The sequence below is a fragment of the Mycobacterium sp. NGS15 genome (assembly GCF_059813245.1).
Genome location: NZ_JCALEF010000002.1, coordinates 225,519 through 281,994 on the forward strand (window position 1 = coordinate 225,519; position 56,476 = coordinate 281,994).

Genomic DNA, 56,476 nt, shown 5'->3' on the forward strand with positions numbered 1-56,476 from the left:
GTCGAATCGTTCGTGTGCCTCATACCGCTGCCGCGCGGCATGGCCGGCCTCTACCAGGAGCTCCACCGAGCTCTCGGCCTTCAGCGTGTTCCACGTCGCCGCGAGCAGCGCCATGGCCTCTTCCAGGGCCGGCAGCACACCGTGCGGATTCGACTCGCACATGGCGCGCACCAGCGACGGATCGGTGGCGGCGACCCGGGTGCCGTCCCGGAACGATCCGGCGGCCAGGGAGTACGCCAGCGGGATCCCGTCGGCGGTGACGGCCAGGGCCTCGGCCAGCAGGTGGGGCAGGTGCGAGATGGCAGCGGCGGCCGCGTCGTGCTCATCCGAGCGTGCCGGCACCACGACGGATCCGCAATCCAGGGCCAGCCGGGTTACCTGTGCGAACACCTGCGGATCGACGTCGTCGTCGACGCTGACCACCCAGGTCGCGTCGCGAAAAAGCTTGGCGTCCCCGGCGCGCCACCCCGATTCGGTGGTCCCCGCCATGGGGTGGCCGCCGACGAATCGCTCTCTCAACCCGTGCTCGGACACCTTTTCTAGGACAGCGGATTTGACGCTGGTGACGTCGGTGAGCGGGCATTCGGGGGCCAGCTCCGCGATGCGTGTGAGGAGTGCGGGCAGAGCCGGCACCGGTACCGCGAGCACGATGAGAGCACTGGCGTTACGGGCGCGCCGCAACGCCAGATCCAGATCGGCGGTGGCATCGAAACCGGCCGCCCGTGCGGCGTCTGCGCCCTCCGTGGAGCGGTTGTACCCCCAGACATGCCGCCCCGCGGCGGTGGCCGCGCGGACCACGGAGCCGCCGATGAGCCCGAGGCCGAGTACACAGATCGGCGGGCCTTGGTGGTCATTTTCGGCGGCGTTCACCACATCAGGTTGGCATAGGTCACCGAGATTGTGCGATGAGCCGCACGGCGAAGAGGCCCCAGGATCGATGAGCCGCACGGCGAAGAGCCCCAGGATTGTGGTCACAACACGGGTGGGGCATTACCGTATTGGCTTATGGACGCACAACGTGCCAAGGCCGCAGGGCCCAGCGCCGAAAGCCTGGAGGGCTTCGGCGTGGCCGTCGTTCGTGAAGAGGGTCGCTGGCGGGTGACGTCGTTGAAGGCCGGGGCGCTCACCGATTTAGCGGCGGCCGAAACCGAGCTACGCGAATTACGCAGCGCTGGTGCCGTGTTCGGCTTGCTGGATGTAGATGAGGAATTTTTCATCATCATCCGTCCGGCACCCTCGGGAACGCATCTGCTGATTTCCGATGCCACGGCGGCCATCGACTACGACATCGCTGCCGAGGTGCTCGACAGGCTTAATATTCCTGTCCCGGAGCTCGATTCCGATGAGCTTGACGAGGTCGATCCGTGGGAGGAAGGCGATCTGGGCCTGCTCTCCGATATCGGACTGCCCGAGCCGGTGCTCAGTGTGATCCTCAGCGAGACCGATCTCTACCCGGATGAGCAGCTCGGAATGATCGCGGCACGTATGGGCTTCGCCGACGAGTTCGGTGCGGTGCTCGACAAGCTGGATCGGTGACGTTTCCGGACGATGAGGCGCTGATTCGCGCGGCGCTGGTCGCAGCCGGCGAGGCGGGTGCCGACGATGTGCCGATCGGTGCGGTGATCTATGCCGCAGACGGAAAAGAGCTGGCGCGCGCCGCCAATGCCCGTGAACGCCTGGGTGATCCGACGGCACATGCCGAGGTTCTCGCGTTGCGAGAGGCCGCCGCGAAGCATGGCGATGGTTGGCGGCTCGAAGGGGCGACGCTGGCGGTGACCGTCGAGCCGTGCACCATGTGTGCCGGGGCGTTGGTGCTTGCGCGGGTCGGCCGGGTGGTGTTCGGTGCTTGGGAGCCCAAGACCGGTGCTGTGGGATCGCTCTGGGATGTGGTGCGGGATCGTCGGCAGGCTCATCGCCCGGAGGTTCGCGGCGGCGTGCTTGCCGACGAGTGCGCGGCGCTGCTCGAGAGCTTCTTCGCAGCGAAAAGGTAGGTGGCCCGCCCGGCGCTGATGAGGGGTCAGGGTCGCGCGCCGGACGGGCCGATTCGGGAGGTTTAGCGGCGCCAGTCGTTACCGGGCCCGCGGTCTGGGCCGCGATCGGGTCCACGGTCAGGCCCACGATCGGGTCCGCGGTTGTCACCCGGGCCGGGGCCGTTGTTGCGCCAGCGGCCGTCGTCGCCGCGCCAGTCGCCGGGGCGATCGCGGTCGAGGATTCCGTCGGCGTGGCACTCGCCCCAATTCATATTGAAGCCCCAGATCGGATTCCAGAACTCGCCCGGACACCAGTGGTACGTGGGCGCCGGAAGCTCTGGCGCCGGGGCGGCATTTGCAGTGGCGGCGAGGCCGAGCCCGCCTGCGGCAATGGCTGCGGAAGCGGCAAGTCCAACGAGAATTTTCATAAAGTAAGCAAAGCATTCTTTGCTGGTAATCGACGTGCGTTATGCGTATGGTGAACTGTAAATCTGCTGTCAATCAAGATACTTCGCACGCATCTGGTTGGCCACTCATTGCATTTTGGCGACGCATGGCAAACAATCCTGCCCGCTGGAACGAGTCCGGCGGGCGGGGTTGCTTCTCGATGGCGTTGGGCTAGGGCCTCCAGTCGCGATCGTGGCCATGCCCCCAGTCGCCGCGGTCATGGTCATGGTCGTGCCAGTCACCGCGATCGCCACGATCGCCGCGCCAGTCGCGGTCGTGCCAGTCTCCGTCGCGGTCGCGATGCCAGTCGTCATGGCATTCGCCGAATTCCCAGTTGAATCCCCAGATGGGATTCCAGAATTCGCCCGGGCACCAGTGGTAGTTGGGGGCTGGGAGCGCCGGCGCCGCATCGGCCGGAGCCGCGAGGCCGAGCGTGCCCGCGGCGATGGCCGCGGATGCCGCGATTCCTACGAGAAATTTCATGGGTCAGGGCCTTTCGTGATGGTGTCGATCTGCTCGCGCCGGTCTCGCTGCTGGCCCAGACGGCGTCCGCCCGCCCCGAGAGACGGATGTCGCGATGCCAACGAGAACCTGCACAAGCAAGATGGAAGGCCACTTTCCTTGGAGCCACGCCGCTGATTTCGTACAGCACGCTGGGAGTTTCCTGCCAGCCATGCGACTTCACGCATATGGATGGCTCGTTGCTAACGCCGCCGGGTGATAACGCGATATAGCGCTTTCGCCTGCGGCGGCAGCCGGGGGAGCGGTCAACCGATTGGGGGATCGGGCCGGCCTGCCTGTAGTCTCTTCGGCGGTGGCGTGTCCGAGCGGCCTAAGGAGCACGCCTCGAAAGCGTGTGACGGGTAACCCCCGTCCGAGGGTTCAAATCCCTCCGCCACCGCCATTACCCTCTGACTGCTAGCGCAGTTCAGGGGGTATTTTTATGCCGGCTCTTGCAGCGACCCACCACTGCGGCGGCGATGGTGAGCGACAGCCTTCAGTCTCGGCGCAAGGTGAAGAAGTACGGCTGGTCCATGTCCCGCAGGTCCATGATGCCCAGCAGCGTCGCGTCATCGACCTTGCGGAAGTGGTCGATGATCGCCTTGTGGTCGTAGACCATGGCGGCGCTGACCGCGCCGCGGAACTCGATATTGCGCAGCCGTGCGCGGTGTTTGTTGGTCCTGATCAGCGGTTTGAGAGCGGACAAGGCGGTCGGAGACGTCCGCTTGACCATCGGGGACTCGGTCAGGCCGCTGATCCGGCCCGCAAGCCCCATCGGTGCCAGCATCGGATCGACCGCGAAGATATCGCCGCCCCCGTCGCTGAACAGCAGCGGATGCACATGATCCACATCGTCGAACTGCTTGCCGTACCAGCCGGACACAGTCAGGATGCCGTCCATCGAATGCCCGGTGGGCACCTCGCCGCCATGCCAGCGCTGGCCGACCAGTTCCTCTGATCGCACGGGCGCCAAATTGTCGAAGAAAGCCAGGGCTTCTTGGGTGGTGGTGCCATGCTCCAGCGCGAGAAGATCCGACGTCGTTGTCATGACCCTCAGCCTACGACTGCGATGAACCGCTTGCGTGACGAGCCGAGGGCCGGCGGTCCGGCGTGCCCAGGGCAAAATAACCTCCGATGACTGATCAGTACTTCTCCATTGACGCCACCCTGCCCGGAACCGCGGGCCGGGCAGGGGTGATCCATACTCCACACGGCGACATCCGGACCCCGGCCTTCATTGCCGTCGGAACCAAGGCCACCGTCAAGGCGGTGCTGCCGGAAACCATGGCCGCGCTCGGAGCTCAGGCCGTGCTCGCCAACGCCTACCACTTGTACCTACAGCCGGGCCCCGACATCGTGGACGAGGCCGGAGGGCTCGGGACGTTCATGAACTGGTCCGGTCCAACGTTCACCGACAGCGGCGGGTTTCAGGTGCTTTCCCTGGGCTCGGGGGCGCGCAAAGTCATGGCCATGGACCTCGACCGTGCGCGCTCCGACGACGTCATGGGTTCCTTCGGAGGCGGCAAGAAGAAGGACAAGCTCGCGCACGTCGACGACGACGGTGTCACCTTCACCTCCCACCTGGACGGGTCCACGCACCGGTTCACCCCCGAGGTGTCCATGCAGATCCAGCATCAGCTGGGCGCTGACATCATCTTTGCCTTCGATGAGCTCACCACATTGATCAATACCCGTGAATACCAAGAGGATTCGGTGCAGCGCACCCACGAGTGGGCGCAGCGGTGCCTGGATGAACACGAGAAGCTCACGCGTGAGCGTGCCGACAAGCCCTACCAGGCGTTGTTCGGTGTGGTGCAGGGCGCACAGTACGAGGACCTACGTCGGCAGGCCGTGCGTGGATTGGAATCCCTTGCCAGCGAAGAAGGCCGAGGTTTCGACGGCTATGGGATCGGTGGCGCGCTGGAGAAGCAGAACCTGGGCACCATCGTGGGCTGGGTGACATCCGAACTGCCCGAGCACAAACCACGTCACCTACTCGGGATCAGCGAGCCCGACGATCTCTTCGCCGCAGTGGCCGCGGGGGCCGACACCTTCGACTGCGTGTCCCCCTCGCGGGTCGCGCGCAATGCCGCCGTCTACACGCGCGAGGGCCGGGTGAACATCACCGGTGCCAGGTACCGCCGTGACTTCACTCCGATTGATGCCGCCTGCGACTGTTACACCTGCACGCATTACACGCGGGCCTACATGCACCACCTGTTCAAGGCCAAGGAGATGCTTGCGTCCACCTTGGCCACCATCCACAACGAGCGATTCACCATCGGGCTGGTGGACCGCATCCGCGCCAGCATCGTGGACGGCTGCTTCGACGAGCTGCGTGAAGACACCCTGGGTCGCTACTACCGCTGAGCACTCATTCAGGCAGATCTCAGTATCCCGGCGCACACTGGACACATGCCTACTACGACCGACCCGGGCACGCTCTTGCTTCAGGTGCTCGATCCGGCCAATCGTGCCAATCCTTATCCGGTCTACAGCCAGCTGGTCGAGCAGACGCAGCCTGGCCCGGTGCACCCGCCCGGTATGGCGGTGAGCGTGCTGGCGACCTTCGCGGACTGCAACGCTGTGTTGCGCCACCCGCAGGCGTCCTCGGATCGGCGCAAGTCGAAGATCGTCCAGCGACAGCTGGCGCAGAATCCCAACCTGATCGCCAGGCCCTCGTTCTTGGGGCTGGACGCGCCCGATCACACCCGGCTGCGCAAGTTGGCTTCAAAGGCCTTTGCGCCCAAGGTGATCAATGCGATGGCCGAAGATATCCAGGCCCTCGTGGACCGGCTTCTGGACGACATTGCTCAGCGCGGCACCTTCAACCTGGTCACAGATTTCGCCTATCCGTTGCCTGTCGCGGTGATCTGCCGAATGCTGGGGGTGCCGATCCAAGACGAGCCCGAATTCGGCAGGGCCTCCGCGCTGCTCGCTCAAGGGTTGGACCCGGTTTTCGCGTTGACCGGTCAGGCGCCTGCCAACATGGACCAACGATTCCAGGCCGCCCATTGGATGTGGGACTACTTCGCCGATCTCATCGCGGCCCGCCGGCGCCATCTCGGCGACGATCTGCTGTCGGCGCTGATCCAGGTGAAGGAGGCTGGCGATCAGCTCACGGAGGAAGAAATCATCTCCACGTGCACGCTGCTGCTCATTGCCGGACATGAGACCACCGTCAACCTGATCGCCAACGCGTCGTTGGCGATGCTGCGCGATCCCAAGCAGTGGAAACTGTTGGGGCAGAACGCTGAGCGTGCGCCGCGGGTCATCGAGGAGACGCTGCGCTACGACCCGCCGGTCCACATGGTGGCGCGGGTCGCCGACGGCGACATGGATGTTCGAGACTCCACGTTCCCCAGCGGGGAGTGGGTGCTGCTGATGATTGCTGCCGCGCAACGCGATCCGGAGATCGGCCCCGATCTGGACGTCTTCGACCCCGATCGCGCTGAGATCAAACACCTGGCCTTCGGGCACGGACCCCATTTCTGTCTGGGTGCTCCGTTGGCCCGGTTGGAGGCCAAGCTGGCGTTGAGCTCGATCACGGCGCGTTTCCCCGACGCGCGGCTGACCGGTGAGCCCAGCTACAAGCCCAATGTCACGCTGCGCGGTCTCGCCGATCTTCCGGTGAGTATCGCCTAGCGCGCAACAGACTTGGCCAGGCGTTCCTCCAGCCTGTCCTGCACCACCGACATCGCCATGCAGACGATCCAGTAGTAGACGCCGGCGGTGACGTAGAGCGTGAAGAACTGAAAGGTCGGCGCGGCGGCAATCTGTGCCGTGCGCATCACGTCGGTCACCAGAATCGCCGATGCCAGTGAGGTGTCCTTCACCAGAGAGATCAATGTATTGGACAACGGGGGCACCGCGACACGATTGGCCTGCGGGATGACGATGCGCCACAAGGTGGTGCGGTAACTCATGCCCAGGCTTGAGGCGGCTTCCCACTGCCCTCGGGGGATGCTCAGGATGGACGACCGGATGATTTCGGCGGCGTAGCCGCCGACATTGAGACTGAACGCGATGACCGCAGCGGGAAATGGGCTGATCCTCAGTCCGAATTCGGGCAGCGCGAAGAAGATCAGAAACAGCTGAAGCAGCAGCGGGGTGCCACGAATGATCGAGATGTAGATCCGGGCCAGGCCGGAGAGGGCGCGACGACCGGACATACGGGCCAGCGCCACCCCGAGGGCGATGACTAGCCCGATCGCGAAGCTGATGGCTGTCAGCGGAAGAGTGACCGTGAGCATGGCACGCGCCATCGGCCAGAGGTTGTCCAGAATCAGCTGGGTGTCGGACCTTCCTACGCCAGAATTCCCCTGGCCCGCTTGCGATTTCCGGGTGCCGCTGGCATCGGCCTTGAGGTACTTCTCGGAGATGCGGGTCAACGTGCCGTCGGCCGATAGCTGATCCAACGCCTTGTCCAACTCGGGCAGCAGGCCGCTGTTCTTCCGGGCCGCGAACCCCTGCTCGCTGCGCGCACCTGTGGTCCCCGCGATTTTCACGGCGGGGTCTCCGGTACTGGCCAGGTAGGCATAGACGGCGATGCTGTCGTTGACGACGACATCGACCCTGCCCTGGCTCAACAGCGTGATGGATTGCGTGAAGCCCTCGACGGTCTCCACGCGGGCGCCGGCATCGCGGGCGATCTGCGACCAGTTGCTTGTCGCATTCTCGGCGGCCACCTTGCCGCGGATATCCGCCAGAGTGTGAATGGTGTTGTCGTCGGCCCGGGCGACGATCACGCCCTCACCCACCGCGTACGGCTTGGACAGGTCGTATTTGGCCTGACGCTCCGCGGTGATCGTCACCTGATTGGCGACGACGTCGAATCGGTCGGCGTCCAATCCGGCGAAGATCGCGTCCCAGGGGATCTCGACGAACTCCACCGGGCGGCCCAATTTCTCGCCGACAGCGCGAGCTACCTCCACGTCGTAACCGGCCAGCTCACCGGTGCGCTCGTCATGGAAACTGAACGGAGCGTAGACCCCCTCGGTGCCAATCCGCAGCGACTCCTGTGTCTGGCCTCCACAACCGGCTACTGCCAACAGTGCCAGAAGTGCGAGCGCGACGGCACGAAACACCGCGGGAGGCTAACACGATTCCCGTGCCAACCAGTCCGCTTCGGATCAGCCCGGGTATATCCATGGGTTGCGCGGGATGCGTCCCGCGTCGAACTGGCCCAGCAGGTCCGCGGCGTTCGCGGCCGCGTATCCGAGCGATTCGCATATCAAGTCGAACGCCCGCTGGGCACCCAGATCGGCGATGGTCACCGCACCATCGCGTTTGGCCAGTCGTGCGCCCGCCGTATTGAGAACCAGCGGGACATGGGCGTACGTGGGCACCGGGTAACCCAGCAGCGCGCCCAGGTAGGCCTGTCTGGGCGCGGAGGCCAGCAGATCGTCGCCGCGTACCACCTGGTCGACGCCCTGTGCGTGATCGTCGACCACGACCGCGACGTTGTAGGCCGTCACACCGTCACCGCGGCGGACCACGAAGTCGTCGACCAGGCCGGTGTATTCACCGTGCAGGGTGTCACGCACGGTGAAGGGGGAGTTCTCGGTACGCAGCCGCAAGGCGGGTGGGCGGGCGTCGCGGCCCACCCGGCGCTGTGCGCGTTCGGATTCGGACAAGTCTCGGCAGGTGCCCGGATACGCGCCGGGCGGGGCATGCGGCGCCGTCGGCGCTTGGGCGATGTCTTTTCTGCTGCAATAACATTCGTACAGCAGGCCGCGAGATTTCAATGCGTCGAGCACCTCGCTGTAGGCGCTGGTCCGGTCGGTCTGCCACACCACGGGTTCGTCCCACTCCAGGCCGATCGCGGCGAGGTCGGCCAGCTGTCGTTCCGCCACGGCGGTGCTGGTGCGGGTGTCCAGGTCTTCCACCCGCATGAGGAACCGCCGCCCAGTCGATCGCGCCAGCAGCCATGCCAACAACGCGGTGCGCAGATTGCCTATATGCAGGTCACCCGATGGGCTCGGCGCGAATCGTCCGGCACCCGTCACACCAGGCCCGGAACAATCTCGTTGAGACTGAACGCGATTGGCCGCTCGAGCTGGTCGTAGGTGCACGAACGCGGATCGCGATCCGGGCGCCAGCGGTTGAACTGTGCGGTGTGGCGAAACCGCGCGCCTTCCATGTGGTCATAGCGGACCTCTACGACCCGCTCGGGACGCAGCGCCACAAACGACAGGTCCTTGCCGGCGTTCCAGCGAGAGCCCGCGTTTTTCTGTGGCGTGCGTTCACCGGCCGTGTGAGCCGCCCAGTTCCAGGGGTGATCATCGAGGGAGGTGACAAGCGGCTGCAGCTCGTGGAAGAGCCGCTTGCGTTCGGCCATCGGGAACGCGCCGATCACGCCGACCGAAGCCAACGCGCCGTCGTCCTGATACAGGCCAAGAAGCAGCGACCCAATGGCGTCCTCGCTCGACTTGTGCACCCGATAGCCGGCCACCACGCAATCGGCGGTCCGCTCGGGTTTGATCTTGAACATCACCCGCTTGTCGGGCTGGTAGGCGATGGCCAGCGGTTTCGCGATGAGACCGTCGGTGCCGGCCCCCTCGAACTCCTCGAACCAGCGCTGCGCGAGCTTCTGGTCAGTGGTAGCGGGGGTGAGATGAATAGAGGTCCCGGTCTTGGAGCCGGGGGGCCGGCGACCTTCTGCTGCGGCGAGGGCCTCCGTCAGCGCGGAACGGCGCTCGCTGAAAGGTCGCCCCGTGTAGTCCTCGTCGCCGAGCGCGAGCAGGTCGAATGCGATGAACGAGGCGGGTGTCTGCTCGGCCAGCAGCTGCACGCGTGAATCCGCCGGGTGAATCCGCTGTTGCAACGCCTCGAAATCCAGCCCCGACGCGGTAGCGATCACGATCTCGCCGTCGATCACGCACCGCTGGGGCAACTCAGCCAGAACGGCCGTAACCAGCTCGGGGAAGTATCGGGTCAGCGGTTTTTCGTTGCGGCTGCCCAACTCCACGTCGTTGCCGTCCCGAAAGACGATCGACCTGAACCCATCCCACTTGGGCTCGTAGGACGCGCCGTCGGGGATTTTCGCGACAGGTTTCGCAAGCATTGGAGCGATTGGCGGCATGACGGGCAAGTCCATTCCCATATGATGACGGTAATGCCCACGCCCGCCGAGGAACTGGATGTCGACGGTATCGCCGTGCGGCTGAGCAACCCTGACAAGGTGTATTTCCCCCAGTTGGGCGCCGACGGCGGCACCAAGCGGCACCTCGCCGAGTACTACCGCACCGTTGCCACCGGCCCGATGATGAACGCGCTGCGCGACCGCCCCACGCACCTGCAGCGCTTCCCCGACGGCATCGACGGCGAGGAGATCTACCAAAAGCGGCTGCCCAAGCACTATCCCGATTACCTGGACAGCTGCGAGGTGGCTTTCCCCTCGGGCCGCACTGCGGAGGTCCTCCGGGTGACCAAGCCCGCCGCGATCGTATGGGCAGCGCAGATGGGTACGCTGACGCTGCATCCGTGGCAGGTGCGGTATCCCGATCTGGACCACCCCGATGAGCTGCGCATCGATTTGGACCCGCAGCCGGGGACCGGATTCGGCGAGGCCAAGTCGGTGGCGCTGGACGTGCTGCGGCCGCTACTCGACGAGCTCGGGTTCACCGCCTACCCGAAAACCTCCGGGGGCCGCGGCATTCATATCTATCTGCGCATCGAGACCCGCTGGGATTTCCTCGAGGTGCGCCGCGCCGGTATCGCGCTGGCGCGCGAGGTGGAACGCCGCGCTCCGAAGCAGGTGACTACGTCGTGGTGGAAGGAAGAACGTGGCGAACGTATCTTCATCGACTTCAACCAGAACGCGCGTGATCGCACCATGGCATCGGCCTATTCGGTGCGGCGAACCCCGATTGCCACCGTTTCCACCCCGTTGACATGGGATGAACTCGTCGACGCCGAGCCCGATGACTTCACTATCGCCACCGTGCCCGAGCTGCTAAGGAAACGCCCGGACCCCATGGCAGATATGGATGATGCGTCGCAATCGATCGAGCCGCTGCTGGAGATGGTAGAACGGGACGAGGCGAATGGACTGGGCGATATGCCCTATCCGCCGAACTACCCGAAGATGCCGGGAGAACCGAAACGCGTTCAGCCATCCAGGGATACCGATAGGAAGCAGTAGTGACGGTCCGCAGTATGTCGTGGCGGGCGGCCGGCGCGTGGCTGGCGGCCGGGGTCGTGGCGGTGCTGTTACAGCATTGGCTGATTCCGCTGAACGCCCCCAACAGTTTCGGATTGTTCAGTAACGGCGGCGATCTGATGACCTACCGGTTCGGCGGTCTGCGGGTTCTGCGCGGTGAGCCGTTGTATGCCACGGAGATTCCGGATGCGGGATGGTTCACGTATACGCCGTTCGCGGGGCTGCTTTTCGCCCCATTGGGTTTCGTTCCGCTGGCGACGGCGAAGGTTATCTGGTTCCTGGTGAATCTAGGGGCGCTTTCCGCGATCATCTGGCGATGCTGGCGGGTTCTGGGGTTCGCGGCCAATGGTCCACTGGCCGTCGCGTGTGTGGGAATGAACCTGGTGGCCTGGGATATTCAGCCTATCCATGGGACGCTATGGCAGGGGCAGGTCAATCTCGTCTTGGCCGCCCTCATCATCTGGGACCTCACCCGGCCCGAGGGTGCGCGGTGGCGCGGTTGGTCGGTGGGTGTCGCTTCGGGGGTCAAACTCACGGCGATCATCTTCGTTCCTTACCTGCTGATTTCCCGTCAGTGGCGGGCCGCGGTGACGGCGATGGTGACAGCCGTGGGCACGGTGGCGCTGGGATGGATTGTGCTGCCGTCGGATTCGTCCGACTACTGGCTGGGTGCCGTGCGAACCACCGGCCACATCGGCTCTCTGGATCATCCTGCCAATGCGTCGATCGGCGGTGCGTTGTCGAATATCTATACGCCGCAACCCATGCCAACGTGGCTGTGGGTCCTCCTCGCGGGCAGTGCCGCGATACTCGGGATGGCCGCCGCGTGGCGGGCGCACGGGGGCGGTCGGGAACTGCTGGCGGTCACCGTGGTGGGAATGGTCGGCTGCGTCGTCTCCCCGCTGGCCTGGGGGCATCACTGGGTCTGGACGGTGCCGCTGATGGTGCTGTTGGTCAACCAGCTTCTGACCGCTCGTGGTGCTCAGCGGTGGCAGTGGGCCGCCGTGACGGCCGTGGCCGCGGTGGTGGTGTCCATGTGGTGTTACCTGGCGCTCTACGTCCGCGCGATGCGAATAGACCCCGATTTTGGGTCCTACATCACCGCGTGGGACGCGGTGATCGCGCAGATGTCGCGCGCGGAAAGAGTCTTTGACTCTGCCCTCTATCCGTTGCTGTTCTTTGTGGTGGCGATCTGGATACTCGCAACCACATCGTGGCGTGCCGGTACCGTGCAGGAATGAAGCGTTGGGCGGCGACCTGTGTCATTGCGCTGCTCGCGGTGGGTGGTTGTTCGTCATGGGGCCAGTCCAATTCCACCCAGACCTCCTACACGCCGCAAAAGACCGGAGCATCGCCGATCCGCTACGACTCCGCACCGTTGGAGCAGCGTTTCCCGAAGCTACCGAAACCGGTGACCGGTGAATGGGTGCAGGGCTTCTTCGGCGATGAGCCGCTGCCCGGCCCGAACACCACGTATTGGGTCGACGCGATCATCGAAATGCCGCCGCAGCAGTTGGCCGCGTACGTAGCGCCTTTCCGCTCCAGCATGGTGCTCGCCACCAGGCCGCGTCTGTGGAAGACACTCGATGCGGGTGTGCCGTCCTCCGCGCAGTTCGAACGCAGTGACGAGTTTGACCGGATGCTGTCCACCAACGCCACGAAGGGCGGATGGGAGGTCACGGCATTCGCGCCCAAGGACGGTTCGGTGCTGGTCTTGTCCGCTCAGGGTAAGGACGTGACCTAGGACTTGCGGGTCCGACGGTTCCGTAGCCCGCGCGCCGGTGCGAGCGCCTCCTCGGTGTCTTCGGCGGCTTCGTCGGCGGTTGGCTCTGCCTCCTCAGACTCCCCGGACTCCTCGGGCTCCTCGACAGCAGTGTCATCGGCTGTCTCGGCAGTCCCGGTGGCCGGTTCCGCGACCTTGGCGACCTTGGTGGCCTTCTTCTTGGCCGGGCGGGGCTTACGTTCCTTTTCCGGGGCTTCGGCGACGAACGCCAGGTGATATGCCGCGAAGGCCAGTACGCCGATGGCCGCCGCCGCACCGTATGTCCCGAATTCCCAGATGCCGAACCGATCCAGGTTCAGCCAGATCTCGGCGATCGCCGTTCCGATGATCAGGCCGCCGGCAACGAAATGGCCGATGAAGGCTGCCGCGCGCAGCGTGAGTGCCAACTGTGGCGTTGCGGCCTCGGGCCGGCGAGTCTGTCGCCAGGAGAGCAGCGCAGGGACACCCGCGGCCGCCAGCAGCAGGCCGGCGAGGACGCGCATTCCGGTACCGAAGGAGTGGCCTGTGGCGCCGTTCAGCTCGGGCCAGCGGGGCAGCACGAAGAAGAAAAAAAGCAGTCCCGCGATCAAGGAGAGAGCGGCATGGCTGCTGGTCAGAACGATGGTCGCCGTCCGGCGTCCGGCAGCCATTGCCCTCCTTGATGCGGTCCTGCAGTGGCGGAGGATAGGGGATTTGAACCCCTGAGGGCTATTAACCCAACCCGCGTTCCAGGCGAGCGCCATAGGCCACTAGGCGAATCCTCCGTCGGTCATGGTAGCGGACTGGGCTGGGTGCCCATGTCCGCCATCCCCTTGACCGGCCCGGATGCACGTCGTGAACTGGCCACGAGGGCCGCGCCGCCGATCAGCGCGGCCACCAACACGCCAAGCAGAGGCCGGAATCCGAGGGCGTGCGCGAGATAGGGCGCGGAACTGGCGCCGAGAAAGACAGTGAAGCCGTACAAGGCGGTACCGGCACCGCGCCGGGGAGCCGCCCGATCACCGAACATGGTGACCATCGCCGTCGAGGCAATCGCGATACCGGCGACGAAGATGTTGCTGCCGACGACGATGACCGGAACCGAATCGGCCCCCAGGGCCTCGATCGCCAACCCCGTCGCTGCCAGCACGTACCCCACCAGTGCCCCGGTCTCGGTGCCGACCTTGCCCACCCAGGATCCGACGAACGGTGCCACCAGCATTCCGGGAATGCCGGCCAGCCGAATGGTCGTGACGGTGGACTCCGGCAGCCGCAGCTCATCCACCAGCTGGTTCGCCAGGCTCGTGTACATCGCGACAAACGCCAGCATCAGCACGAACACCGCGGTCAGCGGTACTGAGATATCCCGGCGAGTAAGCAGGCGGGCCTGGGCGGCGAAACCGGACATCACCCGGGCCGAGGGATCCCCTCCGCGTTCTTCGCGCATGACGAGCACCAGCAGCGCGGCATTGAGCGCGAGCCCGGCCGCACTCACCCAGAACAGCCACTGCCAACCCCATGCATCGGTGATGACGGAGGCCATCACTTGCCCGAGTACCCCGGCCATCAGATACGCGGTGGATACCGCGCCGATCGCGGTGGTCGCCGTCCGCCGCGGCAGGGTCTCCCCGAGATAACTCAGCGCGGACGGTGAGAACGCGCCGCCGGCGAACCCCTGCAGCACCCGGAGCAATCCGAACAGCGCGGGTGTTGGGGCGAAGGGCACCACGAAGGTCAGGACGGCCATCACCGATACTCCGGCGATCAGCACTCGCCGACGACCGAATCGATCGGTGATCGGGCCGAATAGCAGGAATCCCGCAGCGTAGCCGAACAGCGCCGCGGAAAGTGGCGGCGTCATGTTCTGTCCGTGGTAGGAGGCCGACACCGCGTCATGGATCGGAATCCACACGTAGAGCTGCATGGTGACCTGCAGTGCGCACAGCACGATCAGGACAACCCGCGTCATTTCTGCACTATTGGCCGGCCATGGGGCCGGCGGCAACCACCGGCGCCGTTGTCCGTCACCTTCCCGACGGTAGTGACTCACACACGCCGATTCCCATCGGGCAGCCGCGGCGTACCACTCACACCGCTGCCCGCGAGCGGGTCGTGAATTACAAGCATTAGCAACGTAATCCGTCACATTGTGGGTGCGGCGGGCATACCGCAAGATGTCCGTATGCGCGCCGCCTATATCGAGCAGCGGGGACCCGCCGAAAACATCCAGTACGGCACGCTTCCTGAGCCCGCGACGTCGCCGGGTGAAGTACTTGTCCAGGTCGACGCGGTGGCGGTCAACCCAGTGGACACCTTTGTGCGTTCGGGTTCGTACCCCACCGCGATTCCGCTGCCGTTCGTGGTGGGACGTGACCTGGTAGGGACGGTTGTTCAGGCATCCACGGGATTCCGGACCGGTGATCGGGTGTGGTGCACCAGCCTTGGCTACGACGGAAGGCAAGGCGCCACAGCAGAATTCGCCGCGGTACCGGCCGACAGGTTGTACGAACTACCGTCGGATGTGGATCCGGTGGTCGCTGTCGCGGTGGCCCATCCCGCCTCGACCGCATATCTGGCGACCGTCGAATACGGGGAACTCGGCGTGGGAGAGACTGTGCTGATCATCGGGGCCGGTGGAAACGTGGGGTCGGCCGCAGTCTCCTTAGCAGCCGGTTCCGGCGCACGGGTGATTGCCGTGGCGTCACAGGGAAGCCTGGACAGGTGCGTGCAGCTCGGCGCCCACGAGGTATACGACTACACCTCCGATTGGGTGCCGCTGGTCAGCAAGACCCACCACGGCGGCATCGACGTCTATGTGGACACTTCGGGCACCAACAACGTTGCCGCAGCGGTGGATTTGCTTGCACCACACGGACGGATCGTCCTGATATCGGGCGACGGAACCCCGGAGACCCAGCGGTCGGTACCCCTCGGTCCGTTGTATCGCAAGAGCGGGTCCATTCGCGGGTTTGTCATGTCCAGGGCGTCCACCCACCAGCTCGCCGCTGCGGCGCAGCGCACGGCCGTCCTGCTCGCCGGCGGTAGTATTGTTCCGAATTCCATTGACTTGATGCAGTTTTCAGAGACGGCTCGGGCGCATCGGCGTATCGAGACGGAAGTTATGGGCGGCACCCGTTTGGTGCTGCTTCCGGCGTGATTCCCCGCCGCAACCTGGTGTTTACTCCACATCGGCGTACCGACTTGACGGACCCGAAAACCAACTTGACGGACCTTCTGCGGATACATCGCTGCCTCCTGCCGCCGGTGCCAGCCTTTGATGCGTGAGCCTCTTCGAAATCGAAACCAGCGCCTTCTGCACCTCATCGCCCGAAGACCTGTACGCATTGGTCAGCGACCTCCCCGAAAGTGGTCGATGGAGCCCTGAATGCATTGGTGGACAATGGATATCCGGAGATCCCGGACAGGTTGGCGCGGTGTTCCGCGGCAACAACAATCGCGCCACCGATGTCGTCGCATGGGCACCGGTGGTGCGCGGGGGCTGGCAGACCGAAAGTGAGATCGTGGCCGCCGAAGCGCCGAAGCAGTTCAGCTGGTCCATCCTGAACCGTTCCGGAGAGCGACAGGAGAGTGTCTGGAGCTACTTCGTCGACGCTGCCGAGGGTGGGTCGATCCTGCGCCACCACTACCGGATGGGCAAGCCCACCGAGGGCATCACGGAAATCATGTCGCGCCTTGACGAAGAGGGTAAGGAGCGATTCGTTCGTGAATGGGGAGACAAGCTCCGTGCCGATATGCAGGCCACTGTGGACGCGATATCGCGCATCACCGAGGAAGCACATGCTACTCAGAAAGCTGGAGTACCCCAATGATTCTGCAGCGCATTGGAAACCGCGGTATCAAGCTCGGCTCACTTTTCGAACGTGCTGCGCGTAGGCACCCCTCCAACACGCTGACGCTGGACCATCGACCTTCGTTGGCCCCACAGCTGGAGGGTACGTCGACCGTCGCCCAGGTGGCTGCGGCCGTTGACGATATTGCGCGGCGGCTGCGAGCGGCCGGTGTCGCTCCCGGAGAGAAACTGGTTATTCACAAGTCCGACGGCTTTGATATCACCCTGGCGGCCTGTGCCGCGGCCCGCGTCGGCGCGGTTCCAGTTCTATTGTCCCCCAAACTAGACGGTGCGACAGTAGCGATACTGATTGGGCGGGTGGGCAACCCGACCTTGCTGACGGACACCGCCAAGCTGGAGGGTGACCTGGCTGGACAGCCGATCGCGGAGATCACCTCACGGATCCTGCTCGCCGAGGGCCAGCACCCTCAGGCCGTGACGTTGTCGGCGCTCACCCCTGCCGCGCCCGCGCCCGCCGTTGTCCCCAGCCCGCACGATCCGGCACTCATCACCCACACCTCCGGTACCACGGGGGTGCCCAAGCTTGCGGTGCACACCAACTTCACCTTCGAGGCGCGGTATCGCCCTCAAGCCGCCGTCGCCGCATTGGTGCGCCGCCGCGAACCCGTAGTCATCCACGTGTCCTTCGTACATTCGCGCCTGGTGACCGCACTGGCGATCGCGATGCTGCGCGGCTTTCCCGTGGTGGTACTCGTCGACGACGAACCTGAGCACGCCGCAGAGATCTTCCTCCGTGTGAAGCCGGGAATCCTTGAGGCCCACCCGAACACCTTCATCAACTGGGAAGTGCTGGCCGAGGATCCACGGCGCCCGCTGGCCTCGGTCAAGTACTTCAGCAGTACCTTCGATGCCATTCATCCGCGCACCGTGCGCACCCTGCTGGCGGCCACGCAACGCCGACGCCCGCTCTTCGGTCAGCTTTACGGTCAAAGTGAGGTGGGGCCGATCGTCGCGCGCGGGTTCAGCCGATTCCGGTCCGCGGACTCCGATGGGCGTTGTGTCGGCTACCCGTTTCCGGGTATGACTGACGTCCGGATCGTTTCCCGCAATGGTCAGCCGCCCTCAGAGGAGAACCCCGGTTACATCGAGGTGCGGACCGACGGTCGCATTCGTACCTACCTGGGAGAGCAAGACCGTTACGACAACCAGCTTGACGACGGCTGGTGGCGGATGGGCGATGTCGGCTACCGCACCCGGTGGGGATGCATCCACCTCCTTGACCGCGAAGTCGATCTCATCGACGGCTTCGGTAGCACACTGGCCGCCGAGGATCGCCTGTTCCTGGCGGTGGGCGAGCTGACCGAGGTGATCATCGTCGCCGGCCCGAATGGTCTCGCGCAGCCGGTCGTATGCACGAAAAACGATGTGCCGCTGAATCTGCACGCCTGGGACGCGGCGGCAGCACAGTTGCCGCCGATGGCGCCTCCGCTGCAGCTGCGTCTTGATGAGCTTCCGCAGACTGCCACCACCAAGATCAAGAGACTGGAACTGTCGGCGCGGATCGGCGCGGGGGCCTTCTGATGTCGCGGCTCATTGTGGTCGGTGGTGGTATCGGCGGACTTGCCGTCGCGTTGAGCGCCGCCTCCTCCGGTAACGAGGTCGTCGTGCTGGAGAGGGCTCGGGAGTTCGCCGAGATCGGTGCCGGTATCCAGCTTGCCCCCAACGGATTACATGCCCTCAGCCTGCTTGGCGTGGGCGACAAGATCGAGAGCATCGGAGTCCAGGTGGACTCGCTGCGGCTTTTCGACGCCACCGTCGATCGGTTGATCAACACCATGAGTCTGGGGACGGACTACCAGCACCGATTCGACAGCCCCTACCTGGTGGTGCATCGTGCCGAGCTGCATCGCATCCTGGTCGACGCCTGCGTTGCGGACAGTCGCATTGAATTACTGAGCTGCAGTGAGGTATTCGGATATCAACAGGATGCTGAGGGTGTGCGGGCGCTGCTTGTCGACGGTACCAGCGTGGACGGTGACGGTCTCATCGGTGCTGATGGCATCAACTCCTCGATCCGGCGGGTGCTGCTTGACGATGGCGAACCACGGGTGGCCGGGATCACGGTGTACCGCACCACGGTGCCTATCGACAAGGTTGACGGGACCCTGCAATCCAATTCGGTGACCTGGTGGACCGGACCCGGCTGCCATCTGGTGACTTACCCGATCGCGGGTGGATCGCTGCTGAATCTGGCGGCAAGCCGCACCGATGGCGTCACGCAGGCGTTCTCGGGTGTCTCGGTGAGTGAGGCGCGGGTGCGCAGCGAGTTGGCGCCCTTGCGGGGAACGGCCCGCAGCCTGCTTGAACTAGGGCAGGACTGGAGATCTTGGTCGCTCATGGATCGTGACCCGGTGCGGCAGTGGTCGGATCGCCGCGTCGTACTACTGGGCGATGCGGCGCATCCCATGCTGCACTACGCCGCGCAGGGCGCCAGCCAGGCGCTCGAAGACGCGGTGGTGCTCGGCGCGATCATCGGTGCCGATCCGGACCGACTCCCGGGCCGGTTCAGCAGGTATGTCGAGGCACGCCGTGACCGCACCGCCGACGTGACGCTGGCGGCCAGGGACAGCATCGGCATCTGGCATGCGGCGGGCGAGGCGGCTGTCGAGCGCAACGAGAAGCTGGGTGCCATGGGGGATTCCGATCTGCATGACGAGCTGGCATGGATGCACGGGGACACCGATTTCGGCCTGTCCGCGGTGACGTCGGCGGTAGGGGTGCGGTAGATGTCGGACCAACAGATTTGCATCGTCGGTGCGGGACCGCGTGGTCTGGCCGTGCTGGAGCGCCTGTGCGCCAACGAGCGCCACGCGCCTAGCGCCGACCGAATCGTCGTGCACGTCGTCGATCCCTACTCGCCGGGCGCCGGATCGGTCTGGCGCACAGATCAGTCCTGGCATCTGTTGATGAACACCGTTGCCTCGCAAATCACCGTGTTCACCGACGACAGTGTGGCCATCGACGGCCCCATCGAGCCGGGTCCGACGCTCTACGAGTGGGCGCAAAGCCTTGCGTTGCTGGGTGATCCATCGCGTAGCAGTGAGAAGGCGATCGCCGAGGCGCGTACGCTGCGGTCCAACTCCTACCCGACGCGCGCCCTCTACGGGCATTACCTCAGCGACAGTTTCGCGCGTGTGGTCGGGTGGGCACCCGATCACGTGACGGTCCGCGTCCATCGTTCGCGCGCGGTGGCATTGGCCGACACTCATGGCGATATTGATGGGCCACAGGGGGTTCGGCTGGAAAACGGCACCAGGTTGCATGACCTGAGCGCCGTCATCCTCGCCGTTGGGCATGTACCTGCGGGCCTGCGTCCCGGTGAGGCGCGGGCCGCTTCCCTTGCCCGCATCCATGGACTGACCTACGTCACGCCGGCCAACCCGGCCGATATCGATTTGTCGGCCATCACACCGGGTGAACCCGTCGCTGTTCGGGGATTGGGGCTGAACTTCTTCGACTACATGGCGCTGCTGACGGTGGGCCGTGGTGGAAAGTTCGAGCGAGAGCACGGCACGGAAGAGGGACGACTGGTGTACCGCCCGTCGGGGCAGGAGCCGATTCTGTATGCCAGCTCGCGACGTGGCATTCCGTACCACGCACGCGGCGAGAACCAGAAGGGTTCCTCTGGTCGCTATTTTCCGCGTCTGCTCACCGCAGAACGCATCGTCCAGCTCCGCGAGAGCCTCGGTGGTCTCCTGCAATTCCGCCGCGACCTTTGGCCGCTCATCGCGCGGGAGGTGGAATGCGTCTACTACGAAGGGCATTTGACACAACGCGGGGTGCCGGTACCAGAGTTCACCCAGCGGTACCTCAATGCCGACGAGGGCGACCTGGAGGCGATCTTGTCGGATCACGACCTGCTTGGGATTGCCTGGCAATGGGATGATCTCGACCGTCCATGGGGTGACCGCGAGTTCAGCGGCCCCGAGGACTTCACCGCATGGATCCTCGAACACCTGCGCGCCGACGTGGTGATGGCACGTGAGGGCAACGTCGACGGACCGGTGAAAGCGGCGCTGGATGTCCTGCGGGACCTACGTAACGAGATCCGGCTGGCCGTGGACCACGGCGGACTGGACGGTAAGTCGTACCGGGACGAGTTGGAGAGCTGGTACACGCCGTTGAACGCCTTCTTGTCCATTGGCCCTCCGGCCCAGCGGATCGAGGAGATCATTGCCCTGGTGGAAGCCGGGGTCATGCATCTGGTGGGGCCGCAGATGCAGGTGCGCTTCGATACGCATGACCCGGCCGTGGTCATCGAGTCGCCACTTGTGCCGGGTTCGGCCGTCAGGACCCGCAGCCTTATCGAGGCACGATTGCACGAGCCGGATCTGCGCCGCAGCAGCGATCCCTTGTTGATGTTCCTGCAGGAGACCGGTCAATGCCGCCCATATGAGATTCCCACGGATGATCACAAGGCGTACCAGACAAAGGGGCTGGCGGTCACCGAGCGCCCGTACAGGTTGATCGGTGCGGACGGGCGAGTGCATCCGCGCCGGTTCGCCTACGGAGTGCCCACCGAGTCGGTGCACTGGGTTACCGCAGCGGGAATCAGGCCGGGCGTGGATTCGGTGACGCTGGGTGACGCCGACGCGATCGCCCGCGCCGCGTTGGCCAGTGCTCCCACTCCGGTTGCGGATGTGAGTGATCACGGAGTGTTGCTGTGAGCGGTTTCCTGGAGACCGGGCTTCTCTCTCCGGTCAGCGCCGGCACGGTCGCCGAGGCTGAGCTGACCGATGCCGCGTGGCTGCAGGCGATGCTCGATGCGGAGGCCGCGCTGGCGGCCGCGCAGGCAGATATCGGAGTTCTGCCCCGGGCCGCGGCGGATGTCATCGCCAAGGCCGTGGCCGGACACGATATCGACGTCCGTGCGGTGGCATTGTCGGCGCGGGAGACCGCCAATCCCGTCGTGGGCCTGATCAAGGAACTGACCCGGGTGGCAGGCGAGATCGATCCGAGTGCCACCGATTACGTGCACCGCGGTTCGACCAGCCAAGACATCCTTGATACTGCGGCGATGATGCTGGCCCAGCGGGTGCTGGCGCTCATCGCGACGGATCTGGGTTATGTGGCCGAGGCTCTCGCGGTTCTGGCCGTCGAACACAGGGACACGGTCATGGCCGGCCGTACCCTGGCCGTGCAGGCCGTGCCGACGACCTTCGGGCTCAAGGCGTCCGGCTGGCGGGAGCTGATCCTGCAGGCGCGCGCACGCGCGCTCGCGGTGGCGGGCGCACTCCCGGTTTCACTAGGGGGCGCTGCGGGCACACTTGCCGGGTATCTCGAATACGCGGGGCCGCAGCGCGCCGATCCCGGGGCATTCGTGGAGACACTGAACACCGCCTTCGCGCGAAGGACGGGCCTGGCCGCGTCGGGATTGCCCTGGCACGCGCTGCGTACCCCGATTGCCGATATCGGCAGCACCACGGCGTTTGTGACGGGCGCTCTGGGCAAGTTCGCCATCGATGTGCTGACGTTGAGCCGTACCGAAGTCGCGGAGGTACTCGAACCGGCGCCACCGGGTCGCGGTGCCTCCTCGGCTATGCCGCACAAGCGAAACCCGGTGCTGGCCACGATGATCAGGTCGGCGGCACTGCAGGTTCCGGCGCTGAGCACCATCCTGACCAGCTCGTTGCTCAGCGAGGACGAACGATCCGCGGGTGGCTGGCACGCCGAATGGTTGGCCCTGCGCGAATGTCTGCGTCTTGCCGGCGGTGCGGCGCAGACGGCCGTAGATCTGAGCCGCGGACTGCAGGTGCATGCCCAGCGCATGTTGGACAACCTCGCGTTACTCGGCGGGCAGCCCGCGGCCGAGCGGCTTTCGGCGGCATTGTCCGCGCAATTGGGCAAGGGGCCCGCGAAGGCCCTCGTCTCTGCCGTCGTCGACGACGCGGTCGCACGTGGCGTGAGTTTGCGCGAGGCAAGTCTTGCCAGCCCGGAGATCATCGCGTGGTTGAGCGAGACCGAGATCGATGAACTGTTGGACCCCGTCACTTACATCGGAGCGGCAGGTCAGCTGGCTGAGACCGCCGCCGCGCGACACATGTGAGGAAGTCACCTGCACGAACTTTCGTTCAGGATGATTCTTTGCGAACTGTTCGCGCGCAAGAGTCTTGACGCTGCCGTACCCCACACTTACCGTTGCCACGCACACACGGCAGACGGGTAGTTGGGATTGACTGACATACAGGTTGGCGGGGCGCGCGAAGGCATTCCTCACGCAGGCCATTCAGCATTAGCCGTGCTGCGGCTGTTGGCATCCGGAACGGCGCCCGATGTCTTCGAGGCCCGGCTCAAGGAGATGGCCCGCGAATCGTCGCCCCCGTGGAGCGCCGCGGATCTGCACCGCGCCCGCGGATATGCCGAACGCATATACGGCCTTATCGAAGGGCAGAATCAGCGGGAGGCCAGACTATCCAATCTCATTGGGGTGGCCATCGAGCTACTTGGTTGCCGCGATATCGACGAGGCATCCACGATCTTGGTGGAACGTGCGCGGATCATGCTCGACGCCGATTTCGCGTTCATTTCGGTACGCGATGACTCCGGACCCGATGTGCGGCACCATGTCCGCTACGTCGACGGGTCTACCACGGCGATCAACCGCGGTCTGTACTTCCCGATTGGCGACGACGTCGGATTGGTGAGTCAGTACCGCCCCGGCCACGGCCCGGTGTGGACCACGGATTACCCGTCCGACACCAGATTTAGCCGGGCCAGCGATGGCGATGCCGCCATGCGCTCCGAGGGTGTGCACAGCCTGATGGTCATGCCGATGGAACACGAGGGGCAGCACTTCGGCAATCTCTATGTCGGATCGCGTACGGTGCGCAGCTTTACCGGCGCTGAGCGGGCGCTCTTCGCCAGCCTCTGCTCATTCGCGGGTATCGCATTGGCACGCGCCGACGAATTCTCCAGCAGCACAGCACAAATCAGTGAACTAGAGCAGCGTCTCGAGCTGCGGACCAGGCTTCTCAACGCCGGAGCCGGTCCCGGGGGCATGGACAGCTTTGTCCTCACGGCGGGGGAGCACCTCGGTGTCGCGATGCGGGTGACCGGGCATGACGGCGCCGAGATCGCTTCGTACAAGTGGGAATCCGATACGGAAGACTTCGTGACCACCGCGCTAACGGTGGGCGATGACTACCACGGCGAGCTGTCCGTTGCGAGCCTGACTGTCGACCCAGTCTCGTTGTACCCGTTGAGAATCCAGGATCTGACTACCACGGCCGCGGTGGTCATGTGCGGCGACAACCGCATGTCGTTATCGGTGGCCCAGCTGCGTGACGACCTGCTCCACGACGTGCTGGATTACCGCCAGCGCGACAGTCGACTGGTTCAGACCTACGCCCGCCGTTTGTCTTTGGACCTCAATCAGCCTCATGTCGTGGTGATCCTCAGGCCCGAACGTGGCGGACTGGATCGCGCATCGCTGTGGTCGGCGTCGTTCGCCGCACGTGTGGGTGGGCTGCGGGCCACGCAGGACGAGGTCGTGGTGTTACTCGTTCCGGGATCGGATCCGGGGCGGACCGCTCAGGCGGTATGGACCGAGACAACCACACACCTGCGCATGCCGGTGACGGTGTCCTCCGCCGGACCGTCGGACCGCGTCGAGTCCATCGAGGAGACGTATCAGGACGCGATGCGCTGCATGGATGCGATGAGCGCTCTGGGTGCTCTCGGGACCGCGGCTGCGGCCAATGAACTCGGCTTCCTGGGCGTCCTGCTCTCGCGTCACCAGGACGTCGAGGGTTTCGTGAGATCCATGGTGGGGCCCGTCATCGACTACGACGAAGACCGCGATACTGATCTGCTTCAGACGCTCGACGTCTACTTCACGGTTGGGGCCAGCCCTACCCGCGCCGCGAAGATCCTGCACACCCATCCCAACACGGTGGTGCGTCGCCTCGATCGGGTGAATGAGCTACTGGGTGACGGGTGGCAGGATGCCGAGCGGCTCCTGGACACGCAGCTCGCGATCAAGTTGTGGAAAGTTCGTGGTTCGCTGCTCACTCGCCAGACCGGGTGACACCAGGCATCCCACCGCCGCGGCGATGGACACAAGAGTGGCGTGACGATGCCATCCGGTGAACGACCGTCCCGCGAAGTCCTGCATGCCCATCCGGTTCGCCAGATGCAGGTACCCCTGCTGTACGTGATCGGCCAGCGCCACCTGATGTGCCTGTGACGAGGTGGAGAACTCGGGATCGTTGGTCAACCAGAGTTCGGTGCGCGCCCGCGAATGGTCCAGCGGAGTCATGCCGACGAGCGTCAACGGCGTTCGTGACCGTGCCGCCGAGGGGTCCGCCAGCTGAACCTTGGCGATGCTGATCAGGTGCCGTCGTCCCTGGTAGACGTACTGCTCGGTGCGTCGCGAGCCCTTGGTGGCCTGCACGATCTGCGCGGCGGGCAGGACACGCCCCTGGTAGCCGGCGAAGGCCGGGTCGACTACTTGAAGCTGCAGGTCGCTGGGCACCCGCGTGGTGGCGACCTGATGGGCCAGCGTTCCGAAGAGCTGTGTCAGGTCCGCACCGCTGGCACCGAGCAGATCGAAGATCACCGGTGCTTTCGAGGGACGGGCCACCTTGAGGAATTCCTGGAACGACGACAGTGCGCATCCGCTCACCGACTCCAGGGGGTAGTCCTCGGGGATGGAGGTCTTGGTCTTCTTGGTCGCGGATTCCAGCCAGGGCTGCGACAGATGTAACCGCCAGCTCACCGGTACCGCGAAACCGTCGGCAGCGAGCCACACACTGAGGGCGAGCTGGCCGTTGACCGCGCGCCCGGCACGGGGGCAGTAGCGTCGGTCCACACCCACGGAGTGCACGCCCGCCTTGGGAATGAGCATCGGGGTCACCACCCATGCGGCCGCGTGGTACGCGCTGGTGAGGTAGGCAGTCAGGTCCCGTCGCACCGCCCACCAGTCCCAGGTGGAGCTGTTCACGAAGTGATGCAGGTTCTGCTCGCTCACTTCTCTGCCCATGGACTGGCCCATGGTGGCCGCCATGTTCCGCGCCGACTTACGTCCGCGCACCTTCAGCAGGCCGGTGACGTAGTCCTCGCCCTTGGCGCGCTGATCGCAGCGTGGCAGTGATCGCAGCACTTCGGGGCATACATGCGAGGCCACGGATGCCATGGCGTCGACCGAGCTGACGCGGGGCCGCGTATCGAACAGTTCGGTCGCGGCCTGGGCCTTGGTCGCAGATGTCATGTCTGAAGCACCTCAATGAGTTAGCGGATGTTCGGAGTCGACCCAAGAATGGGCCAGAGTGGCGTTGAGGACCAGGTATTGGCACCACACAAAGTGACGGACTATGCGGGTGCCCCACTACACCAAGCGTGGTGGACTAATGCGAGATGACGGATTGATGAACAACCCCGTGACCTGCAAATCATTGTTTGCAGGCTGAGTCATTAGGTGGCGCAATGGGGTGTCAAGGGGGTCAACTTGACGGATTCTCTCCGAACTGACGAACTGAATTCACGATTGTTTGGTGCGCGACGCCCCATCTCGAAGATAGAGAGGTGATTACCCGGCGGGCGTTGCTAGGAACGACATTTGCGTTGGCTGGTGCGGCGGCACTTACCGGCTGCGGCTCGCAGGCCAGCGCGGCGGACCCGCAAGTTTCGGTGACCGGTGGTGCGATCCGTGGGGGAACCGCCGGCAAGGTGCACGTGTTCCGGGGCATCCCCTACGCGCAGCCGCCGACCGGCGAGAATCGATTCCGGTCCCCGCGCCCGCCGGTTCCGTGGCGAAACACTTTGAACACCACAAGATTTGGCTCGGACTTCATTCAGCCCGCCGGTGGCGACCCGGTGCGTCAGGAAGACGCACTGTATGCCAACGTCTGGACGCCCACGGTCGACGGGGCAGCGAAGCTGCCCGTGATCGTCTATATCCACGGTGGCGGCTGGTCGCGAGGGGCGGGCAGTCTCCCGGTCTACGACGGGGCGGCGCTCGCCGAGCGTGCCGGCGCCGTCGTCGTGAACTTCAACTACCGGCTGGGTGCCTTCGGCTTCTGTGGTCATCCGGCTCTCGAAGACCCTGACACCGGACTGCACACCAACTGGGGCCTTCAGGACCAGATCGCGCTGTTGCGCTGGGTTAGTGAGAATGCCGGTGCGTTTGGTGGCGACCCCGCGAACATCACGCTCGTCGGGACCTCGGCGGGGGGCGCCAGCACCTGGCAGTTGTCGTTGCATCCACAGACGCGGCCGCTGCTACGCCGAATCGTCAGCATCAGTCAGGCACATGTCTGGAGTCCCTACTTGAGCCTGACGCCCGATGACGCCACTGCGGTGTTCGACGCGCTGGCCGCGGCTCAGGGAGTATCGGTCAAGAAGCTGAAAGACGTACCGGCGGACCGGATACGCGACTGGTGGGTTGCACAGTTCGCACTGCCGAGGTCGCAGCGGGTTGTCACGAGCGGTCGTCAGTATCGCGGACCGGTCCTCGATCCGGTGCTGCTCCCGGCCTTCGACGTCAATCAACCGATGCCGGACATCCCCACCATCTCCATCTACACCAGCACGGAGGGATCGTTCTTCACCGGCCCCCACGCGCCCGACCCGCAACCGCAGCCGACCGATGCCGCCTCGCTGCGTGCTGCCTTTCGTGACATTCTTGAGCAGGGGGCAACGCCCATATCCGATGCGACCGTCGCCGATGCGGTTGCCGTGTACACGGATTCGGCGAAACAGGATGGCCGTCCGACGGACCCGCTCTCACTGTGGACCGAACTGTGGGGTGATGCCCTGATCCGCCATGACATCCTCGCATTCACCCGACGTGCGACGGTCGAGCGGCGTGCGCCGCTGTACCTCATGGAGTATGCCCACCCGGTGCAGCCGCCGTATTTCGGTGTGCCCCACGAGTCGACATCACCGTTCCTCTTCGGTACCTACGCGCACCCGGCCAACATCGCCAAATTCGGCGACGGGCCGAAGGAGCGTGAAACCTCTGCCGCCTTCATGGATGTGGTGACAGAGTTCGCGCACGGCCGTGCACCGGCCAGCCCTCGGCTTCCGCAATGGGATCCGGTGGGCCAGGACTTGCGGCAGCTTGTGTTGCGTGACGGCGCCGGAACAATCACCGCTCCTACCAAGACCACACAGCTGGGCGTTCTCGACGCAGTCCAGTGGGGCAAGTGAATCAGAAAACAATCGAATGGAGATCACGAGAATGACTGCGCCATCACTGCTGCTCAATACGGGACGTGCTGTGCAACAACCTGTCTGGGAGAACAACACACACTTGGAGCGAGTGCGTGCGGAGCTTAGCGAGCTGCCCGCACTGGTCGGAGCCGACGAGATCAGGACCCTGCGCACGCTGCTGAGCACCGTCGCTCAGGGCCGGGCCACCATCATTCAGGCGGGTGATTGCGCGGAGGATCCGCAGGAGTCGACCAATGCTCACGTGGCCCGCAAGGTGGCGCTGCTCAACGTGCTTGCCGGCACCATGCGGATGAAGACCCACCGGCCGGTACTGCGGGTCGGACGCATCGGCGGGCAGTACGCCAAGCCGCGGTCCAAGCCCACAGAGACGATCGACGGCATCGAGCTGCCCTCCTTCCGTGGACATCTCGTCAACGGCCCGCAGCCGCACCCGGTGCATCGGCGCGCCAACCCGGATCGGATGTTGGCCGGATATTGGGCCGCGAACCGAGTGATGGGTCACCTGGGATGGCGGGTGCCGTCCTCGCTGTCGGTCATCGAGCCGCCGGTGTGGACATCTCATGAGGCGCTACTGCTCGACTACGAGGCGCCGCAGCTACGCCGCGACGGCGAGAACCGCATGGTGCTCACCTCCACGCACTGGCCCTGGATCGGCGACCGGACTCGGCATTTGGACGGCCCCCATGTCGAATTGCTGTCTCATATCGCGAATCCCGTGTCGTGCAAGGTGGGCCCGTCGATGACCACCGAGGATCTGCTCGCGCTGTGCGACAAGCTGGATCCAGAGCACGAGAGCGGTCGGTTGACGCTGATTGCACGACTGGGTGCTTCGAACGTGCGTACCAAACTTCCCGATTTGGTTGCGGCAGTGCGTGAATCCGGCCACCCTGTGATCTGGCTGTGCGACCCGCTGCACGCCAATACGGTGTCCACCGACTCCGGGTACAAGACGCGGCACGTGCAGACGGCCATCGACGAGGTGCGTGGCTTCCGCGAGGTGCTCGATGAGGCAGGTGTGCACGCGGGCGGATTGCACCTGGAAGCGACACCGGATGATGTGGTCGAGTGCGTCTTTGACGATTCTCAGAATCACGAAGTAGGTCAGCGGTATTCGACGCTGTGCGATCCGCGCCTCAACACCGCTCAGGCCACCGAGGTGGTGTCGGCATGGTAGCGGTGGTGACCGGCGCCGGCGGTGGCGTCGGTTCTCGTGTGGTGACGACCCTGGCCCGCCGGGATGAGCGGGTTGTCGCAGTGGATATCGACGAGGTGGCCGTCAAACAGCTTGTCGAGTACGCCGCCGACAAGGGGCTGGATGTCATCGGGCAGGTGCTCGACATCACCGACGACACCGCGGTGGCGGTGGGGGTGGCGGACATCGAATCGCGGATAGGCCCGATCACCTCGTTGGTCAACGGTGCGGGGGTGTTGAGAACCGGCGCCGCGGTGGATTTCTCCGACACCGACTGGGCTCTGACCTTCGACGTCAACGTGCGCGCGCCATTTGTGCTGAGCCGGGAGGTGGCGCGGTACATGATCCCCCGCCGCGCGGGCGCCATCGTGACGATTGCTTCCAATGCCGCATTGGTGGCCCGCAAGGGGATGACGGCGTACTCCGCATCAAAGGCAGCCGCCAACGCCTTCACCAAGAGCCTGGGCCTGGAGCTTGCGGAGCACGGAATCCGATGCAACATAGTCGCTCCGGGATCCACGGACACTCCCATGTTGCGCGCCATGCTTGGCGATTCCTCCGACTCCGGACTGGTTTCCGGCAGTCTGGATGACTTCAAGCCGGGGATTCCCCTGGGGCGCGTCGCACAACCACAACACATCGCCGACGCTGTGTCCTTCCTGCTCTCCGACCAAGCCGCGCACATCACCATGCACACGCTGGTGGTCGACGGCGGCGCGACGCTAGGGGTTTGACCAATGACCACAGTTGAACGCGGTATCCCGATCATCGCCGAGTACGACCTGCCGACCGTGGATCTGTTGCCGGCCAACACGGCGACCTGGCAGATCGATCCGGCTCGCGCCGTGCTGCTGATCCACGATATGCAGCGTTACTTCCTGGCCCCGCTGCCCGCTTCGCTGCGTGCCGAGCTGGTGAGCAACGTCGCGGCCATCCGTGACAGGTCTGTGGCTGCGGGCATCCCGATCGCCTATACCGCTCAGCCCGGCAGCATGACTCAGGAACAGCGTGGTCTGCTCAAGGACTTCTGGGGCCCGGGGATGCGCGTGGACGAGGAGCATCGCCAGATTGTCGACACGATTGCGCCCGATCCCGGCGATTGGGTCTTCACGAAATGGCGGTACAGCGCTTTCCACCGTTCGGCGCTGTTGGAGCGGATGCACGCCGCAGGGCGAGACCAGTTGATTATCTGTGGGGTTTACGCCCATGTGGGGGTCCTGATGACCGCGGTGGACGCGTTCACTCACGATATCGAGACCTTCCTGGTTGCCGATGGGATCGCGGACTTTGATGACGAATCACACTGGATGGCATTGGAATACGCGGCGCGACGGTGCGCTGTGCTGACCGTTACGGACGAGGTGCTGATATGAGCGATCTACTAGGACGCGTCCTGTCCGGAGAAACCGGACCGTTCGCGCTGCTGCACCGACCGGAGTCCGGCGCGCCCGATGCCGTTGACGTATTCACCGGGGAGGTGACGTCCGTAGAGCGGATCGCCGATCTGCCGTTGCGCGACGGACTGATAGGGCATGACCTGCTGGCCTTGGTGCCCTATCGCCAGATCGTCGAGCGGGGATTCGTGGCGCCCGATGACGGTGCTCCGCTGCTGGCACTTGCCATCGAGCGGCAGGAATCGGCGCCGTTATCCGCGGTACTGGATCGAATTCCCGAGTATCCGGTGGTGGTAGGCCACAGCGATTTCGACATCGATGACGAGGAGTACGCACGTCTGGCCTCCGGAATCATCTCCGAGGAGATCGGTCAGGGGGCCGGCGCCAACTTCGTACTCAAGCGAAACCTGCTCGTCCAGTTGCACGACTATTCGATCAACACAGCGCTGACGCTCTTTCGCAGGCTGCTGGAGCGGGAGAAGGGTGCGTACTGGACCTTTTTGGTGAGCACCGGGGATCAGGTGTTCGTCGGTGCCACGCCCGAACGCCATATCAGCGTGCAGGATTCGTTGGCCGTGATGAATCCGATCAGCGGGACTTACCGGTACGGTGCCAACGGCCCGAATCTGGATGCCGTCATGGAGTTCCTGGCCGACACCAAGGAATCCGATGAGCTCTACATGGTGGTCGATGAGGAACTGAAGATGATGGCCCGTATTTGCCCGGATGGTGGGCAGGTGCAGGGTCCGTACCTGAAGGAAATGGCGCGGCTTGCGCACACCGAGTACCTGATTTCCGGTGTGACGAAACGAGATCCACGTGAGATTCTGGCCGAGACGATGTTCGCGCCGACGGTGACGGGAAGCCCGTTGGAGAATGCGTGCCGCGTCATCCAGCGATATGAACCACAGGGCCGCCGGTACTACAGCGGAGTCGCCGCGCTGATCAGTGCCGATACTGCCGGTGTGCGGCAAATGGATTCGGCGATCCTGATCCGTACCGCTGAGATTTCGCCGGATGGAGCACTGGTGGCCGGGACCGGCGCCACCATCGTTCGGCATTCCAATCCCGCGAGTGAGGCCGCAGAAACCCGCAGTAAGGCGGCGGGATTGCTCTCCGCGTTGACGACACGTCGCGAACTTCGCAGTCATCCCCGGGTGACGGAGGCCCTCGCCAGCCGCAATACCGGCATCGGGACCTTCTGGCTGGGGCACGGGTCAGGGGAGAGCGCCGCGAATCTGGCCGGCCGGACCGCGTTGGTGGTCGACGCCGAGGACACCTTCACCTCGATGATCGGATTGCAGCTGCGGGCCTTGGGCTTACGGGTGGATATTCGGCGTTTCGACGAGGACATCCAACCCGGTTCGCATGACATTTTGGTGCTGGGGCCCGGCCCGGGCGATCCCACGGCGATTGATGTTCCGAAGATCGCGAGGCTGACCGCGTTGACGAAGACCGCACTCACCCAGCGCGTTCCGTTTCTGTCGATTTGCCTGAGTCATCAGGTGCTGTGCCGGCAATTGGGTCTGCCCGTCCGTCGCCGAGAGCAGCCCAACCAGGGCGTCCAGCGGGAGATCGATTTGTTCGGAACCGAGCGGCATGTCGGGTTCTACAACACCTTCGCCGCGGTGACGGGCGGAGAGTGGGTGGACACTCCGGCGGGACGTGTTCAGATCAGTTCGGATGCCGCAACGGGTGAGGTCCATGCATTGCGTGCCAAGCGATTCGCGTCAATTCAGTTCCATGCCGAGTCCATCCTGACGCGGGATGGGGTGGGAATCTTCGGTGAGCTACTGACGCCTCTGGCGACGGGGGTCCCGGTACTAGCATGACAAGTGTGCGCATAGACATTCACGCTCACCTGTGGTCCGACGACTACCTCTCGCTGCTCGATGAGCACGGGCGGGCCGGTACCGATGTCCATCGTGGTCTTGGAGCCGGAGCGGCGCGCGCCGATTTGGATGGACGTTTCGCGTTAATGGATGAGGCGGGCGTCGACCTGCAGATCCTCTCGGCGACACCGGCATCGCCGCATTTCGAGGACGAGGCCGCGGCCGTCGAGAGCGCCAGATTTGTCAACGATGAGTACGCGAAGCTCGCCAGTGAGTACCCGGGTCGGTTCCGGGCGCTGGCATCGTTGCCCCTCCCGCATATCCCGGCCACACTGGAGGAACTGAGCCGCGCGATCGACGATCTGGGAATGTACGGTGCGGCGATCACGACCTCGGTGCTTGGACGATCAATCGCCGATCCGATCTTCGCGCCGCTGTACGAGGAGCTCAATCGCAGGGGTGCAATCCTTTTCGTGCATCCGGCAGGGTGTGGCGCGGACTCCTCCTTGATCACCGATCACTCGCTCACCTGGTCCATCGGGGCGCCGATAGAGGACACGATCGCGATCATGCACCTGATCGTCGCGGGCATCCCGTCGCGTTATCCGGATATGAAGATCGTGACGTGTCACCTGGGCGGGGCGTTGCCGATGGTGCTGGAGCGTGCGAATCGGCAGGTGACCGAGTGGGAAGCCACACATTGTCCGGAGGCGCCCAAGGATGCCGCGCGGCGGATTTGGTACGACACGGTGGGGCATGACCACACGCCCGCATTACAGGCTGCTGTCGCGTCGCTGGGTGCAGACCGGCTGGTGTTCGGATCGGATTTTCCCTACCAGGGAGGCGCCAGGTACGTCAGTTCCGCGACGTACATCCAGGAGGGTCTGTCGGCCGAGGATGCGTCGTTGATCCTCGACCGCAATGGGGCTGAACTGTTGGGGTTGACGGGTCCATAGAGTTGGACTGCGCAGACAAATTCAGTCGTCGAGATAGAGAGGCGCATTCGGCCGTGGCTCGCAACGGATGCGCTTGTCGCCGGGTTGCATGCCAAACATCTTCTGACTCACCAGTTTCTCTCGTCACAACCGGACCGCTCTTGTCGGTGGGTGTGGTTAGTATTCGAACATGCGTTCGGTTGAGGTGTTGGGGGCGGCAGTTGATGCCTTCTGCGCCGACACGTTCGATGGGTTGACCGCGTCTGAGGCGTTGGCGGTGCTGGCCCGTCTGGAGGTGGTGCAGCGCCGACTATCGGCCGACGGGTTGGGTTTGATCCCGAAGGTGACGGCCCAGGCCTCGCCCGTCGAGTTGGGTGGCACCTCGCATGCGGACGTTTTGTCGCGGCGGTTGCATATCAGTAAGGGTGCGGCCCGCCGCCGGATCACCGATGCCGAACAGTTAGCGCCGCGGAAGGCGTTGACCGGGGAAGTTTTGGCGCCGCAGCTGCCGAATGTGGCCGCCGCCCTTGGTCGCGGCGAGGTGGGTGAGGAGCATGTGCGGATCATTCGGCAGTTCTTTGATCGGCTGCCGGTGGTGGTGGATGCCCCGACCCGCCAGGCCGCCGAACAACAACTAGCCGCCATGGCCGTCCAATTTCGGCCCGAGGCGCTGCGGGCCGGGGCCGAACGGATGATGGTCTTGTTGAATCCGGACGGGCAGTTCTGCGATGTGGATCGGGCCCGGCGCCGGGGTGTGACGATCGGGCAGCAAGGATTCGACGGCATGTCACCCATCAGCGGCCTGTTGGATCCGGAAACCCGCGCCTATCTGGATGCGGTGTTCGCCAAACTCGCCGCACCCGGCATGTGCAACCCGGCAGATCAAACACCACTGGTAGACGGGGAGATATCCCCCGAGGCCGCCGACCGTGATCACCGAACCTCGGCGCAACGCAACCACGACGCGCTACGCACCTGCCTGCGCACCACCCTGACCACCGGACAACTGGGTTCGCACCACGGACTGCCCGTCACCGTCGTGGTCACCACCACCCTCACAGAACTGCAATCGGCCGCCGGGATAGCGATCACCGGCGCCGGCACCCGGCTACCGATGCGCGACCTGATCCGCATGGCCACCCACGCCCACCACTACCTCACCATCTTCAACGACGACGGCCGCCCCCTATATCTGGGACGTTCTAAACGCATCGCATCGGCAGATCAGCGCATCGTCTTGCACGCCCGTGACCGCGGCTGCACCCACCCCGGCTGCACCGTGCCCGGATACCTCTGCCAGGTCCACCACATCACCAACTGGGCCGATGACGGCCCCACCAACATCGACAACCTCACCTACGCCTGCGGACCACACCACCGCCTCCTCAACCACGGCTGGACCACCCGAAAACACACCAACGGCACCACCCAATGGATACCCCCACCACAACTGGATATGGGTGAGCCGATCACCAACAACCACCACCACACGGAGCCGCTGACGGCCGCCTACTAGACTGGTCGCTGGACCCCGCGCGGCGTCTATCCTGTGAACTCCCCCAGGGCTGGAAGGCAGCAAGGGTCAACGGGCTCTGTCGGGTGCGCGGGGTCCCCTTTCCGAAGATCGCGACCTCCAGATGCCCCGCAGGGCGAATAGGGGAAAGCCGTGTCGTTCCTGTCGCTCGGACCCGACGAACTTGCAGCTCAGCATCGCTTGCAGCAGGAGAACTACCACCAGCTCAAGGCCAAGGGGCTATCGCTGGACCTCACCCGCGGCAAGCCGGCGCCTGAGCAGCTTGATCTGTCGAACGGCCTGCTGGCCCTGCCCGGTGACGGCGACTTCCTTGACGGTAATGGCACCGACACGCGTAACTACGGTGGAGGCAACGGGCTCCCGGAGCTGCGCGCGATCTTCGGTGAGCTGCTCGGCGTTCCCGCGCCCAATCTGATCGCGGCCAACAACGCCAGTCTGTCGCTCATGCATGACGTGATCGTGTACTCGCTGCTCCACGGAACCGTCGACTCACCCCGGCCCTGGGTTGACGAGCCGACACTGAAGTTCCTGTGTCCGGCGCCCGGATACGACCGACATTTCTCCATCACCGAATCCTTCGGCATCGAAATGATTCCGATCCCGCTGCGCGAGGACGGCCCCGATGTTGACCTCATCGAGGAACTCGTCGCCTCGGATCCGGCTATCAAGGGCATGTGGAGTGTTCCCGTCTTCTCCAACCCGACCGGAACCGTGTACTCGTGGGAAGTCGTCCGTCGGCTGGCTCAGATGCACACGGCCGCTCCAGATTTCCGTTTGTTCTGGGATAACGCGTATGCGGTACACACACTCACGCATGATTTCGTCCGGAACGTGGACCTGCTCGGCATCGCAGAAACCGCCGGACACCCCAACCGCCCGTTGATCTTCGCCTCCACCTCGAAGATCACCTTCGCCGGTGCTGGGGTCAGCTTCATGGGCGGATCGCTGGCCAACATCGCGTGGTACTTACAGCACTCAGGCAAGCGCAGCATCGGGCCCGACAAGGTGAATCAGCTGCGGCACTTGCGCTTCTTTGGCGATGCCGAGGGCGTCAAGCTGCACATGCAGAAGCACCAGCAGATCCTCGCGCCCAAATTCCAACTGGCGCTTGAGATTCTGGATGACCGCTTGAGTGAGAGCAAGATCGCATCGTGGAGTGAGCCCAAGGGCGGCTACTTCATCAGCCTCGACGTTCTTGATGGCACCGCCAAGCGCACCGTGGCCCTGGCCAAGGAAGCCGGCATCGCGCTCACCGATGCGGGCGCGACGTTCCCGTATCGAAACGATCCGAATGACAAGAACATTCGACTGGCGCCGTCATTCCCGGCGTTGGAGACCGTTGGTGCTGCCGTCGATGGTCTCGCGACGTGCGCGCTGCTGGCGGCAACCGAGAAGCTGCTGGAGCGCGCAGACTAGGGCGCCTTTTGCACCTTGTCGATCTGCTTGTTGAGCAGCGTCAGTGCAAGCTGATCGTTGTCACTTGTCCAGGGCTCCATGGCGTGAAGCACTTTGACGGTCACCGTGGCTCCGCGTGGATGTGCGGTGAGCGTCTTGATGGTGATTTCCACGGTCTGCTCACCGTCCATGCCCAGTCCGCCGGTGAAGACGCTGGCCGTCGCGTCGACGGTGGCCCCAGGCACCTTCTCCATCTTGACGCTGCCAGTCCCGGCGATGCCGTCGAGATCCAGCGTGACGGACCCGCAACGTCCGGCCTTCTCCTCGATTGTGTGGAATGAGTCGGCAATGCCCTTGCCCACCACGACGTCCACGCGAAGAGCCCCATCCTCATACTGTGCGGCCGCCTGCGGAAAGGGGACCGTGTCGTGGTTGACGAAGATGTTGCACTCGACCGGCTTCACCCTCGGCCCGTCATCGCCTGGTTGCTCGACCACCTCGTACGAGCCGGAGCTGTCGGGAAAGTCCTCACGCGGCAGCAGAAGGGTTTCGGGAGAACCCTTGGGCAGCCCGGGCGAACCATCCGACTTCGGTTCACCCTCGATAACGCTGGTGCACGCCGACGCGAAGATCAACACCGTCGATACCGCACCGATGGACAGCATGCGAGCCACGGGATATCCCCCATCCATCATGTGCGGATTCGCCTACGGCGCCTTTTGTACCCTGGCGATCTGCTTGTTGAGTAGATCCAACACCAGCGTGTCCTGATCGGGTGTCCACGGATCGATGAATCGATCGACCTCGATCCTGACTGTCGTGCCCCGTGGATGGGCGATCGCGATATGAGACTCGACGCCGATCTGATCGCCCTCGGGCCCGAGGAGGCCGCCGACCTTCACCAACTTGGCCTCCGCGGAGGCGCCGGGCAAATCGGCGATGGAGACATGCGCCTTCATGGCCACCCCGTCGCCTTCCATCTGAACCGACGCGCATTCCTGGGCACGCTTCGCAAGGTCATCGAATGACTGCTTGATCCCGAGCCCGACACTGCTCTCCGCCGTCACGGTGTCCGAGTCGTACTTGGCCCGCGCCCTGTCATAGTCGCCGTCGCCCTCGGAAATGAATTCGTAGCAGCCGGGCGGGTCGACCTTCTCCGGCTTGGACTTGCCCGTCTTGTCTGCGTCGAGTTTGAGCTTGTCCTCGACGGTGAACGTCCCATTGCCCGGAGGGAAGTCCTCGCGGGTCAGCAACAGCGCGGTCGCGGGCCCCCCGGGCAACTTCACACTCGGCTCGTCAGCCTTCTGGGTACTCGACGACGGCGCGGCCGTATTACTCGGCGATTCCTTGGTACAGGCTGAGGTGAATGCGAGTGCGATGACACTAGCGCCCACGGCCAGCACAGTGTTCATATCAACGTTCATATCAACGCGACGTGTCGTCATGTACGGACTCTAGCGACCATTTTCGTGTGGCTACGGCGCTTCTTGCACTTTGGCAATCTGCTTGTTGAGCAGCGCTAACGCCAAGGCATCGTCGGCGCCCGTCCAGGGCTCGGCGGTACGGGTCACCGACACCTTCACCGATGTACCGCGCGGGTACGCGCCCAGAATGGTGCTCTGGATGGGAACCTGCTGGCCACGCGCCGTCGCTTGGCCCACGAGCACCAGCTTCTTGGCCTCAACCGCTGCTCCCGGGACGTCGGTGAAGGTGACATCGGCGTTGACGGTGATGCCATTGATTTCGAATGTCACCGACGGGCATTTCTTTGCGCCCTCTTCGGCTTTGGCGAATGAACCGTCTATGCCGATCGACACGGTGCTGTCCGCGTCGAGGGTATCGGTGGCGTACTTGGTGCGCGCCTTGTCGAACTTGTCGTCGTTCTTCTTGTCCTCGTTGATCACCTCATCGCAGACCGCCGGGGTGACGACCGGGTCTGGCCGTTCCGCATCGTCCTTCTTGATGCCCGCTTTGTCCTGGACGACGAACTTTCCATCCCCCTCGGGATAGTCGGTGCGCGTGAGCATCAGGTTCTCGAGCGGCACAGCAGGTAACTCGACCGCGGGTGTGGACGAAGTCGGGGCGCTAGCCGATGGCGAACTTTCCGCCGACGGCTTGTCGGCAGTTTCTCCGGAACAAGCAGAGGTAAACGCGACGGACATGACGCTGACGCCCAGGGTCAGCACAGTGGTGATGTTCACCTTGAAGGTAGGCATGAACGCGACAGTAGCAAACTTTTTCCTAAGTCCGCGACCGGAGTGGGCGAGGTGGCCGCACGTGACCGTCTGCGGTCGCCGGTACCCTTGCTCCCCGTGGCCCTGTACCGGAAGTATCGTCCGGCGACTTTCGCCGAAGTCATCGGCCAGGAGCACGTCACCGGGCCGTTGACCACCGCGCTGGACGCCGGCCGCATCAACCACGCCTACCTGTTCTCGGGGCCCCGTGGCTGCGGTAAGACGTCCTCCGCGCGTATCCTGGCCCGCTCACTGAACTGTGCGCAGGGCCCCACCTCGACGCCATGTGGAACCTGCGATTCATGCGTCGCGCTGGCGCCCAATGGCTCGGGGAACGTCGATGTCATCGAACTCGATGCCGCCAGCCACGGTGGTGTGGACGACACCCGTGAGCTACGCGATAGGGCCTTCTATGCACCCGCGCAGTCGCGCTACCGCATCTTCATCATCGACGAAGCGCATATGGTCACCACCGCGGGTTTCAATGCGCTACTCAAGATCGTCGAGGAGCCGCCCGAGCATCTGATCTTCGTCTTCGCCACCACCGAACCGGAGAAGGTGCTGCCCACCATCCGGTCGCGCACCCACCACTATCCGTTCCGCCTGCTGGCGCCGAAGACGATGCGGACGCTCGTCGAGGGCATCTGCGCTCGCGAGAACGTCGCCGTCGACGATCCGGTGTATCCGCTGGTGATCCGCGCCGGTGCCGGGTCCCCCCGTGACACCCTGTCCGTGCTTGACCAACTGCTTGCCGGCGCGGACGAGGAACGCGTCACGTACCAGCGGGCTCTCGCGCTGCTGGGTGTCACCGATATCGCGTTGATCGACGATGCGGTCGACGCCCTCGCCGCCGGTGACGGTGCCGCGGTGTTCGGAGCCATCGAGGGCGTGATGGATGCCGGACACGATCCGCGCCGGTTCGGCACGGACCTCTTGGAACGCTTCCGGGATCTGATTGTCCTGCAAGCTGTTCCGGATGCGGCGGAGCGCGGTGTGGTTGATGCGCCGCAGGATGTGCTGGAGCGGATGCGTGAACAGGCCGAGCGTATCGGCCCCGCGACGCTGACCCGATACGCCGAGGTGCTGCATGCCGGGCTCGGGGAGATGCGTGGTGCGACGGCGCCTCGGCTGCTGTTGGAAGTGGTGTGCGCGCGGCTGCTGCTGCCTTCGGCCGCGGATGCGGAATCGGCTGTGCTGCAACGTGTCGAACGCATCGAGAAGCGTCTGGACATGTCGGTACCCGAGACCGGCGGGGGAGGGGCGGCGCCGCGCTTTGTACGCAGGTCGCAGGCCCCCACAGGCCCGGCCGCGGAAGCACCCGCGCCGCCGGCTCCGGCGCCTGAGCCCACCGCACCGACACCTGTACCCATGCCCGCACCATCGACACCGGCCCCGGTACCCGAACCAACTCCAGAGCCTGAGCCGGAGCCCACCCCGGAACCAGCACCGCCCGCGCCCGCACCTGAGCCGACTCCGGAACCAGCACCGTCCGCTGTTGCACCGGAACCTGATCCGGAACCCGAGCCCGAGCCCGAGCCCGCTCCGGTGCCTGAGCCGCGCCAGCCCGGCGCCCTCGACACCACCGCTGTCCGCAACGCCTGGGCCGAGATCCGGTCCAAGGTCAGGGACCGCAGCCGTACGACCGAGGTCATGCTCTCTGGTGCCACGGTGCGAGCCATCGAGGATAAGACCCTTGTGCTGTCCCATGATTCGCCGCCATTGGCCAAGCGCATCACCGAGTCGCGCAACGCCGAGGTCATCCGGGACGCGTTGAAGGATGCGCTCGGTGTGGACTGGGAGATCCGCTGCGAGGTGGGCAGTGGAGACGCCGGAGCCACCGCCCCCACGCAAAAGGCGAACAAGGCCGCCCCGCGGGTGGTAACCCGGCCCAGCCGTCCGACGCCTGAGCCCGAGCCGGCACCAGAGCCGGAGCCGGAACCCTCGTCCCCGGAGGACGAAGAGGAGCAGATGCTCGCCGAGGCCGGACAGGGCGAAGCCGGGCCGCGACGCGACCCCGAAGAGGTAGCGCTGGAGTTGCTTCAGAACGAGCTGGGCGCCCGCAAGATCGATCCCAGTTAGGGTTGCCACCACGGGCGCAGCGGCAGCGACGATCCGCCACGCTCGTCCAGCTTCGTGGCCAGCACCTGGTGTAGCTGAACGACATTGCGCTCGAAGCCCAGTCGCGAACCCGCCATGTACAGCCCCCACACCTTCGCGGTGGCCTCGCCTACCTCGGCGACCGCCTCATCCCAGTGTTCGACGAGGTTGGCGCACCACTCCGTGAGCGTCAGTGCGTAATGGTGTCGCAGGTTTTCCTCATGGAGCACTTCCAGGCCTACGTTTTGTATCTCGGTGATGATCTTGCCCGACCCGGTTAACTCGCCATCAGGAAAGACGTAGCGGTCAATGAAATACCCGGCGACGGCCGAAGTCCGGTTATCGGGACGGGTAATGCAGTGGTTGAGCAGCAGACCGCCGGTCTTCAGGCGTGACTGCAGAAACCGGAAGTAGGCGGGATAGTTCGCGATGCCGATGTGTTCGGTCAGCCCGATAGACGAGACCGCGTCAAATTCTCTCTCCGTGGTATCGCGATAGTCGGCATGGCGGACCTCGGCAAAGTCCGAGAGTCCCTCATCGGCAATGGCCTTCTGCGCCCAGGTTGCCTGCTCGGCCGACAAGGTGACACCGATGGCGTGCACACCGCGCCGCGCGGCATACCTGACCATTGACCCCCAGCCGCAGCCCACATCGAGCAGCCGGTCTCCTGGTTTGAGCGCCAGTTTGTCGAACACCAGCCGGTACTTGTTGTCCTGCGCTTCCTCCAGGGTGGCATCGGCGTCCGGATAGCACGCGCATGTATAGGTCATGGAGGGGCCGAGTACCCACTCGTAGAACGCATTCGATACGTCGTAGTGGTGATGGATGGCCTCGGAATCGCGCGTTTTGCTGTGCCGGAACCCCTCGACGACCCGACGCCAGCGCGGCAGGGCCTCCTGAGGTGGTGGCGCGATGGGGCGCAGATGCTCAAAACCGATCGACCTGACAATGTTGGCCAGCACCCGTGCCGGTGGACGCTTGAAGTCCAGCCTGTCGGCCATGGTCTTCAGTAGTTCGTAGGGATCACCCGGGTGGACCCCTTGCATTTCGATATCGCCAGAAACATACGCGCGCGCCAGGCCCAGATCGCCCGGTGCCGTCGCCAGATACGTTGTGCCACGGGGCGTCAGTAGATCGAGGCCCAGTTCGGCATTCTCGGGTCCGGCCTTGCTGCCGTCGTACGCGCTGAAGCGCAGCGGCAGGTCCCCGGCCGCCATAATCTCCAGAATCTCGGCGAGCGAGAGCCTGCCGTTCTCACCGCGCTCATTCTTGGATTGAGTGGTCGTCATTGTCGCCGCACCGCCTTCGCATAGAGATCCAGCAATCGGTTATCGGGGTCGTACGTCTTCTTCAGTGTCCGATAGTGTTCTCCGCCGTACAAGGCCTCGAACTCATCACGGGGGTAAAAGGATTCGGAGTACAGAGACTTGTGCCCACCCAGCTCGCTGACCTTGCGCTCGATGAGCCGGTTGGTGGCTCCCTCGATGGAGCCCGCAGGCACCGAAGACCAAAATCCGATGTTGACGTATGTGTGCCCCGACCGTATCGGGTACAGCGGCCATCCCTCACTGTCGCGTAACTGCAACGGACACAGCCATACCGGCTCAATCGGCACCTCCCTGAGGAACCACTGAAGGAATGCGGTTACATTCTCGGCGGGCACCTCGACGTCCTGCACCACGCGTTCCCGGGCCGGACGTCCGTTAAACCTCTCGATGCGGTCGGCGATGTCGTAGCGCTGGTCGAGGCCGATCAGCTTCCAATAGACGCTGCTGCGCCGGTACTTTCGTGGCCAAAGCCTGCGGAGGCGCGGATTCTGCGCACCGAATGCGCGCGAACACCAGAACCAGTCGGGGTCCCAACGCCAGAGATAGTCGTGGATGGTCAGTCGATCGTCGCTGATGCCATCCGGGTGCTGGATCGATCGGTAGTAGATCCGTTGTCCCGTGTAATCGCTCACCGGGCCCGGTGTATCCGTGCGGGCGCCCAGGCTCAGGTAGGACTCCCCGGCGGTGAACACCACGCCGTCCAGATAGTCCACGCGCTCGCCCTGGAAAGTCGCGGAATCCACGATCGACTCCATCGCCGTCACGAGTTGGTCGAGACTGTGGAATCGGATGTGGCGCAGGGCAACGAACGGCGCGACGGGCTCGAGCTCGATGCGCAAACGCACCGAGTAGCCGAGGGTGCCGTATGAATTGGGGAAACCCCGATACAGATCGGCGTGCTGATCTGGCGATGCGGTGATGATCTCGCCCGGTCCGGTGAGGATGTCCATTTCGAGAACGGACTCGTGTGGAAGCCCGTTGCGGAAGGATGCGGATTCGATTCCGAGCCCGGTGACCGCGCCACCGAGCGTGATGGTCTTGAGCTGCGGCACCACCAGCGGCGAGAGCCCGTGGGGAAGCGTGGCGGCGACCAGGTCCTCATAGGTGCACATGCCTGCCACATCGGCAGTCCTATGGACGGTGTCCACGTCGATCACACCGGTGAGGCCCGAGGTGTCCAGGCCGGGTGTAGTCGACTTTGCCCTTGCGCGGAACAGATTTGACGTGGGCTTAGCCAAACGGACGGTCGCCGTCGTGGGAATGGCCCGGTAACTCCGTAGTAGCCGGTTTACTCCCTCGGCGTGCGCCGATCCTGATGCGATAGGCACAGTTCATACGCTAGCCCGGTTCGGGGCCGGGCGCACCCGAGATCTTGATTCGGAGACCAAGCGCGACTAACCCAGGGTCAATCGTCCTAGCCGAATCGGTGCTCCGCCAAGCTGTTCGTCGATGCGGAGCAGCTCGTTCCATTTCGCGGTGCGTTCGGACCTGGTGATTGAGCCAACCTTGAGTTGCTCGGCGCCCCAGCCGACTGCCAGGTGCGCGATGGTGACATCCTCGCTCTCACCTGATCTCGCGGAGACGATCGTGTCCCATCCGCAGTCGTGAGCGGCGTCGTGCGCAGACTTGGCGGCACCGAGTGTTCCCGCCTGATTTGGCTTCACCAGCAAGCCGTTACATGCTCCGGCTTCGGTTGCTCGGAGCACGCGTTCGGCATTGGTCACCGTGAAATCGTCACCGACGACCAGCACGCGATGTCCCACTGCCTGGGTGAACTCCGCCAGAGCAGCCGGATCGTCCTCGGCAAGCGGATCCTCGATGGAAGCGATCGGGTACTTATCGATCCAGCCGATCAGAACCTCCGACCACGCGTCGGAATCGAGCTCGGTCCCGTCGAGCCCGAGCCGGTACCGGCCACCGCTGCCGAACTCGCTCGAGGCGATGTCCAGTGCGATGGTGACTTGGGCGCCCGGCTGCAACCCGGCCCGCTCGATGGAGTCGACCAGCAGTTGCAGCGCATCCTCGTTGGAGTCCACCACCGGCCACCAACCGCCCTCATCGGCCACCCCGGCAAGCCGGCCTCGTTCGGAAAGCAGTGCCCCGCAGGCACGATGGATCTCCGCCACCCAATTGAGCCCCTGCGCGATGCTATCGGCGGCAGCCGGCACCACCATGAAATCCTGGACATCGGTGCGGCGCGCGGCATGGGCGCCCCCGCCGATCACCTGAATCTCCGGCAGCGGCATTGCCGCCGCTCGGTCACCGATCAGATACTGCCACAACGGGATTCCATGCGCTGCTGCTGCGGCGTGCGCGGCCGCCATCGACATTGCCACCGATGTGTTTCCACCGATGACGGCGAACGCATCCGAACCGTCGGCCGCTGCGAGCGCCGTGTCGACGGCCTCCTGATCGGTGGCATCGACGCCGACGAGATATTCCGCCAGGCCGCGCGCCGCTGCGATCGCCGAGGTCACGTCGTATCCGGCGAAAGGTCTGCCACCGTCCCGCAAATCGGCGGCCTCACCGCTACCTCGGGACGCCCCGGCGGGCGCGATGGCCCGCCCGATGCTGCCGTCGCCCAGCTGCAGTTCCGCTTCGATGGTCGGCCGTCCCCGCGAATCCCATACACGCCGAGCATGCACACCGCTGATCTGTGTTCCGGTCATCATTCCTCTAACTGTTGTGCGATGGCCAGCGGGTCGATGGCCGATTCATGGAGGGCCCACCCCGCGCGGGTACGCAATGAATCCCTTTGGGAGGCAGACAAGTAATCCACAGGGGAGCGTCCGTCGACGCGGGCGAGAGCCAAAGCAGGCAGGAGGCGTGCGGTACGGGTGGACACTGCTTCCTGTGGTTCCCAGGAGACTCCCTGAAGGTACGTGGTAAAGAGTCGCGCGCTCGTCTCACGCAGCGACTCGCGGTACTCCGGTTTCCATATTCGCTTGAGCAGCAGGTGATTGAGGCAGAACGCCAGATCGAAGGCGGGGTCGCCGTACCAGGCGCATTCGGCGTCGGTCAGTACCGGTCCATCCGCGGTGACGATGACGTTCTTCGGGCTCACATCCCCGTGCACCAGCGCAAGGTGCGTGCCCGCGAGATCGTCGGCCAGTTGCGTAAGGATCGCCGCGTGCTCCGGGAGGCGCGCTGCCGTATAGCGCAGGTATGGTTCGATCCGCAATGCCTCAAAGAGGTCATCGGATGCGAATTCGCTTGCCGCCGTCGCATCACCGGCCGTATGGGCGTGGACGGCGGCGAGGTGTGCACCGAGCACCGCACCGATCTGCGGGTCGATGCGCCCGCACGCCAGATCGTCCCGCCAGGACGGGATGGGCCCCAGATCGGTCATCGCAAACGCGTGCAGGTCGTCGGCGGACACCACAATCCGGGGTGTGAAGGACGGAACGATCGTCGATGCGCGCACGAGGTATCGGGACTCAAAGGTGTTGCGTTCCAATGGTGCTACCCAGTGGGCTTGGACGCGGAGCCGTTCAACTGCCCGCTTGGCCACCACCGATTCGCCGGAACTCAGCCGTACGCGCCACACATCGGAGGAGACCCCTCCTGTCAACGGTTGGGCATCCAGTGGCACGAGATCAGCGCGGGAGAGAAGTTCGACCAACCAGTCAGGTGGGTCCATGTGCGCCTTCGGATTTCCACCACAGCGCGTTGAACCAGATGCGGGCAAGCGTGTCGATGGCCTCCTCGTCGGTGATCGAGCTGCGTCCGGTCTCGCCACCCTCGACCAGCCAGACGTAGCAGAAGTAGTCCATCATCGCCCCGATCGCCGATGCGGTGATATCGGGATCCATCCCCGGGCAGTACTCGTGTGCCTGTAGTCGCCGAATGTTCTTGGCGATCATCGTGCGCGCCGGGGCGCGCAAGTCTCGCCAGTACTCGACGAATGTGGGGTCGATCTGCGCCGCCTGGAACACCCCGGAGAGAACCGGCGCATGGTCGCGATAGGTGATCCAGTACACGGTGACGATGTCCCGGATCACGTCGTACGGCGCGCGATCACCCGTCTCGACGGTGTCGCCGCGGGTGTACGCCTCGTCGCGGAACTCGTCGACCATGGTGCGGAGAAGCTCGGCCTTGTCGGTGAAGTAGTTGTAGAAAACTCCGACGGATTTCCCAGCCTCGGTGGTGATATCGACGACCCGGGCCTCGGCGTACCCGACCCTCGCGATGACCTCGCGCGCCGCATCCATCAGGGCGCGGCGAGTGCTGCGGCCACGTTGTGTCGAGGGTGGCTCAAGGGGAGCGGGCTGGATCGCTGAATCGCTAGACATGACCACCAGCCAAGGCTACATTAAACCTGAATCGAGATTCAGTTTCAGTCTGATCACGTGTCATCCACTAATGATTGCGCAGGTTGCGAGGTTTTGATGACGAGTTCGACAGCAGTGCAGACCGATGCCGTGGCGCGAGCACGCCAGCTCGCACCCAACATCGCCGCGCGGGCGCTCGATGCGGAGCGCTTGCGCCGGATGCCCGACGAGACCATTGCCGAACTCTCCCAGTCGGGTCTGTTCAGCCTGATGGCGCCGCGGCGGTATGGAGGTGACGAGGCCAGCCTGGAGACGTTGGTCAGCGCGGTCATCGAGGTGGGCAAGGTCTGTGGATCGACCGCCTGGACCTTCTGTATCTACGGAATTCACAACTGGCTCGCCGGATTGTTCCCCGAGCGGCTGCAGGACGAGATGTTCGGGTCGGTGCCCGCAGGATCTCCCTTGCTGTTTCCGGGCAGTTGGTCGCCGTCCGGTGTCGCCGAACCCGTCGAGGGCGGCTATAAGATAAGTGGGCGTTGGCAGTTCGGCAGTGGTGTCTGGCACTCATCGTGGGCTTCGGTCGCCGCGGTGGTGCAACATGGAGAAGGCGCAGAACCGCCGAAATATCCGGATCTGCGCACCTTCATGATTCCCAGAGATGATCTCGAGGTCATCGACACGTGGTTCACCTCCGGGCTGCGGGGCACGGGAAGCATGGACATCGCCGTCAATGATGTCTTCGTCCCCGCCCACCGGGTACAGGAATTTGGTCCGCTGGCACGCGGGCAGTCGCCGTCGGCCGAACTACACGGGTCAGCCATCTATCGGATACCGCTCTTCTGTGCCCTGTCCAATGTCGCGGCCGCACCCGCGGTGGGTATGGCGCTGGGCACGGTGGAGCTGTTCACCGAGAAGATCAGGACCCGGGTGATGCGGTACTCGATGCAGGAGCAGTCCAAACTCGCTACCGCGCATCGCCGCATGGGACATGTTGCCGCGCAAGCGGAATCCGCTCGGACGCTGTTGCTGAAAACAGTGCGGGATGTGGAGGACACGCTGCGTTCCGGCGAGGGACTGACGACCGAGGATCGCGTGGCGGTCCGCCGTAACTGTGCCTATGTGGTGGAGGTCTGCAAGCAGGCCATCGCTGAGGCGGTCGAGGCATGCGGCGCCTCAGCACAATACGAAGACTCACCGTTGCAGCGCCACCTACGCGATGTGAACACGCTGTCCACGCACGTCGTCTACGACACCGATTCTGCCTACGAGCTGTTCGGGCGGGTGGAACTCGGGCTGCCGCCGGGATCCGTCGCGTTCTGATGGGTTCTGACCGATGAGCCCACACTGATGAGCACGGAGGTGCCCGAGCTCACCGGGTTGCGTTGTGAGCGCGACGATCGTGTCCTGACGGTATTGATCGACCACGGACCACTGAATCTGCTTGACGGGACACTCATGTCGAGCCTGTCGCGCCTGGCCCGATGGCTCGCCGGCCGTGATGACGTGACGGTGGTGCTGTTCGGCAGCGCCAATCCCGACTTCTTCATCGCTCACCTGGATGCCGAAATTCTGCAAACAGATTCGGCCCGCACGGCCGAGTCTGTCGAATCCTTCCAACGGCTGGTCGGCAGGTTTCGCGCGCTACGCCAGGCCACCATCGCCCTCGTGGAGGGGCGGGTCGCCGGCGGGGGAAGTGAGTTCCTCCTCAATCTGGACATGCGTTTCGCGGTTCGCGGCAAGGCCACCTTCAATCAGGTGGAGACGGGTCTGGGCATTGTGCCGGCGGGTTCGGGCCCCCAGCACCTGGTCCAGGGCATGGGCCGGGCACGCGCACTTGAGGTGATTTTGGGTCACGAGGATTTCGATGCTGACCTGGCGGAGCGATACGGCTGGGTGAACCGTGCCCTGGACCCCGATGCGGGATGGCGGTTCGTGAATCGGCTCGCCCGGCGTATCGCCGTCAACCCACTCGAACTGATCACCGGCGTCAAAAGCACGGTTGATGCCCTGGTCATGGACCTGGAGCCGGGATTGGCCGCGGAGCGCGCAGCGATCGTTGCCGCATTCGCCGACGTGCACAGCACCCAAAGGATCGCGCTCTTTCTGCAACGGGGCGGCCAGACGGTGGACGGTGAACGTCGCCTCGGAGATCTCGTGGGCGACCCTTAGACTGCGACTACAACCAGTAGTAGAACCACGTCGTAGCGAGGGAGAACCCATGGGTCAGGTCAGTGCGTCCAGTTCGGTGTTGATCGACGCGGCGCCCGAGGCAGTGCTCGCCGCGGTTGCCGACTACCAGAATGTGCGCCCGAAGATCTTGTCCGGCCACTACCGCGACTACCAGGTGCTCGAAGGCGGTCAGGGTGAGGGCACCGTTGCATCCTGGAAGCTGCAGGCCACGGAGTCGCGCGTGCGGGACATCAAGTCCAGCGTCAGTGTGGCCGGGCACACCGTCATCGAGAAGGACGCCAACTCGACATTGGTGACCAGCTGGACCGTCGCACCTGCCGGAACAGGCTCCACCGTCACCACCAAGACCGCGTGGACGGGCGGCGGCGGCATCAAGGGATTCTTCGAGAAGACCTTTGCGCCATTGGGGCTCAAGAAAATTCAGGCCGAGGTGCTCGACAACCTGAAGAAGACAGTCGAGGGTTCTTCGGCCTAGCCGCCGGGTGCAGGCGCCGCCGCCGGGTCTACCCCCGGCGCCGGTGCGGTACCGCTGAGGTAGGCGACGATGCCCTGTACCACGGCCTGCGCGTACTTGGACCGGCCCTCGGGGCTCGTCATCATCGCGGAGTCCTGGGCGTTCTTCATGTTTCCGAGCTCGACAAGCACCTTCGGGTGCTGGGCCAGGTTGAGGCCCGCCAGGTCGGAGCGACCGTAGAGCCCACCGGTTCCGATATAGGTTGCCGGTGTCAGGCCCGCGGCCTGCAGGCTGTCGCGCATGGTCTTGGCGAAACGCAGCGTCGGCTCACCCTGTACGGCGTTCACCGGCGGGTTCGAGTAGTTGACGTGGAAGCCGTGACCGCCGGCCGGGCCGCCGTCGGCGTGGATGCTCACCACTGCGTCCGGGTTGAAGCCGTTCTCGATCTCGGCGCGCTTGTCGATGCACGGACCGAGCTTGTCGTCGTCACCACGGGTCATTGCGGTGCGCACGCCGAGCTGAGTCAGCTGCTGGCGGATGAGCAGGACGGTGTTCCACGCGAAGGTGTGCTCGGGGTATCCGCCGTCGGTGACGGTTCCGCTGGTCTGGCAGCTCTTGGTGCCGCCGCGCCCGTCGGGTACCTGGTTGTTGATCGAGCTGTCGTTCGCTCCGTTATGACCGGGATCCAGCACGACGATGCGTCCGGCGATGCCGGGTGCCGCGCCGGCGGTGAAGGTGGTGGGGGCTGCGGGTGTGACGATCGGCAGCACCGTGACCGATGCCGCCGTCAAGAGCGCCGTCCCGGCCAGGCTCAGGGCGCGACGGCGCGGCACTGCACGCGACATATGGTGTCCGAAACTCACTCGCACCTGGCCACGGTAGCCCGGGCGGCGGCTACCCTTGTTGACGACCCGCCGAGGCCCGGCGAGCGTGACCAACTTGATACCCATTCGTTCGATGCTCAGAGGAGACACATGCAACCCGGAGGCGCCCCGGATATGTCCGCCCTGCTCGCGCAGGCACAGCAGATGCAGCAGCAGCTGATGGCTGCTCAGGCGCAGATCGCGGCGTCGGAGGTCTCCGGGGAGTCCGGTGGCGGCCTGGTGCGGATCACCGGCAAGGGCACGGGCGAAGTGACCAGCGTGCAGATCGACCCGAAGATCGTCGACCCGGAAGATGTCGACACGCTGCAGGACCTGATCATCGGGGCGCTCGCCGATCTGACCGCGAAGACGCAGGAACTCGCAAGCCAGCGGTTGGGCCCGCTCGCGGGCGGACTCGGTGATCTTGGCGGAGGGCTGGGATTGCCCGGTGTTTGAGGGGCCGGTCCAGGACCTCATTGACGAGCTGGGCAAGCTGCCCGGGGTAGGGCCCAAGAGCGCGCAGCGCATCGCCTTTCATCTATTGGGCGTCGAGGCGCCGGATATCGACCGACTGACCGCAGCCCTGGCCCGGGTACGAGATGGCGTTCAGTTCTGTGAGGTCTGCGGGAACGTCTCCGACAAGGAACGCTGCCGTATCTGCGCCGATCCGCGACGCGATCTTGCACTGGTCTGCGTTGTCGAAGAGCCCAAGGACGTGCAGGCGGTCGAGCGCACCCGAGAATTCCGCGGTCGTTATCACGTGCTCGGTGGTGCGCTGGACCCGCTCTCGGGTGTCGGCCCCGATCAGCTGCGGATTCGGGAGCTGTTGACGCGCATAGGAACCGAAGAGGACGGGGTCTCCATTTCGGAGGTCATCATCGCCACTGATCCGAACACAGAGGGTGAGGCGACGGCCACCTACCTGGTGCGGATGCTGCGCGATTTCCCCGGCCTGGCCGTCACCCGGTTGGCGTCCGGCCTGCCGATGGGTGGGGACCTGGAATTTGCCGACGAGCTCACTCTGGGGCGCGCACTCTCCGGCCGCCGCCCCCTCTAGATCATTTGGCGGACAAGCGTTCCCGTCGTAGCCGTACCACCTCATCCAGATCCAGCGGCGTCAGCTGTTGCACATTCATGGCGCGGGCGAGCAGCAGATCGGCCAGCTCGGGATTGCGTGCCAGGCACGGACCGTGCATATAGGTGGCGATCACGCTGCCCTGCACCACACCGTCGGTGCCGTCACCGACACGATTCCCCGCGCCGCGGGCAACCTTGGATAGTGGAGCCGCAGCCGGTCCCAAAACCGTTCCACCGCGGTGATTCTCGAATCCGGTGAGCGTGTCTTCGAGCTCATCCATGATGGGCACGCCGGCCAATTCGCCGATGGTGCGCTTGTCCTGCGGGCTGGTGGTGACATCGAGCAGGCCGACGCCCTCCACTCGCTCACCGGATGACGTCTCGTACCAGTGCCCGAGCACCTGGATGGCCGCACAAATCGCCAGCACCGGTGCACCGCGTTCGGCGGCTCGCTGCAATCCCGGATGCGCGATGAGATGGCGGGTGGCGAGCCGCTGCGCGTAATCCTCCGCCCCGCCCAACGTGTACACGTCGAGTGAGTCTGGGACGGGGTCGGCCAGGGTGATCTCCACAATCTCGGCATCGATACCGCGCATCCGCAGCCGCTGCCGGAGCACCACGGCATTGCCTGAATCGCCATAGGTGCCCATGACGTCGGGAAGTACCAGGCCGACTCGGACCGTGGATTCGCTCATGCCGCACCACCTTTGGCCAGGGCGCGGTTCAAATTGAGGAATGCGGTGTAGTTGGCGATCACGTCGACCTTTCCCGGCGGGCAGGCCCTGATGGCCTGTACCGGGTCGTGGTGCAGGGTGTGTGTGACGCTGGCATACGTCAGGCGGACCGCCAGATCGGTGCCGCGCTCTCCGGACGCGACGACGGGCGGAACGGTGGTCTTGTCGTCGTCAGCGCGGTTCTCGCACGCGAAATGCTCGAAGTTGACGTCCCACAGCCAGGACAGGTCCTCGCCGTCGGGCACCTGTCCGTTGACCGCGATGACGAGCCCGTCGGCGTCGGCATCCACCATCGATAGGGCCTCTTGCCAGCCGGCCGGATTCTTGGCCAGCAGCAGCCGCGCCGTGTGGTCGCCGAGGTCGATGCTCCGGTAGCGGCCCGCCACCTGATCGACGGCCGACACCGCGTCGACGGCCGGACCGGGACGGGCGCCGAGCTCGATCGCCACAGCGACCGCAAGCGTGGCATTTCCGCGGTTGGCGGTACCGGGCAGCGTCAGAGACATCGGCAGGCTGATTCCGCTGGGCCCATAGATGCGATCGTCGTCGAACCACCAGTCCGGGTCAGGCCGGGAGAAGTCGGTTCCGGTGCTGTACCAATGGTTACCGTCGCGCACGATGAGTTCCCCGCTGCGCGGACAGCTCACCGAATCGCCGGCCCAGCCGCCGCCTGCCGCCACCCAGATGACATTGGGGTTGTCGTAGGCGGCCGATGTCATGAGGACGTCGTCGCAGTTCGCCACGATCACCGCATCGCGGTGCCGGGACAGCCCCTTGCGCAGCGTGCGCTCGATGTTGTTGATCTCGCCGACGCGGTCCAGCTGATCACGGCTGAGGTTGAGCAGCACGATGGCCGCTGGGTTGACGGCGTCTGCGACGTGCGGTACGTGCATCTCGTCGACCTCGAGTACCGCGACCTCGGCCTCGCGTGTCCCGGCTAGCGCGGCGACCAGCCCGGCATCCATGTTGGAGCCCTCGGTATTGGTGGCCACCGGTCCCACGGTCGCGAGCGCGGCGGTGGCCATCCGGGTGGTGGTGGACTTGCCGTTGGTGCCGGTGATCAGGACCGTCCGACGTCCGCGGCCCAACTGCGCCAGCACTGAGCTGTCCAACGTGAGCGCGACGAGCCCGCCGATCATGGACCCCGCGCCGCGACCACTGATCCGGGAGGCCCAGCGCGCCGAGCGTCCTGCGGCCAGTGCGATCCGGCCGCGCACCGAGAGGTGGTCTTGGGTCACTCGGGGAGTTTATTGGAGGCCTCGCGAGGGGACGATGTCACCGTCGTCGAGCGAGCGTTCACTGCCCGTGCGGCCGGAGCAGATGGCCACACGGGCAGTGCTGAACGGCTCCTAGGCGACGGCGCTCTGCAGCGACCGCTTGACCTCGTCGACTGTGGTCAGCAGGGTGGCGCTGGCCTCGGCCAGCTTCTGCTTCTGCTCGTCGGTGCCGGTCACGGCGATAACCCGCGCCAGGCCGGCGATCTCGGTCAGGCCCGAGCGGAGCTTGAGAACGTTGACGAGCTTCGGGAAGAGTTTGGCGCGCAGTGCCTGCGCGGTCTGGCTGGTGATGCCCCGCTTCGCGAGGAGCTTCCGGCCGAACTCGGTCAGGGTGGCTACGCCGTCCTCGGTTTTCACGACGCCGCGATGCGTCAACCGTTCGAGGACTCGCTCCACCACGGGCTCGGGAAGGGTGATCTCACCCTCGGTCGCGTCCGAGACCCGCTGCACGATCTCTGTGGCACTGGCTGGCCCGTCAAGCAGCAGTGAGGCGGTGACCGCGCGCTTGATTCGGAGACCGAAACCGGCGGGTCCGAACCCTGGGCCGCCAAATCCGGGCCCACCGAAGCCAGGCCCACCAAATCCGGGTCCGCCGAAGCCGCCGAAACCGGAGCCGGGACCTTCGAAGCCGGCAAATGAATCAGACATCTAACTCTCCTTTTCTGATGATCAGGCAGCTGACCCATCGCCGACTGGACCTGTATCAACTTCCTTGATACAGGCGCCGCGTGATACATGTCAAGGTTCTTGATATGGGTACGCTGAGAATTTCGCGCGGGGTGGTAATCCATTGCACGGCAACGGCTCGCCTGCTTGGCCGCTGCCGGGCCCCACATGCGGCCGACAAAGGGGGACGTGTCGGCCGGGCTCATTGCCCGTGTATGCCGAGTCAATGGGCGCGAGCCTGCGGGCGTCCTGGAAGGTTCATGCCAGGATGCTTGCGATGACTGAATCCGATGAGGCCGAGCCGCTGGGGTACCTGATGTTCCGGGCCGGTGCCGTGATGCGCCCGCAGGTCCTTGCTGCGCTGCGGCCGCTCGGGCTCGGGATGCCGGAGTTCATGTGCTTGCGGATGCTCAACGAAAGCCCCGGGCGCACCAGTGCTGAGCTGGCACGCGAACACAATGTCTCGGCGCAGGCGATGAACCAGGTCCTCAACGGATTGCAAAACGTCTCGCTGGTGTCCCGGCCGACGGTGCCGGCTTCGGGACGAGCGCTACCGGCCCGGGTTACTGCCAAGGGCAAGGCGCTACTCAAGCGCGTGGAGTCGGCCATCTGGGCCGCGGAGGACGAGATGTTCGGCCGATTAAGCACCGACGATCAGCGTGAACTCAGGCGGATACTGGGCCGGCTGATCGACGCTACCGGCGAAAACGAGTGACCGTCCACCCAACCAACCAGCCGGTTGGGGCACGCGGCTAGGGTAACGCGTGTGTTCCGCGCCACAGCCGAGACGACGCCTCAGGACTGGGCAGCCTTGTCGGCATGGGCGACGCGGCGGGGACACGTGCTCGACGCCTCGTCCGCGCGACAATTCGCCGGCGGTAAGGCCAATCTCAACTATCTGGTGACACTCGACGGCCAGCCGGCCGTGTTCCGCCGCCCGCCCGCGGGCCCGATTGCCGAGGGCGCCAACGATATGGCCCGTGAATGGCGGGTGCTCTCGCGGCTGAACGCGGGCTTTGCGCTCGCTCCGCGGGGCCTGCTGTACTGCGACGAACTCGACGTCCTGGGCGCTCCCTTCCAGCTCATCGAATACCGCGACGGACTCGTGATCGGCGGTGAACTACCCAGCGGGCTGCCCGGAGATGCCCCGGTACGTATCACCGCCACCCTGATCGAGGCGATGACCTCTCTGCACCGCGTAGCGCCCGAGGATGTAGGGCTGGGCGATCTCGGCAGGCCCCAGGGCTTCCTGGAGCGGCAGCTCACCGGCTGGACGCGCCGCGCCGACGCCGTCTGGCCCGACGGACTGCCCGGTGTAGTCACCAGCCTGACCGCTGAGCTCGGGCGGCAGATCCCCGAACCCTCGGGAGTTTCGCTACTGCACATGGACCTCAAACTCGACAATATGCTCATCGACCGGGAGACGTTGTCCCCTAATGCCGTCATCGACTGGGACATGACAACCCGCGGCTGCCCGCTGTTCGACCTGGCGATTCTGGTGTCGTACTGGATGGAGCCCGGTGACCCCGAAGCGGTGCGCGCTGTCAATCAAATGCCCACCACTGCGGCGGGATTCGGAAGCAGACGAGAAGTCATCGATTCCTATTTCGTCGCGACGGGAAGTGAACCACGGCCACTGCACTGGCATATCGCCTGCGCGCGGCTCCGACTGGCCGTCGCGTGGATGCAGCTGTACCGCAAATGGCAATCCGGCGACCTAGTCGGAGCAGGCTACCCCGACTTTCAAAACATCGCAATGTCCGTCCTTGACTGGGCGGCAACACAATTCACCGAGGGAGAGATATGATCGACTTCAGCATTCCGGAAGAGCTGGCGGCAAAGGCGCAGCGGGTGCGCGAGTTCGTCACCGAGACCGTGGTTCCCTACGAGCGCGACCCTCGTCTGACCGCGCACGGGCCCACCGATGGACTGCGTAATGAGCTCGTCGGCAAGGCCCGCGACGCCGGACTACTGACCGTGCAGGCGCCGGAATCCTATGGAGGCTGGGGTCTTTCGCACATCGGTCAGGCGGTGATCTTCGAGGCGGCGGGCTGGTCAACCCTGGGTCCCATCGCGATGAACTGCGCCGCGCCCGACGAAGGCAATATGTTCCTGCTCGGCAAAATCACCAACGAGGAACAGTCCGAGAAGTTTCTGCGTCCCGTCATCGAGGGACATCAGCGCTCGGCGTTCGCGATGACCGAACCCGATGGAGCCGGCTCGGACCCGTCGCAGCTCAAGACCTCGGCCACCTTCGACGGCCAGAACTTCGTCATCAACGGGCGCAAGTGGCTCATCACCGGGGCGCGCGGCGCCAAGACGTGGATCATCATGGCCAACCTGGAGGCCAACGATCACCTGCCCGAGGGGCCCACGCTGTTCCTCTGCGACGGCGACGCTGCGATCTCCGCTGGCGGGATAGTGATCGAACGCATCATGAACACGATGGACCGCAACTACGCCGAGGGCCATGCGGTCGTGCGGTTCGACAATCTGACCCTGCCGCGTGAGGCGCTGCTCGGCGAGACCGGCCAGGCCTTCCGGTACGCGCAGCTGCGTTTGGCGCCGGCGCGGCTCACGCACTGTATGCGGTGGCTCGGCGCTGCCGCCCGCGCTCAGGACATCGCGGTCGACTACGCGCGCACGCGGACCTCGTTCGGCAAGACCATCGGCGAACACCAGGGCGTTTCCTTCATGCTCGCCGATAACGAGATTGCGCTGCATCAATGCCGCCTCACCATCTGGCACGCCTGCTGGATGATGGATAACGGCGCCAAGGGCCGGCACGAAAGCTCGATGGCCAAGTCGTTCGTCTCCGAGGAGCTGTTCAAGGTCGCCGACCGGTGCGTGCAGGTGCTCGGCGGTATCGGCATCAGCGACGAGACGCCGGTGGAGATGATCTTCCGCGATATGCGCGCCTTCCGCCTGTACGACGGCCCCACCGAGGTGCACAAGTACGCGATTGGGCGACAGGTGCTGCGATGAGCCGCTTGCGCGAAGAGCGTCAGCTTCGGACCCCGCGCGCCTAGGGCGGCGCGCCGGGACCGATGTTGTCGGGCCCTCGTGCCATCCTGGGGTCATGCCGATCTGGGGGCAGACGCCCGACCACAGCCCCAAGTGGGTGGTCGTTGACCTGG

General features: G+C 64.8%; 54 protein-coding genes, 2 tRNA genes and 1 other RNA gene (2 of these 57 only partly in view). 34 read left to right on the plus strand and 23 right to left on the minus strand.

Annotated elements, in window-relative coordinates:
- Positions 1–870: the 5' portion of a prephenate dehydrogenase gene (locus AC5Y5C_RS05340; RefSeq protein WP_499970596.1), read on the minus strand. 90 nt of this gene lie to the left of the window's left edge; 870 of the gene's 960 nt are visible here — the first part of the coding sequence; its start codon is at positions 868–870; its stop codon lies off the left edge, out of view.
- Positions 871–1,005: 135 nt separating this feature from the next.
- Here AC5Y5C_RS05340 and AC5Y5C_RS05345 point away from each other — a divergent pair, with 135 nt between their 5' ends.
- Both AC5Y5C_RS05345 and AC5Y5C_RS05350 read left to right on the plus strand, forming a co-directional pair.
- Complete coding sequence (locus tag AC5Y5C_RS05345) at positions 1,006–1,536, plus strand: tRNA adenosine deaminase-associated protein (RefSeq protein WP_499969750.1); 531 nt, start codon at positions 1,006–1,008, stop codon at positions 1,534–1,536.
- Positions 1,533–1,991: a nucleoside deaminase gene (locus AC5Y5C_RS05350; RefSeq protein WP_499969751.1), complete on the plus strand. Its 459-nt coding sequence runs from the start codon at positions 1,533–1,535 to the stop codon at positions 1,989–1,991. The genes AC5Y5C_RS05345 and AC5Y5C_RS05350 overlap by 4 nt, the downstream gene beginning before the upstream one ends.
- A 62-nt stretch (positions 1,992–2,053) precedes the next feature.
- Here the strand turns inward: AC5Y5C_RS05350 and AC5Y5C_RS05355 are convergent, their stop codons facing one another.
- A complete protein-coding gene (locus tag AC5Y5C_RS05355; protein ID WP_499969753.1) occupies positions 2,054–2,398 on the minus strand; it encodes an Mtp family mycobacterial-type pilin in 345 nt (114 codons plus the stop codon).
- Between the two features lie 190 nt (positions 2,399–2,588).
- On the minus strand, positions 2,589–2,900 hold the full coding sequence (locus AC5Y5C_RS05360) for an Mtp family mycobacterial-type pilin (RefSeq protein WP_499969755.1): 312 nt from the start codon (positions 2,898–2,900) through the stop codon (positions 2,589–2,591).
- A gap of 330 nt (positions 2,901–3,230) precedes the next feature.
- On the opposite strand from AC5Y5C_RS05360, the gene AC5Y5C_RS05365 reads away from it, so the two are divergent.
- Positions 3,231–3,321 (plus strand) — tRNA-Ser (locus AC5Y5C_RS05365).
- A gap of 93 nt (positions 3,322–3,414) precedes the next feature.
- On the opposite strand, the gene AC5Y5C_RS05370 is transcribed toward AC5Y5C_RS05365, so the two are convergent.
- A complete protein-coding gene (locus AC5Y5C_RS05370) occupies positions 3,415–3,966 on the minus strand; it encodes a DUF4334 domain-containing protein (RefSeq protein WP_499969758.1) in 552 nt (183 codons plus the stop codon).
- Positions 3,967–4,052: 86 nt separating this feature from the next.
- Here AC5Y5C_RS05370 and tgt point away from each other — a divergent pair, with 86 nt between their 5' ends.
- On the plus strand, positions 4,053–5,288 hold the full coding sequence (gene tgt / locus AC5Y5C_RS05375) for a tRNA guanosine(34) transglycosylase Tgt (protein ID WP_499969760.1): 1,236 nt from the start codon (positions 4,053–4,055) through the stop codon (positions 5,286–5,288).
- A gap of 45 nt (positions 5,289–5,333) precedes the next feature.
- Positions 5,334–6,563, plus strand: coding sequence for a cytochrome P450 (locus AC5Y5C_RS05380; RefSeq protein WP_499969762.1), 1,230 nt, complete (start codon positions 5,334–5,336; stop codon positions 6,561–6,563).
- Here AC5Y5C_RS05380 and AC5Y5C_RS05385 read toward each other — a convergent pair.
- Genes AC5Y5C_RS05385 through AC5Y5C_RS05395 form a run of 3 tightly spaced genes read right to left on the minus strand, consistent with a single transcriptional unit; the run spans position 6,560 to position 10,017 of the window.
- Positions 6,560–8,005, minus strand: coding sequence for an ABC transporter substrate-binding protein/permease (locus tag AC5Y5C_RS05385; RefSeq protein ID WP_499969764.1), 1,446 nt, complete (start codon positions 8,003–8,005; stop codon positions 6,560–6,562). The genes AC5Y5C_RS05380 and AC5Y5C_RS05385 overlap by 4 nt on opposite strands.
- Before the next feature lie 45 nt (positions 8,006–8,050).
- A complete protein-coding gene (gene gluQRS, locus AC5Y5C_RS05390; RefSeq protein WP_499969766.1) occupies positions 8,051–8,926 on the minus strand; it encodes a tRNA glutamyl-Q(34) synthetase GluQRS in 876 nt (291 codons plus the stop codon).
- The gene (locus tag AC5Y5C_RS05395; protein ID WP_499969768.1) at positions 8,923–10,017 is read right to left on the minus strand and encodes an ATP-dependent DNA ligase; all 1,095 of its coding nucleotides are present in this window, start codon (positions 10,015–10,017) and stop codon (positions 8,923–8,925) included. The genes gluQRS and AC5Y5C_RS05395 overlap by 4 nt, the downstream gene beginning before the upstream one ends.
- An 18-nt stretch (positions 10,018–10,035) precedes the next feature.
- Here AC5Y5C_RS05395 and ligD point away from each other — a divergent pair, with 18 nt between their 5' ends.
- The 3 genes from ligD to AC5Y5C_RS05410 are packed head-to-tail and all read left to right on the plus strand — an operon-like array spanning position 10,036 to position 12,826.
- Positions 10,036–11,064, plus strand: a complete 1,029-nt coding sequence (gene ligD, locus AC5Y5C_RS05400; RefSeq protein WP_499969770.1) for a non-homologous end-joining DNA ligase — start codon at positions 10,036–10,038, stop codon at positions 11,062–11,064.
- A complete protein-coding gene (locus AC5Y5C_RS05405) occupies positions 11,064–12,323 on the plus strand; it encodes a glycosyltransferase 87 family protein (protein ID WP_499969772.1) in 1,260 nt (419 codons plus the stop codon). Before ligD ends, AC5Y5C_RS05405 begins: the two co-directional genes overlap by 1 nt.
- Entirely contained in the window at positions 12,320–12,826 is a 507-nt protein-coding gene (locus AC5Y5C_RS05410) for a hypothetical protein (RefSeq protein WP_499969774.1), read from the plus strand. The genes AC5Y5C_RS05405 and AC5Y5C_RS05410 overlap by 4 nt, the downstream gene beginning before the upstream one ends.
- Here AC5Y5C_RS05410 and lucA read toward each other — a convergent pair.
- The 3 genes from lucA to AC5Y5C_RS05425 form a co-directional block, all read right to left on the minus strand.
- Positions 12,823–13,494 (minus strand): lipid uptake coordinator LucA, encoded by a 672-nt coding sequence (lucA, locus tag AC5Y5C_RS05415; RefSeq protein WP_499969779.1) that lies wholly within the window; start codon positions 13,492–13,494, stop codon positions 12,823–12,825. The genes AC5Y5C_RS05410 and lucA overlap by 4 nt on opposite strands.
- Before the next feature lie 25 nt (positions 13,495–13,519).
- Positions 13,520–13,608 (minus strand) — tRNA-Ser (locus AC5Y5C_RS05420).
- A gap of 5 nt (positions 13,609–13,613) precedes the next feature.
- The gene (locus tag AC5Y5C_RS05425) at positions 13,614–14,792 is read right to left on the minus strand and encodes an MFS transporter (RefSeq protein ID WP_499969783.1); all 1,179 of its coding nucleotides are present in this window, start codon (positions 14,790–14,792) and stop codon (positions 13,614–13,616) included.
- 213 nt (positions 14,793–15,005) lie between these two features.
- Here AC5Y5C_RS05425 and AC5Y5C_RS05430 point away from each other — a divergent pair, with 213 nt between their 5' ends.
- From AC5Y5C_RS05430 to AC5Y5C_RS05460, 7 genes are all read left to right on the plus strand, one after another.
- Positions 15,006–15,980: an NADPH:quinone reductase gene (locus tag AC5Y5C_RS05430; protein WP_499969785.1), complete on the plus strand. Its 975-nt coding sequence runs from the start codon at positions 15,006–15,008 to the stop codon at positions 15,978–15,980.
- 124 nt (positions 15,981–16,104) lie between these two features.
- The gene (locus tag AC5Y5C_RS05435; RefSeq protein ID WP_499969788.1) at positions 16,105–16,653 is read left to right on the plus strand and encodes an SRPBCC family protein; all 549 of its coding nucleotides are present in this window, start codon (positions 16,105–16,107) and stop codon (positions 16,651–16,653) included.
- The gene (locus AC5Y5C_RS05440; protein ID WP_499969792.1) at positions 16,650–18,215 is read left to right on the plus strand and encodes an AMP-binding protein; all 1,566 of its coding nucleotides are present in this window, start codon (positions 16,650–16,652) and stop codon (positions 18,213–18,215) included. The genes AC5Y5C_RS05435 and AC5Y5C_RS05440 overlap by 4 nt, the downstream gene beginning before the upstream one ends.
- Complete coding sequence (locus tag AC5Y5C_RS05445) at positions 18,215–19,420, plus strand: FAD-dependent monooxygenase (RefSeq protein ID WP_499969794.1); 1,206 nt, start codon at positions 18,215–18,217, stop codon at positions 19,418–19,420. Before AC5Y5C_RS05440 ends, AC5Y5C_RS05445 begins: the two co-directional genes overlap by 1 nt.
- Complete coding sequence (locus tag AC5Y5C_RS05450; protein WP_499969797.1) at positions 19,421–21,361, plus strand: FAD/NAD(P)-binding protein; 1,941 nt, start codon at positions 19,421–19,423, stop codon at positions 21,359–21,361. It begins immediately after the preceding gene.
- Positions 21,358–22,740 (plus strand): lyase family protein, encoded by a 1,383-nt coding sequence (locus AC5Y5C_RS05455; RefSeq protein ID WP_499969799.1) that lies wholly within the window; start codon positions 21,358–21,360, stop codon positions 22,738–22,740. The genes AC5Y5C_RS05450 and AC5Y5C_RS05455 overlap by 4 nt, the downstream gene beginning before the upstream one ends.
- A 252-nt stretch (positions 22,741–22,992) precedes the next feature.
- On the plus strand, positions 22,993–24,720 hold the full coding sequence (locus tag AC5Y5C_RS05460) for a helix-turn-helix domain-containing protein (RefSeq protein WP_499970598.1): 1,728 nt from the start codon (positions 22,993–22,995) through the stop codon (positions 24,718–24,720).
- Here the strand turns inward: AC5Y5C_RS05460 and AC5Y5C_RS05465 are convergent.
- On the minus strand, positions 24,616–25,902 hold the full coding sequence (locus AC5Y5C_RS05465; protein WP_499969801.1) for an IS701 family transposase: 1,287 nt from the start codon (positions 25,900–25,902) through the stop codon (positions 24,616–24,618). The two genes, AC5Y5C_RS05460 and AC5Y5C_RS05465, sit on opposite strands and share 105 nt — an antisense overlap.
- A 314-nt stretch (positions 25,903–26,216) precedes the next feature.
- On the opposite strand from AC5Y5C_RS05465, the gene AC5Y5C_RS05470 reads away from it, so the two are divergent.
- From AC5Y5C_RS05470 to AC5Y5C_RS05510, 9 genes are all read left to right on the plus strand, one after another.
- A complete protein-coding gene (locus tag AC5Y5C_RS05470) occupies positions 26,217–27,842 on the plus strand; it encodes a carboxylesterase family protein (protein ID WP_499969805.1) in 1,626 nt (541 codons plus the stop codon).
- Between the two features lie 16 nt (positions 27,843–27,858).
- Entirely contained in the window at positions 27,859–29,040 is a 1,182-nt protein-coding gene (locus AC5Y5C_RS05475) for a 3-deoxy-7-phosphoheptulonate synthase (protein WP_499969809.1), read from the plus strand.
- On the plus strand, positions 29,034–29,792 hold the full coding sequence (locus tag AC5Y5C_RS05480; protein ID WP_499969814.1) for an SDR family oxidoreductase: 759 nt from the start codon (positions 29,034–29,036) through the stop codon (positions 29,790–29,792). Before AC5Y5C_RS05475 ends, AC5Y5C_RS05480 begins: the two co-directional genes overlap by 7 nt.
- Before the next feature lie 3 nt (positions 29,793–29,795).
- Positions 29,796–30,431, plus strand: a complete 636-nt coding sequence (locus tag AC5Y5C_RS05485; protein WP_499969816.1) for an isochorismatase family protein — start codon at positions 29,796–29,798, stop codon at positions 30,429–30,431.
- Complete coding sequence (locus AC5Y5C_RS05490) at positions 30,428–32,284, plus strand: anthranilate synthase family protein (protein ID WP_499969818.1); 1,857 nt, start codon at positions 30,428–30,430, stop codon at positions 32,282–32,284. The genes AC5Y5C_RS05485 and AC5Y5C_RS05490 overlap by 4 nt, the downstream gene beginning before the upstream one ends.
- 5 nt (positions 32,285–32,289) lie before the next feature.
- Positions 32,290–33,240, plus strand: coding sequence for an amidohydrolase family protein (locus AC5Y5C_RS05495; protein WP_499969819.1), 951 nt, complete (start codon positions 32,290–32,292; stop codon positions 33,238–33,240).
- Between the two features lie 169 nt (positions 33,241–33,409).
- Positions 33,410–34,735, plus strand: coding sequence for an HNH endonuclease signature motif containing protein (locus AC5Y5C_RS05500; RefSeq protein WP_499969822.1), 1,326 nt, complete (start codon positions 33,410–33,412; stop codon positions 34,733–34,735).
- Between the two features lie 6 nt (positions 34,736–34,741).
- Positions 34,742–34,838, plus strand: an RNA gene (ffs, locus tag AC5Y5C_RS05505) — signal recognition particle sRNA small type.
- A 47-nt stretch (positions 34,839–34,885) separates the two neighbouring features.
- On the plus strand, positions 34,886–36,169 hold the full coding sequence (locus AC5Y5C_RS05510) for an aspartate aminotransferase type Ic (protein WP_499969824.1): 1,284 nt from the start codon (positions 34,886–34,888) through the stop codon (positions 36,167–36,169).
- On the opposite strand, the gene AC5Y5C_RS05515 is transcribed toward AC5Y5C_RS05510, so the two are convergent.
- From AC5Y5C_RS05515 to AC5Y5C_RS05525, 3 genes are all read right to left on the minus strand, one after another.
- Positions 36,166–36,822 carry a hypothetical protein gene (locus AC5Y5C_RS05515; RefSeq protein WP_499969826.1) on the minus strand — a complete coding sequence of 219 codons (657 nt, stop codon included), beginning with the start codon at positions 36,820–36,822 and terminating at the stop codon, positions 36,166–36,168. The genes AC5Y5C_RS05510 and AC5Y5C_RS05515 overlap by 4 nt on opposite strands.
- A gap of 33 nt (positions 36,823–36,855) precedes the next feature.
- A complete protein-coding gene (locus AC5Y5C_RS05520; protein ID WP_499970600.1) occupies positions 36,856–37,560 on the minus strand; it encodes a hypothetical protein in 705 nt (234 codons plus the stop codon).
- Between the two features lie 63 nt (positions 37,561–37,623).
- The gene (locus AC5Y5C_RS05525; RefSeq protein WP_499970604.1) at positions 37,624–38,175 is read right to left on the minus strand and encodes a hypothetical protein; all 552 of its coding nucleotides are present in this window, start codon (positions 38,173–38,175) and stop codon (positions 37,624–37,626) included.
- A 285-nt stretch (positions 38,176–38,460) separates the two neighbouring features.
- Here AC5Y5C_RS05525 and AC5Y5C_RS05530 point away from each other — a divergent pair, with 285 nt between their 5' ends.
- Positions 38,461–40,461, plus strand: a complete 2,001-nt coding sequence (locus AC5Y5C_RS05530) for a DNA polymerase III subunits gamma/tau (RefSeq protein ID WP_499969828.1) — start codon at positions 38,461–38,463, stop codon at positions 40,459–40,461.
- On the opposite strand, the gene AC5Y5C_RS05535 is transcribed toward AC5Y5C_RS05530, so the two are convergent.
- The 5 genes from AC5Y5C_RS05535 to AC5Y5C_RS05555 form a co-directional block, all read right to left on the minus strand.
- The gene (locus AC5Y5C_RS05535) at positions 40,458–41,768 is read right to left on the minus strand and encodes a class I SAM-dependent methyltransferase (RefSeq protein WP_499969830.1); all 1,311 of its coding nucleotides are present in this window, start codon (positions 41,766–41,768) and stop codon (positions 40,458–40,460) included. The genes AC5Y5C_RS05530 and AC5Y5C_RS05535 overlap by 4 nt on opposite strands.
- Positions 41,765–43,135 carry an FAD-binding oxidoreductase gene (locus AC5Y5C_RS05540; RefSeq protein WP_499969834.1) on the minus strand — a complete coding sequence of 457 codons (1,371 nt, stop codon included), beginning with the start codon at positions 43,133–43,135 and terminating at the stop codon, positions 41,765–41,767. The genes AC5Y5C_RS05535 and AC5Y5C_RS05540 overlap by 4 nt, the downstream gene beginning before the upstream one ends.
- A gap of 66 nt (positions 43,136–43,201) precedes the next feature.
- Complete coding sequence (gene eno / locus AC5Y5C_RS05545) at positions 43,202–44,476, minus strand: phosphopyruvate hydratase (protein WP_499970606.1); 1,275 nt, start codon at positions 44,474–44,476, stop codon at positions 43,202–43,204.
- Positions 44,476–45,447, minus strand: a complete 972-nt coding sequence (locus AC5Y5C_RS05550) for a phosphotransferase (RefSeq protein WP_499969836.1) — start codon at positions 45,445–45,447, stop codon at positions 44,476–44,478. The genes eno and AC5Y5C_RS05550 overlap by 1 nt, the downstream gene beginning before the upstream one ends.
- Positions 45,434–46,105, minus strand: coding sequence for a TetR/AcrR family transcriptional regulator (locus AC5Y5C_RS05555; RefSeq protein WP_499969838.1), 672 nt, complete (start codon positions 46,103–46,105; stop codon positions 45,434–45,436). Before AC5Y5C_RS05555 ends, AC5Y5C_RS05550 begins: the two co-directional genes overlap by 14 nt.
- A gap of 90 nt (positions 46,106–46,195) precedes the next feature.
- On the opposite strand from AC5Y5C_RS05555, the gene AC5Y5C_RS05560 reads away from it, so the two are divergent.
- The 3 genes from AC5Y5C_RS05560 to AC5Y5C_RS05570 are packed head-to-tail and all read left to right on the plus strand — an operon-like array spanning position 46,196 to position 48,743.
- Positions 46,196–47,398 carry an acyl-CoA dehydrogenase family protein gene (locus AC5Y5C_RS05560; protein ID WP_499969842.1) on the plus strand — a complete coding sequence of 401 codons (1,203 nt, stop codon included), beginning with the start codon at positions 46,196–46,198 and terminating at the stop codon, positions 47,396–47,398.
- A 27-nt stretch (positions 47,399–47,425) separates the two neighbouring features.
- Positions 47,426–48,247, plus strand: a complete 822-nt coding sequence (locus AC5Y5C_RS05565; RefSeq protein WP_499969845.1) for an enoyl-CoA hydratase/isomerase family protein — start codon at positions 47,426–47,428, stop codon at positions 48,245–48,247.
- A gap of 49 nt (positions 48,248–48,296) precedes the next feature.
- Positions 48,297–48,743 carry an SRPBCC family protein gene (locus AC5Y5C_RS05570; RefSeq protein ID WP_499969847.1) on the plus strand — a complete coding sequence of 149 codons (447 nt, stop codon included), beginning with the start codon at positions 48,297–48,299 and terminating at the stop codon, positions 48,741–48,743.
- Here the strand turns inward: AC5Y5C_RS05570 and AC5Y5C_RS05575 are convergent.
- The gene (locus AC5Y5C_RS05575; RefSeq protein ID WP_499970608.1) at positions 48,740–49,492 is read right to left on the minus strand and encodes an Rv3717 family N-acetylmuramoyl-L-alanine amidase; all 753 of its coding nucleotides are present in this window, start codon (positions 49,490–49,492) and stop codon (positions 48,740–48,742) included. The genes AC5Y5C_RS05570 and AC5Y5C_RS05575 overlap by 4 nt on opposite strands.
- Before the next feature lie 204 nt (positions 49,493–49,696).
- Here AC5Y5C_RS05575 and AC5Y5C_RS05580 point away from each other — a divergent pair, with 204 nt between their 5' ends.
- Together AC5Y5C_RS05580 and recR are read left to right on the plus strand one after the other, a co-directional pair.
- Positions 49,697–50,041, plus strand: coding sequence for a YbaB/EbfC family nucleoid-associated protein (locus AC5Y5C_RS05580; RefSeq protein ID WP_499969849.1), 345 nt, complete (start codon positions 49,697–49,699; stop codon positions 50,039–50,041).
- Positions 50,034–50,642: a recombination mediator RecR gene (gene recR / locus AC5Y5C_RS05585; protein WP_499969852.1), complete on the plus strand. Its 609-nt coding sequence runs from the start codon at positions 50,034–50,036 to the stop codon at positions 50,640–50,642. Before AC5Y5C_RS05580 ends, recR begins: the two co-directional genes overlap by 8 nt.
- Position 50,643: 1 nt before the next feature.
- Here recR and AC5Y5C_RS05590 read toward each other — a convergent pair whose 3' ends face one another.
- The 3 genes from AC5Y5C_RS05590 to AC5Y5C_RS05600 form a co-directional block, all read right to left on the minus strand.
- Positions 50,644–51,357 (minus strand): type 1 glutamine amidotransferase, encoded by a 714-nt coding sequence (locus tag AC5Y5C_RS05590; RefSeq protein ID WP_499969856.1) that lies wholly within the window; start codon positions 51,355–51,357, stop codon positions 50,644–50,646.
- Positions 51,354–52,634, minus strand: coding sequence for a Mur ligase family protein (locus tag AC5Y5C_RS05595; protein WP_499969860.1), 1,281 nt, complete (start codon positions 52,632–52,634; stop codon positions 51,354–51,356). The genes AC5Y5C_RS05590 and AC5Y5C_RS05595 overlap by 4 nt, the downstream gene beginning before the upstream one ends.
- Before the next feature lie 111 nt (positions 52,635–52,745).
- On the minus strand, positions 52,746–53,321 hold the full coding sequence (locus tag AC5Y5C_RS05600; protein ID WP_499969862.1) for a hypothetical protein: 576 nt from the start codon (positions 53,319–53,321) through the stop codon (positions 52,746–52,748).
- A gap of 286 nt (positions 53,322–53,607) precedes the next feature.
- On the opposite strand from AC5Y5C_RS05600, the gene AC5Y5C_RS05605 reads away from it, so the two are divergent.
- From AC5Y5C_RS05605 to AC5Y5C_RS05620, 4 genes are all read left to right on the plus strand, one after another.
- A complete protein-coding gene (locus tag AC5Y5C_RS05605; RefSeq protein WP_499969864.1) occupies positions 53,608–54,054 on the plus strand; it encodes a MarR family winged helix-turn-helix transcriptional regulator in 447 nt (148 codons plus the stop codon).
- Positions 54,055–54,078: 24 nt separating this feature from the next.
- A complete protein-coding gene (locus AC5Y5C_RS05610) occupies positions 54,079–55,146 on the plus strand; it encodes a phosphotransferase family protein (RefSeq protein ID WP_499969866.1) in 1,068 nt (355 codons plus the stop codon).
- Positions 55,143–56,324 (plus strand): acyl-CoA dehydrogenase family protein, encoded by a 1,182-nt coding sequence (locus AC5Y5C_RS05615; RefSeq protein WP_499969868.1) that lies wholly within the window; start codon positions 55,143–55,145, stop codon positions 56,322–56,324. Before AC5Y5C_RS05610 ends, AC5Y5C_RS05615 begins: the two co-directional genes overlap by 4 nt.
- A gap of 94 nt (positions 56,325–56,418) precedes the next feature.
- Positions 56,419–56,476 carry the 5' end (the start) of a DEDDh family exonuclease gene (locus tag AC5Y5C_RS05620; protein ID WP_499969871.1) on the plus strand. The gene runs 926 nt beyond the window's last position, so the window shows 58 of its 984 coding nt (coding positions 1–58); its start codon is at positions 56,419–56,421; its stop codon lies beyond the right edge, outside the window.

Coding starts and splice junctions, on each gene's coding strand:
- AC5Y5C_RS05345 (WP_499969750.1), top strand. CDS start 1,006: ATGGACGCACAACGTGCCAAGGCCGCAGGGCCCAGCGCCGAAAGCCTG.
- AC5Y5C_RS05355 (WP_499969753.1), bottom strand. CDS start 2,398: ATGAAAATTCTCGTTGGACTTGCCGCTTCCGCAGCCATTGCCGCAGGC.
- AC5Y5C_RS05360 (WP_499969755.1), bottom strand. CDS start 2,900: ATGAAATTTCTCGTAGGAATCGCGGCATCCGCGGCCATCGCCGCGGGC.
- AC5Y5C_RS05370 (WP_499969758.1), bottom strand. CDS start 3,966: ATGACAACGACGTCGGATCTTCTCGCGCTGGAGCATGGCACCACCACC.
- tgt (WP_499969760.1), top strand. CDS start 4,053: ATGACTGATCAGTACTTCTCCATTGACGCCACCCTGCCCGGAACCGCG.
- AC5Y5C_RS05380 (WP_499969762.1), top strand. CDS start 5,334: ATGCCTACTACGACCGACCCGGGCACGCTCTTGCTTCAGGTGCTCGAT.
- AC5Y5C_RS05395 (WP_499969768.1), bottom strand. CDS start 10,017: ATGGACTTGCCCGTCATGCCGCCAATCGCTCCAATGCTTGCGAAACCT.
- ligD (WP_499969770.1), top strand. CDS start 10,036: ATGCCCACGCCCGCCGAGGAACTGGATGTCGACGGTATCGCCGTGCGG.
- AC5Y5C_RS05410 (WP_499969774.1), top strand. CDS start 12,320: ATGAAGCGTTGGGCGGCGACCTGTGTCATTGCGCTGCTCGCGGTGGGT.
- lucA (WP_499969779.1), bottom strand. CDS start 13,494: ATGGCTGCCGGACGCCGGACGGCGACCATCGTTCTGACCAGCAGCCAT.
- AC5Y5C_RS05425 (WP_499969783.1), bottom strand. CDS start 14,792: ATGACGCGGGTTGTCCTGATCGTGCTGTGCGCACTGCAGGTCACCATG.
- AC5Y5C_RS05430 (WP_499969785.1), top strand. CDS start 15,006: ATGCGCGCCGCCTATATCGAGCAGCGGGGACCCGCCGAAAACATCCAG.
- AC5Y5C_RS05440 (WP_499969792.1), top strand. CDS start 16,650: ATGATTCTGCAGCGCATTGGAAACCGCGGTATCAAGCTCGGCTCACTT.
- AC5Y5C_RS05445 (WP_499969794.1), top strand. CDS start 18,215: ATGTCGCGGCTCATTGTGGTCGGTGGTGGTATCGGCGGACTTGCCGTC.
- AC5Y5C_RS05450 (WP_499969797.1), top strand. CDS start 19,421: ATGTCGGACCAACAGATTTGCATCGTCGGTGCGGGACCGCGTGGTCTG.
- AC5Y5C_RS05460 (WP_499970598.1), top strand. CDS start 22,993: ATGGCCCGCGAATCGTCGCCCCCGTGGAGCGCCGCGGATCTGCACCGC.
- AC5Y5C_RS05465 (WP_499969801.1), bottom strand. CDS start 25,902: ATGACATCTGCGACCAAGGCCCAGGCCGCGACCGAACTGTTCGATACG.
- AC5Y5C_RS05475 (WP_499969809.1), top strand. CDS start 27,859: ATGGAGATCACGAGAATGACTGCGCCATCACTGCTGCTCAATACGGGA.
- AC5Y5C_RS05480 (WP_499969814.1), top strand. CDS start 29,034: ATGGTAGCGGTGGTGACCGGCGCCGGCGGTGGCGTCGGTTCTCGTGTG.
- AC5Y5C_RS05485 (WP_499969816.1), top strand. CDS start 29,796: ATGACCACAGTTGAACGCGGTATCCCGATCATCGCCGAGTACGACCTG.
- AC5Y5C_RS05490 (WP_499969818.1), top strand. CDS start 30,428: ATGAGCGATCTACTAGGACGCGTCCTGTCCGGAGAAACCGGACCGTTC.
- AC5Y5C_RS05500 (WP_499969822.1), top strand. CDS start 33,410: ATGCGTTCGGTTGAGGTGTTGGGGGCGGCAGTTGATGCCTTCTGCGCC.
- AC5Y5C_RS05520 (WP_499970600.1), bottom strand. CDS start 37,560: ATGAACACTGTGCTGGCCGTGGGCGCTAGTGTCATCGCACTCGCATTC.
- AC5Y5C_RS05525 (WP_499970604.1), bottom strand. CDS start 38,175: ATGCTCACGCGCACCGACTATCCCGAGGGGGATGGAAAGTTCGTCGTC.
- AC5Y5C_RS05535 (WP_499969830.1), bottom strand. CDS start 41,768: ATGACGACCACTCAATCCAAGAATGAGCGCGGTGAGAACGGCAGGCTC.
- eno (WP_499970606.1), bottom strand. CDS start 44,476: ATGACCGGAACACAGATCAGCGGTGTGCATGCTCGGCGTGTATGGGAT.
- AC5Y5C_RS05550 (WP_499969836.1), bottom strand. CDS start 45,447: ATGGACCCACCTGACTGGTTGGTCGAACTTCTCTCCCGCGCTGATCTC.
- AC5Y5C_RS05560 (WP_499969842.1), top strand. CDS start 46,196: ATGACGAGTTCGACAGCAGTGCAGACCGATGCCGTGGCGCGAGCACGC.
- AC5Y5C_RS05565 (WP_499969845.1), top strand. CDS start 47,426: ATGAGCACGGAGGTGCCCGAGCTCACCGGGTTGCGTTGTGAGCGCGAC.
- AC5Y5C_RS05570 (WP_499969847.1), top strand. CDS start 48,297: ATGGGTCAGGTCAGTGCGTCCAGTTCGGTGTTGATCGACGCGGCGCCC.
- AC5Y5C_RS05580 (WP_499969849.1), top strand. CDS start 49,697: ATGCAACCCGGAGGCGCCCCGGATATGTCCGCCCTGCTCGCGCAGGCA.
- AC5Y5C_RS05590 (WP_499969856.1), bottom strand. CDS start 51,357: ATGAGCGAATCCACGGTCCGAGTCGGCCTGGTACTTCCCGACGTCATG.
- AC5Y5C_RS05600 (WP_499969862.1), bottom strand. CDS start 53,321: ATGTCTGATTCATTTGCCGGCTTCGAAGGTCCCGGCTCCGGTTTCGGC.
- AC5Y5C_RS05605 (WP_499969864.1), top strand. CDS start 53,608: ATGCTTGCGATGACTGAATCCGATGAGGCCGAGCCGCTGGGGTACCTG.
- AC5Y5C_RS05615 (WP_499969868.1), top strand. CDS start 55,143: ATGATCGACTTCAGCATTCCGGAAGAGCTGGCGGCAAAGGCGCAGCGG.